This is a genomic window from Bacillus sp. FF-1 (assembly GCF_028548245.1).
In the GTDB taxonomy this organism is placed as follows: Bacteria; Bacillota; Bacilli; order Bacillales; family Bacillaceae_G; genus Bacillus_A; species Bacillus_A paranthracis.
On record NZ_JAQQGG010000007.1, the window covers coordinates 1 to 57,671 of the forward strand.

A 57,671-nucleotide genomic window follows, 5' to 3' on the forward strand; every position below is an offset into this window, starting at 1 on the left:
CCGTCCGCCGCTAACTTCATAAGAGCAAGCTCTTAATCCATTCGCTCGACTTGCATGTATTAGGCACGCCGCCAGCGTTCATCCTGAGCCAGGATCAAACTCTCCAATAAAGTTAGTTTGTCTAGCATCTAAAATAAAAATTGACGTTTCACGTTGTTTGTTTCGTTCAGTTTTCAAAGAACTTGTCCATCGCTTCAGAAGCGACCTCATCATATTAACATCTTCATTTTTCGATGTCAACTAAGTTTTAAAATTTCTTTTTTGTCGTTTTCTACGTTTCCGCATCAGCGACGTTTATTAATATACCATCATGATTTTTAAATAACAAGTGTTTTTTATAAAAAAACAAAAAAAATATCTATCCTCCTTTCTTCTATAGTAAAACCTTTTATTCTCTCTACTGAAAATAAGTATTTTGATTTTATACCAATACACTCTAATTAACCAAACTGCCTTTCATAATCCCTCCCACCTTTTCGTTCTCTTCTACATTAAAGTCCACATTTAAAAAGAAAATAGCTTCGCCACTTTCTAATAATGCGCACATGTTGATTTTTTGTCCCTCCACACAAATCATTACTAATTGAAAGAACCGGTTGTTGGCAGATAGCTCCACCCCAACCGAATTCGAGGTGAGAATCTTATCGTCCGACCAACGGCGGGATAGATAACGAAATTTCAACAAAACATCAACTTAAGGTTATTGTTAGAATTTTTTTACATTTAATTAATGAAAAATATCCATTTTTTGTTATATAGTAGAAAGGACGTACTCAACTATAAATAACCCAATGGAGGAATTACTTTATGGATAGGTTAACAAAGTTTTCATTAAAAAACCGCGCCGCTGTTATCATCATGGTTTTTCTCATTTCCATACTCGGTGTTTATTCCGGGTCTAAATTACCTATGGAATTTTTACCTAGCATCGATAATCCCGCAGTCACCGTCACAACCTTATCTCCAGGACTCGACGCTGAAGCAATGACAAAAGAAGTAACCGATCCCCTTGAAAAACAATTTCGCAACTTAGAACACATCGACAACGTCACCTCTTCTACTCACGAAGGATTATCACGCATCGATATCGCGTATACATCCAAAGCAAATATGAAAGATGCCACACGTGAAGTTGAAAAGGCCATTAATACAATTAAATTACCTAAAGATGCAACGAAACCGATAGTTAGCCAATTAAATACTTCTATGATTCCACTCGCTCAAATTGCAATCCAAAAGCAAAACGGATTTTCAAAAGCAGATGAAAAACAAATCGAAAAGGAAATCGTACCACAACTCGAAAGCATTGATGGCGTTGCCAACGTTATGTTTTTTGGAAAATCAACTTCCGAATTATCTATTATACTAGACCCAAACCAATTAAAAGATAAAAACGTAACAACGGAACAAATATTAAAGGTTTTACAAGGAAAAGAAACTTCCACTCCAGCTGGAGCTGTTACCGTTAATAAAGAAGAATATAACCTTCGTGTCATCGGGGATATAAAAAATGTAGATGACATTAAAAACATCACTGTTGCACCTCAAGTTAAATTACAAGATGTTGCTCAAATTGAACTTAAACAACACTATGACACAATCTCACATATAAATGGCGAAGAAGGCACTGGATTAATCATCATGAAAGAGCCAAGTAAAAACGCAGTTGCAACCGGAAAAGAAATCGATAAAAAAATTAAAGATATAAGTAAACAATATAAAGATCAGTTTTCTATTAAACTTTTAGCATCAACTCATGAACAAGTTGAAAATGCTGTTACTAGCATGGGAAAAGAAGTAATCCTTGGAGCAATTGCTGCAACTCTAATTATCTTAATCTTTTTACGCAATTTCCGAACGACACTCATCGCTGTTGTCAGTATTCCATTATCTATTTTATTAACACTCTTTTTACTACACCAATCTAACATCACACTTAACACTCTAACACTTGGTGGTTTAGCCGTTGCAGTTGGACGTCTCGTCGATGATAGCATCGTTGTCATTGAGAATATTTTCCGCCGATTACAAAAGGAATCTTTCTCTAAAGATATTATTCTCGATGCAACGAAAGAGGTCGCCGTCGCAATTACTTCTTCCACCTTAACAACGGTTGCTGTTTTTCTACCTATCGGCCTCGTATCAGGAGTAATCGGAAAATTAATGTTACCTATGGTATTAGCGGTCGTATATTCTATACTGTCGTCCTTAATCGTTGCACTAACAGTTGTTCCACTTATGGCTTTTTTACTACTCAAAAAAACAAAACACAAAAAGCCAAGTTATTCACCACGATATGTGGCTACATTAAAGTGGTCTCTTTCGCATAAATTCATTATTCTACTTACTTCTTTTTTATTATTCGCAGGATCGATTGCTGCCTATGTATTACTACCGAAAGCGAATATAAAATCTGAAGACGACACAATGTTATCTATTAATATGACTTTCCCAGCTGATTACGCTCCTGAAACACAAAAACAAAAAGCCTTTGATTTCGAAAAGAAGCTACTTTCTAATTCAGATGTAACGGATGTTATTTTACGAATGGGATCTAGCGCAGAAGATGCACAATGGGGGCAAACGACGAAAAATAATCTTGCCAGTATATTTGTAGTCTTCAAGAAAGGCTCTGATATTGATCAATATATTAAAGAGTTAAAAAAAGAACATAACGCTTTTGAACCCGCTGAACTTGATTATATAAAAACGAGTTATTCAAGCTCTGGCGGCGGCAATAATTTGCAATTCAACGTAACAGCCACTAACGAAACGAATTTAAAAAAGGCTGCTACTATCGTCGAAACAAAACTAAAAGATATGGATGATCTTTCTAAAGTAAAAACGAATTTAGAAGACTCTAAGAAAGAATGGCAAATCCATGTTGATCAAACAAAGGCCGAACAACTAGGATTAACACCAGAATTAGCAGCTCAACAAGTAGCATTCCTTATGAAGAAATCACCTATTGGTGAAGTTTCAATCAATAACGAAAAAACTACTATTATGATAGAACATAAAAAAGAAAGCATTACGAAACAAGAAGACATTTTAAACACAAACATACTATCACCTATTAATGGACCAATTCCTTTAAAAGACATTGCAACTATTTCAGAAAAGCAACTTCAAACAGAAATCTTCCATAAAGATGGAAAAGAAACCATTCAAATTACCGCAGAAGCTTCAAATGAAGACTTAAGTAAGGTAAGCGCAGAAGTGAGCAAAGCGATAGCCGACTTAGATTTACCTAGCGGAGCCAAAGTAAATATCGCAGGCGCCACTGAATCTATGCAAGAGAACTTCACAGATTTATTCAAGATTATGGGGATTGCAATCGGGATTGTATATTTAATTATGGTTATTACCTTTGGGCAGGCGCGTGCTCCTTTTGCAATCTTGTTCTCCTTGCCATTAGCTGCTGTCGGCGGTATTTTAGGATTAATCATTTCAGGAACACCAGTTGATGTAAATTCCTTGATCGGCGCATTAATGTTAATCGGGATTGTCGTTACAAACGCTATCGTATTAATAGAAAGAGTACAACAAAACCGAGAACACGGTATGGAAACGAGAGAGGCCTTACTTGAAGCAGGTTCCACTAGATTACGCCCAATTATTATGACAGCTATTACAACAATCGTCGCTATGCTACCACTCCTATTTGGTCAATCACAAGCAGGAAGTATGGTATCGAAAAGTTTGGCAGTCGTTGTCATCGGCGGTTTAGCAGTCTCAACTGTCCTTACATTAGTAGTCGTTCCTGTAATGTATGAACTATTAGATAAAATCGGGAGAAAAAGACGCTCTCGTAGAAAAATAAATACTTCTACAGAAACACCTGATATTTAAACGAAAAAGCGTTATCTTCACGAATGAAGATAACGCTTTTTTCTCTACCTACTCATATAATTCATCATTTTTTCTGCATACCGCTCTAGAGGTTCACTAGAATTCACAATAAGATATTCACTATTTAGAGGTCTTTTACTACCATTTAACCACTTTTTAAAAGCTACTTCTGACTCCACCTTTTCAATTTGACTGACCAGACGCTTACGTGTTTGTAGTCTCATATTAATCTCTTCTATATCATTCAGATAACACTCAATATATTTATATTTCACACCATGTTTATTAGACAGCTTAATTCCTTTTTCAACCATCCCTTTATATAGACATGGACTATCCAATATCACACTATGTCCTTGTTCTAAATATGAATCAATCAATGCCCATTCAGCATCATACGCAAGTCCACCAATAATCGTTGATTCAATACCTTTCACTTCTAGTGATCTTAACAATGCTGATTTCAAAACGTCATGATCTACAATTATAGCACCTGTTAACTCCCCTATATACTTAGAAACTGTAGATTTTCCCGATCCTGGAAAACCTGACATTTGCAGAAAAAACAAATTAAACCCACTCCCTCATTTTCATCTTTTTATCCCACTATTTGTGAGCAGTAAAACCCCACTGTTTAAAATTTCACTTTATCTATATAACGAATTACAAATTCAACAATCGCTATACCTTTTCCTTCTATATTAAAACGCAAAAAGAACCCCCTACTTATAAATAGAGAGTTCTTCTTTATAACTTATGCCGCTTTTACCTTCTTCGTCGTTTTACTTTTTCTTTTCGCTCCTGTAAAACGTTTGTGCAATATAGATGCTACTAAGCGTGAAATAACATTGAATAGCAATACCATAATAATTAATACAGCTGCAGACTTTGTCGCAATTAACTTCGCATCCGGAATAATTCCTTCAGAATTTAACTTCCAAATGTGAACCGCTAACGTTTCAGCTGGTCTAAATGGGTTTAAAGGATGAGCAGGACTTGAGAAGTCCGCTGCTGAATTTAAAATTGGAGATGTTAAACCCGCTGTATAAATTAATGCCGCCGCTTCACCAAATATACGACCTGCCGCTAAAATAACACCTGTAATAATTTGTGGTAGTGACGACGGAATAATAATACGAGTGATCGTTTGCCACTTTGTTGCACCTAATCCAAGACTCGCCTCTTTCACATTAGAAGGAACCTCTGAAATCGCATTTTCACAAACACGAGTTAAACCTGGCAAGTTTAAAATTGTTAAAGCAAGGGCACCACCCATTACTGTGTATCCCCATCCTGTCATTGTAACGAACACTAACAAACCGAATAAACCAACAACAATAGAAGGTAAAGATGCCATTGTCTCAATACATAAACGAACAAAGTTTAAAAAACGTCCTTGTTTTGCATACTCTGCTAAATATATTCCAGCGCCTAATCCGAGAGGAATAGATATAATAAGCGTTATAACAAGCATATAGAAAGAATTGAATAACTGCGGACCAATCCCACCACCAGCTCTTGTATTACTTGGTTCTCCAAACAAGAAATTAGGATCCCAAAAACCCCATCCCTTTTGTAAAATCTCAAACACTAAGAACACTAGTAAAGCTACAACTAAAGCCGCAACCGCATAAAAGATACCTGTCCAAACTTTATTTACCGTTCTTGCATTCATTATTATCGCTCACCTCTTTGCCCAATTGCTCGAATTACTAAAATAAACAGGAATGAAATAACAAGTAAAATCATTGCTAAAGTCCATAGCGCATTGTTCCAAGCAGTTCCGTTTAATGTATTTGTCATGTCCATTGTCAAAATACCAGTTAACGTTGCTGTCGGGCTATATATGCCTTCTGGTAATTTAACCGTATTCCCAATTACCATTTGAACCGCTAATGCTTCACCAAAAGCACGCGCTAAACCTAAAACAATACCTGTTAAAATCCCCTTTTTCGCAGCAGGAACAATCACTCGGCTAATCGCTTGCCATTTCGTTGATCCTAAACCATAAGAAGCTTCTAAATAATCAAATGGAACAGAGCGTATTGCATCAGAAGCGATACTAGCAATAGTAGGCAAAATCATTATACTTAATACAACAATACCTGCAATTAAACTAAAGCCCACTCCTCCAAACGAATCACGTAATAGCGGTACTAAAATTGTAACCCCTAATAATCCGTATACAACCGAAGGAATACCAACTAATAATTCTAAAACAGGCTTCAATACTTTATTTCCAAACTTCGGCGAAATTAAATTCATGAATATAGCAAGAGCTATAGCAATTGGCGCACTAATAATAACCGCACCTAACGAAACCACCGTTGAACCTACAATAAAAATTACAGCCCCGAAAGTTCCCTCATCAGCATTTGGACTCCATTTTGTCGATGTTAACATTTCAGTAAACGAGATACCACTTTGCGTAAATGATTGAATTCCTTTACCGCAAATAAATGCAATAATAGCTAATGTAACTAAAACAATAAAAATACCACAAAACGTAACAAGTGATCTTCCTATATATTCACTTTTCACGTAATTAATTTGTTTTTTCCCCTTCATCACAGGACAGACCCCACTTCATAAATTGAAATGAACAGGACTGGCCTTGCAGCCAGCCCCATAAATTTTATTACTTATTTAATTTAGACATTGGAATATAACCCATATCTTCTACTTGCTTTTCAAAATCTTTACCTTTTACATAGTCAATGTAAGCTTTTGTTGCTTCTTTTGCCTCACCTTTCGTTACCATGTACTCGTAAGACCAGAATGGATATTTACCAGACGCAATGTTTTCAACTTTTGGTTCAGCACCATCAATTTTCACTGTTTGTAGCGCACCTTTTTTCTCGCCAACCATGTAAGACATTGCTAAATAACTTACTGAACCTGGAGTAGAGTTAATCGCTTGTTCTACTGCACCGTTAGAATCTTGTGTAGTACCAGTTCCATCATTAATTTTCGCGTCTTTCATAATTGTTTTTTCAAATGTAGCACGTGTACCAGAAGAAGCTGGACGGTTAATTACGTTAATTTTTTCATCTTTCCCGCCTACCTCTTTCCAGTTTGTTACTTTTCCAGTGAAGATATCTTGTACTTGTTGTACTGTTAAATTATCAACTTTTACATCTTTATTTACGACAAGTGCGAATGCAATACCCGCTACCTTGTTATCTACTAATTCTTTCGCCTTATCAGCATCTTTTATTTTATCTGCAGATGGAACATCTGAGTTACCAATTTGGACCGCACCAGAAGCTACTTGGTTAATTCCAGTTCCACTACCGCCACCTTGCACTTGAATAGAAACGTTTGAATTTTTCTCCATAAATTTCTTTCCAGCTTCCTCTGCAAGAGGTTGAAGTGCTGTAGAGCCTGCAGCTGCTATCGTACCTGACAATTCTTGTTTTGCATTATCGCTTCCTTTAGCCTCTTTACCTGATGTCTCTTCTGCTTTTCCACATCCCACTAATGAACCCGCTACCACTAAAGCTGCTAAAGAAAATTTAATACCCTTTTTCATGACCATGTCTTGTACCCCCATTTGGATTATCACTTTTCACATTTATCTACTTCTTTCGAACACAAATTCATTGTAGGACAATAATATTATGTGAGTGTTAAGCAATTTTTAATTTTAAGTAAATGACGATAATACCCCTTAAAAACTAGAAATCCCAACATTTATAGTTGAAGAACCCAACAAAATCCACACTAATTAAGCTGTAATGTAAATTTACTCTTAACAATGTAAATTAAATGTAAATGTTTTTCGCTCTTTTTCCCTTTTAGTTAAAGTTACATTTACAATTCCGTTATATTTTGTTACTTTTACGCGCCTAATTTATGTACATTACACAGAATTTCAGTAATATTTTTTAGTACAACTAAATAAATTGGAACAATTCTAAAAATAAATGAATATTTTTAAAGTACCAATTGACAGCATCATCCAATGTAGTCTACTATATTACTAACAAAAAGTTTACCTAAGGAAACTTTTTAAACTCAAACTAACAATATAGAGATGAGGTAACTTTTATGGTATCGGCTAATAAAAAACCACTTTCCGAATTTAAGACTGGAGAGTTTGTACAAATTGAGAAGATACAATTAGAAGGAACTATGAAACGACGTTTATTAGATTTAGGATTTATCCCCGGCGCAACAATTAAAGTATTACAACGCAGCCCACTTGGAGATCCGGTCGCTTATCAAGTAAGCAACACAACTATCGCACTACGCAAGGAAGAAAGTTCCCTTATTTTCGGGGTATTAATAGGAGATGATTTCAGATGAGCAAATATCGCATTGCTTTAGCTGGCAACCCAAATACCGGGAAAAGTACATTATTTAATACTTTAACAGGTTTAAAACAACATACTGGAAACTGGACGGGAAAAACTGTTTTAAAAGCTGAAGGAGAATATGAACATAACGGTAGTAAATATACATTAATAGATTTACCTGGGACTTACTCACTATATTCAAATTCTGCGGATGAAGAAGTAGCAAGGGATTATATTATATTTGAAAAACCAGAAGTAACTGTAGTTGTTGTAGATGCAACAGCAATGGAAAGAAATTTAAATTTAGCACTTCAAGTGATGGAAATGACGAGTAACGTAGTCATTTGTATTAACTTAATTGATGAAGCTGAGAAAAAAGGCATCGTTATCGATGAAAAAAAATTAGCAAAATCACTTGGTGTACCTGTAGTTAAGATTTCCGCTCGTAACCGAGTAGGCATCGGTCATTTACTAAATGTCATTGCTAAAGTAGCAAATAAAAAGCTAATTCCAGCACCAATTAAAGTTACTTATAGTGAAAAAATCGAAAATATGATTCGAGAATTAGAACCACAAATTTATAAAGTATTCGGTGATACGTATCCAGCACGTTGGATTGCATTACGTATATTAGATGGAGATAAAAATTTCTTAACTGCACTTGAAAAACATCATAACGAACCACTTGTAAGGGAGGTCGTAATCAATGGAATCTCACTCAGCCAGTAAAGCTCTTCCATTAGACTATATTATTCAACACGCTCAAACACTTTCAAAAGAAGATATACGAGATGATATTGTCGGAGATATTTATCGAACATCTGCAAGCATCTGTAAAGAATCTGTTCAATATACAAATACGGATAAATTATATCGTTCTGAAAAACTAGATAAAATTTTCACATCTCCAATATGGGGATTCCCAATTATGCTCGGTATTTTATCTATCATTTTTTATCTTACAATCGCTGGTGCTAACGTACCATCTGATATGATTGCTGAGTTTTTCGGATGGGCCGAAGGATATTTAACTTCTTGGTTCCAAGCAGCACACGCACCTGAATGGTTACATGGCATTTTAATACTTGGTTTATTCCGTGGTATCGGCGCTGTTATTAGCGTTATGTTACCACCTATGGCCATCTTTTTCCCTATGTTCGCACTATTAGAAAACTATGGATACTTACCACGCGTTGCGTTTAATATGGACCGCTTATTCAAACGCTCTGGTGCACACGGTAAACAATCTTTAACAATGGCAATGGGCTTTGGTTGTAACGCTGCAGCTATTATGTCAACACGTATTATTGAATCACCACGTGAACGTATGCTTGCAATCTTAACAAATAACTTCGTACCTTGTAACGGTCGCTGGCCTATGTTAATTTTAATGGCCTCATTATTTATGGCTGCTGGTTATACAGGTAGTATGCAAACACTTGTTACTGCCGGCGTTGTAGTTGGAATGGTTGTAATTGGTATCGTTATGACATTAACTGTTTCTTGGGTACTATCCAAAACAGCTTTAAAAGGCGTTCCAACCCACTACACACTTGAGTTACCGCCGTACCGTAAGCCAAAGGTTTGGAATACAATTGTGCGCGCAACACTCGATAAATCAGTTTATGTTTTAAAACGAGCTGTTGTTGTAGCTGCCCCTGCGGCTGCATTAACTTGGTTACTAGCTAATATTTTCATCGGTGACACAAGCTTACTTATGTATTTTGTAAATTTTCTAGATCCATTTGCTAAAATGTTAGGACTTGACGGCTTTATTCTAGCTGCTTTCATTCTTGGACTACCAGCGAATGAAATTGTTATCCCGATTTTATTAATGTCTTACTTATCAACCGGAGCTTTAACTGAAATAGATGATTTTAATCAAATTAAAAATTTATTCTTAGAAAATGGTTGGACTTGGTTAACAGCGTTAAACACAATGTTGTTCTCACTTCTTCATTTCCCATGTGGAACGACACTGGTTAACATATATAAAGAAACAAAAAGTGCAAAATGGACATTCTTATCGTTTGCAATCCCTACCGTTATCGCAATTGTTGTGACATTCCTCTCTACACAATTGGTACATTGGTTAGGGCTTGTATAAAAACAAAGCATACATAGAAGGTATCCCCCTTCACATATGCTTTGCACGAAAGAAACCTGAAATCATTCAGGTTTCTTTTTTTGTATATCAGTATTCCAAGGCTGTGCTCCATACGTTGTAATTTTTTTATGAATGTAGTATATAGCTCCTGGAAGAACTGCCATTAATATTGTGCAACTAATCCCCAATCCAGTAAACACCTTCCATCACCTTACTTTACTCTTTTTGGTAAAGCTGAACCCGTATGTTCAATTGTTGGATGAACATGAACAGTAACCTCAGCATCACTAAAGTAATTTTCACCTTGATCCCAATTCTTACTTATTTTTTTCCACTCTTTATAATTATGCCGCTTATACACTTCCCCTAATTCTAATACATCTACCTTATATTTTTTTTGAACAAGCTGAACGGATTTTCGGATGCGCGTCTCCATTTCCTTCGAAATATCCTTCTCTAAACGTTTTTCATTCAAGACCTTTTTATGATCACTAAAGTGTAACTCAGCTATTGTACCTTCCAAAAATAAGTGAATATTAAACTTTGGTTTTGTAACATTTGTTGTAGATACTTTAATTTTCCGACGCAACTTATGAATTTCATATGTAATAAGTTGATTCTTTTTGCGGATAGTAAAAAAACCTCCAATTTTTTTACCTACTATATAATTCATTCCTAATGTTTCTTCCCCATTCAAACTACCTACACACTTATTATCCTTCCCACGAAACAACGCTGCCCCGTTCATTTGTACACCTTGCTTTGTTAATTCAAGAATAGGTAATACGAAGCTTCGGCTCGCAATCATCTTTTCCTGAACCTCACCAATTCTTGCAGCCTCAATCATTTGGGCATTTTTCGGAGGATGTTCAGCTAACATATCAATATACTGTGCCGGTAAATTTTCAGGTTTTGCACTCTGTTTTAAAATAGATTCGGCATTCTTCTTCGAAACAAACAAACGAATATTTCTCCTCATTTCATGATCGCGAATATATACATCTAACGTATTTTGCAAAACATACGGATTCGCCAGTAATTCTTCCGAAAAAATAATGACTTGTATATGCGGAAAAAATAATGTTCGACTAATTTTTTTAGCAATAATTCGGATTTGCTCAAAGACACTATCTGCTTTCGCACTCACATTAATATAATTTTCACTATCTCCACCACCTTGTCCCCCTTGTTGCGCTAGCTTACTGGGAAGCACCATCTGATACGTCCCTTTCATAATCGGATTCGATTTCTTTTTTTTCACGATATCATAGGCTGCACCTACTACAAATCCTCTTTCTTCTATTTCTTCTAGCTCAGAACACCCACTGATAGATCCAACTAAAACCATAAGCATTATAATTTTAAGAAGGTGTTTCATTTCTACCATTCCTTCTTCTTATTTTATATACAATAAAAACTAACAAAGGTGCTAACACGACAAACCCCATATCTATCCAAGCTAAATAAGTTCCATAATTTGATAAAGCATTTAAACTACTAGGCATCATATTCACCATAAAAATAATCGGGGCACTTACAAAAATGAAAATATGTTTCTTCACTTTGGGAAACATAGCGCAAAATAATAATGATGCGACATCATAATACATGGCCGTAGTGTTATAAATAGTAATAATCCAAGTTGTAAAAAAAATTGCATCAAATCTTTCTAAAAACCCTCCACCAATTTCAATTTCTTTCCCTAATTCAATTGTTGGGTACGTCAATCCACGAGTTGTCATATACGTAAAAACACTAATACAAGTTACATAAATTAAAATGTACGACAACACATTTACCATTACCGCTTTCGCAACTGCCATTGGTGCTTTTTTTGCCGCCTTATCATTCAGCAACACAGCATAAAACAGAGCTACTTCAAATCCAATAAACGTAAAAATAGAATTTTTAACTCCAACAGCATATTGACTCACTTCCGTTTGAAAGGCTGGTAGTAAATTATTTATTTCCATTAAATTTATATTCAATAAAGAAAGAAGCACTATCGCAATTAAAACAATAGGTAAAAATAGAACATTTAACCTTAATAAAGCTGCTCTAGATCCTGCTATTCCATAAATAACAACTAATAAGAAGAAGAAAGACAGTAGTTGTATTGGTGTATCACTAAACAAATACGTTTGGGAAATAATTGAAATCATTCGCGATTCATATGCTGTCAACGCAGCAAACGTTAATACTAAAACGCTGCTAATCGTGTATGCAACAGGCTTTGTCAAATGCGCACTCGTATATTGAACAAAGTTTTGTTTCGGGAATAAAATAGCTACCCTCGTTACAAACCAACCTAAAACTGCACACACCAATCCACCCAAAAGCAAAATAATCCAACCGTCCGAAAATAAAGTTTGGTTAGCGATATCTCTTGGCATAGACAATGCTCCTATACCAATAATGGTCGAAGATACCGCAAACCCAATTTCCCGAGATCCAATCTCTTCATCGCCATACTCAAATGGTTTCAATTATTCTCGCTCCTTTGGACGTATTGTAGAATCCTTCGTTTGTAAATATTCCGGTCTCTCTTTCAACATTGATTTCGGCAAACGAATAAGCTCTTCTTTCCAATCTTTATAGAATGCAGGAGCAATTGGAGTTGTATACGGCACACCAACACTTGTTAAATTTGTAATATGAACAGCAAGCGCAATAAGAGCTAGAATGATTCCATACAACCCAAAAGCCGTTGCTGCTAATACAAAGACGAAAAGTAAAATTCGAAACGTAATTGTGATGCTATACACCGGAAGTGAAAATGTAGCAATAGCTGTAACCGCAATAATGATAACTAAAAATGGATTTACAATTCCTGCATTCACCGCTGCCTCTCCAATTACAAGACCACCTACAATCCCAATTGTTTGTCCCATCGGTTTCGGCAACCTAATTCCTGCTTCTCGTATTAACTCCATCGTTAATGCCATCATTAACGTTTCAATATAGGCAGGAAAAGGAACACCTTCTCTTGCTCCAGCAATCGAATAAGCCAATTTAGAAGGAATAAGTCCTTGGTGATACGAGACGAGCGCTACATACATCGCTGGCATTAAAATTGCAACTATACCAGAACCCATCCGCAAAATTCTTAATAAAGTCCCTATTACCCAACGCTCATAATGATCTTCCACAGATTGAAAAATATCAACAAACACTAGCGGAGCTATAAGGGCAAAGGGAGATCCATCCACCAAAATAGCTGCCTTTCCTTTCGTTAATGAGGCCACAATATTATCAGGCCTTTCCGTATTCAAAAACTGCGGAAACGGCGACAAATTATTATCTTGAATTAATTGCTCAATTGTACCCGTCTCAAAAACGACATCTGTCACTATGGATTGAAGACGCCGATCTAGCTCTTTTACAATGTAAGGATTAATAATGTCTTCTATATATACTAAAGTCACTTCTTTTTGGGATCTCTTTCCCATAATATAAGATTGAAATCTCAGCTTTGGGTCACGTAAACTACGGCGAATTAATACTTTATTCACGTTAATATCTTCATTTAATCCAATTCTCGGTCCACGTATTAAATCTTCTGTTACTGGCGGTTCTAAACTTCTTTTTTCCCAAGCCCTACTATTAATTACGATAGCGGTTTGAATATTATCAATTAATATAACTGTATCTCCCGCTAAAATCGCATTTATAATATCCGGCAACGTTGTCTTCTTACCAACTTCTGCAATAGAAATAAAGCGATCCAATAATGTTTGAACAACAGCTTCGTCTTTTTGTATTTCTTCATATTGAAGTGTACGAACTACATATTTATAAACATTATCCTTATCTGTTAACCCACATAAAAAGACAACAGCACAGCGTGTAAAACTACCGGCAAGGGCAACTTCCCTAATTGTTAAATCATTCGGCGAACCTAACTCATCTCTAATTTCTTTCATAACTTCAAATAAGTTACCTTTTAGCTCTAACAAGTCCCCCACCTAACTTCCTTTTCAACAAGTTTTTAGTTAGATTCCGCTAATAGAAGAAAATATATACAAAAAAAGAGCTATCTCTTTTCAAAGATAGCTCTAGCATACGAATTACTTTTCTACTATTATATTGTCTGCTTTTATAGACACATTTTTCGTGAATCCGCTAACGATAAACATCACAATCATATTCATTAACAGCGCGACTATACCTACATTTAAATCTTTTATATATTGAGGGAAACCCGGAAACATCGTAGCTATAGTTGAACCAGATAAAGTAATATACGCAACCACTAATAACCCAATCCCCATCCCGGCAATTGCTCCTTGCTTCGTAATAGTCTGACGTGGAAACAAACTACATACAAGTGCCGGGAAAAGTTGTGTCACTATACTATATCCCATTAAAAGAAGTGCTCCTATCGTTTCTCCACCTTTAAAAGTAAACAAAACAGCTACAAGCGTTACTACAGGAACAAATAATTTCGCTACTTTTGCCACTTGTCGATCCGAGGCAGATGGGACCATTGTTCGGTAAATATTTTTCGCTAATAATGTAGAAGCGGCCATGACAAGCATAGAACCTGGAACTAATGCCGTTAAAACTCCAGCACTACCAATAATCCCAATAAACCAAGGATCAAAAGTTTGAAGAGCCAGACGGAATAACGAAAGGTCTACATCCCCTCCCTTTAATCCAGGAACTTGCAAAATAGCTGCGAATCCTGCAAAGAACACGAAAAGTAAAACTAAAGAGTACAGTGGCATAATGGCCGCATTTTTACGAAATACTTTTTCATTTTTTGCAGAGAAAGCAGAGGCAAATGTATGGGGCCACATATAGAAACCGAGAGCTGTTAATACAATAGTAGAAACAAACCAAGAAATGCTCATTCCTTCATCAGGTAAAGATAAAAATCCTGGTTTTGCTGCTTCTACAGCTTCAAACATCGGCTGAAATCCTCCGTAATAATGGTACGGTAAATATATACCTAAAAACATAACGATAAACAGGATCATAATATCCTTCAAAGCGGCCGTCCAAGCAGAGCCGTGTATACCTGAAACCATTACATATATTGTTATAACAATTGCGCCAATCCACACTGCGATAACTGGTGATACCCTTCCGTAAGACGCTTCCGAAACGATAATTCCTAATCCTTTTAACTGTAAAACAAGGTATGGGATAATCGAAATAACCCCAATGATAGAAACGATAAGGCCAAGTGCCTGACTCTTATATTTCTTCACAAAAAAATCTGGCTGTGAAACTAGATTATGCTCTTTTGCATACTTCCAAACTGGTGGTAATAAAAAATAAGATAAAATATAAGCTAACGCACCATAACCTAAAATATAAAAAGTAGGTGCTCCTTTACTATACGCCCATCCACTTCCACCTAAAAATGTGAATGTCGTATAAATTTCACCTGCCATAAGAAGAAAAACAAAAATAGTACCAAAGCCTCTTCCTCCAACTGACCATTGCTCTAAATTCATATCTTTTCCATGTTGCGCCCGAATTCCCAAAAATAGTGCGAGAAACAAAAATAAAATAATGATAAGTAATGCGGTCATTTTACATCCCCCTTATTAGCAGGATCAAATACGTACACAATCCCCATACAAAGAGATGTAATAAGCACTGATAATAATATCCAAAATAATAAAAATGGCATCCCTAATATGTAAGGAGTAACTGAATTAGCAAATACGGGGCCAACAACTAAACAAAAAACTGGAATAAGCGCTAATACGTGTATTTTCTTCATCTCATTCTCCTTTACTTATGAAATTCATAATCGATGATACAAAGACTTGCACGCCAATTGGTAATGCATCTTCATCAATCGTAAAACGAGGATGATGGTGAGGATATATAATTCCTTTCTCTTTGTTTCCTGCTCCGATAAAAAAGAATGTCCCTGGTGCTTTTTGTAAAAACGCTGAAAAATCTTCTCCAGCCATCGTCGGCTGTAAACGAGTAACTCGTTCTCTTCCATAAAGCTGTAATGCTGTTTGCTCAATAATCTCTGTAACTTTATAATCATTTACGACGGGACGATATCCATATTCATAAGAAAACGTATATTTCGCTCCGTAAGCTTCCGTCACATGCTTTACAATCTGTTCAATTCTTTTCTCTGTTTCCTCTCGCAACTCATGTCTTAAACTCCGCACTGTCCCTTCAATCTCCGCTTGTTCTGGAATCACATTATGAGTTGTCCCAGCGTGAAATTGCGTAACAGATACTACAAGAGAATCTAACGGATTCGTGAGGCGAGAGACAATTTGCTGAAGTTGCGAAACCACTTGTGTACCAATTGCAATACTATCAACTGTTTCATGAGGGATTCCAGCATGTCCACCTTTTCCTTCTATTATAATTTTAAAAACATCTGGAGCAGCCATTGCGGGACCATAAATTACACCTACTTTTCCAACCTCTAACGATGCCCAAAGGTGAGCACCAATAATATAATCGACCCCTTCCATTACACCCGCTGCAACCATTTCCTCTGCACCACCAGGAAAGTTTTCTTCAGCATGTTGGAATAGAAAACGAATCTCCCCTTTAATTTTCTCTCTTGCTTCTACTAACTTATGTACAACTCCAAGTAATATCGCTATATGTCCATCATGGCCACATGCATGCATTACACCCGGATATGTAGAAATAAAGTCAAACTCATTTTCTTCATGAATAGGAAGAGCATCCATGTCAGCACGAACCGCAATAGTTTTACCAGGCTGCTTACCAATTAATCTTGCCATTACACTATATTTAGTAGGTCTTGATACTTCTAAACATGGAATTTCTCGAAGTATATCGAACACAAACTGCGATGTTTTCTCTTCTTGAAAAGATAACTCTGGATACTTATGAAAATGTCTTCTCCACTCAATCAATTGATTTTTCGATACAACTAGTTTCTTCGCTACATCCATTTCTCTTCTCCCCTTCTTCACCAAGTTAAATGTTATTATAACGTGAATTGTTAACTTTTAAAAGAATCTTCTGAATTTTCTATTATAATTATTTAAAAATAAAAAGCCATCGAAATGATGACTTTTTCATTATTATAAAATAGTAATCGCTTGTTTCCCCATTTGCTCCCACGCTTTCTCAAACTCTGCTCGTGGAACAGCAAAACGCGGATTATTTTTTAGAGGATCATTTACATATACAAAGTTTTGATCGTATCCAACTACTACTACACTATGCTCAAAATATGTAATTTTCACTTCACCAGAGCTTGTATTCCATGTTTCAAAACTGCTTTCAGCTAGCGGCTTAAACGTCGTATTAATAATAACCCATACTGGAGAACCAGAACTAATTACCTTATATAGATCTTTCACATCTCTATCTGTTAAATTAATTACTTTTTCAGAAACATATTTTTCTGCTAAATTAAAGATTGGTTTATTGTATACACCATATCCTGGTTCCGCTTTCGTATAAATATTTCCAACAAATCCCTCATACGGATTTCCACGCAAACCATTTTGTTCAAATGGAACTCGATGAATTTCACTAGCAAGTTGCATCTTATCTACTTGCACACCTTTATATTGTAGCAACATAGCTAAGCTTGTCACCTCACATCCACGAGGTAATTCTGGTAACTGCTTTATAAACGGAACATTTTCAATCATAGCCGCTTCTTTCATTTCAGATAGAAAATCTAAGCGTAGCACTTGTGCCTTTTGTATAATCTTATCTTTCCCTATAAAAAACGCTGCAGCAAATATAATTCCAAAAACAAAAAGATATTTTAACTTTTTCATTTTAAACAAAACTCCATCAATTATTATTTTACAGACATACCTCTTACCATTGTACCTTTCTTCTTGCTAGTTTGCTAGAAAGATTCTGTGAATTATTGTTCATAACTACATCGTTATAAAATTCTAATTATTTTTAATAAAAAGAAAAAACAATATACTTTTTAGCAACATTTTGCTAAAATCAAAATTATTAACATGGTGAAGATATCACCTTGTTAATAAACACATTCTTAGAGTATTTAGTCATAGTTCGTTTTTTTACATACTCCATTCATTTCATAGCAAATAAACTGAGTATGTGTCACATCCCCCACTAATGATTAAAAACTCAGAATGAAAACCAGTTAACACATATAAGAAAATAACGGGGTGAGGGGCATATGAATCAACAAGTAGAACAAACAGATTTAAAACGTACAATGAAAAGTAGACACCTATTTATGATTGCACTTGGTGGTGTTATCGGAACTGGCCTATTTATGGGATCTGGTCAAATCGTCCATAACGCCGGCCCTGGTGGTGCTATTCTTGCATTTTTAGTCGGTGGATTTGTTATGTATTTAACGATGTTATGTCTTGGTGAATTATCCGTAGCTATGCCAGAAGCAGGTTCATTCCAAAGCTATGCAAGCAAATTTATTTCACCTGGTTTTGGTTTTGTTGTCGGTTGGATGTATTGGTTAAATTGGGCTGTTACAGTTGGAGTAGAGTTAACAACTGTAAGTATTTTAATGAAACGATGGTTTCCAGACGTTTCTTCGTGGATTTGGTGTGTTACATTTGCGGCAGCACTCTTTCTTGTAAACGCTTTATCAGCAAAAGCATATGCAGAAGCAGAATTTTGGTTCGCAAGTGTAAAAGTCGCAACTATTGTTGTTTTCATCGTACTCGGTGGTGCGGTTATGTTCGGTTTACTAGACTTTAACGGAAAACCAGCTCCAATGCTTCACAATTTCACTGAAAATGGCGGCCTATTTCCAAATGGTGCATTAGCTGTTCTTCTTACAATGATTACAGTAAATTACTCCTTCCAAGGAACAGAATTAATCGGAATTGCTTCAGGAGAAAGTGAAAATCCTGAAAAAACAATTCCTAAAGCAATCAAAAATACCATTTGGCGCACATTATTCTTCTTCGTCCTAGCAATATCAGTTGTTGTAGGTTTACTCCCATGGCAAGAAGCTAATCTAGTCGAAAGTCCATTTGTACTTGTATTTGATGTAGCTGGTGTTCCATATGCAGCAGACATTATGAACTTTGTTATTATTACAGCTGTATTATCCGTAGCCAATTCTGGTCTATACGCAAATTCGCGTATGCTTTGGGCGATGGCAAAACAAGGAATGGCAAGTCCAGCATTTACGAAATTAACTAAAAAAGGTGTACCACTAAACGCATTGATTTTCAGTCTAATCTTTGCAAGTCTATCCCTATTAACAAGTGTATTTGCAGCAGATACTGTCTTTTTAGTTTTAACATCTATCGCAGCAATGGCTGCTGTTGTCGTTTGGATGTCAATTGCGGCTTCACAGTTTTTCTTCCGGAGAAACTTCGTGAAAAACGGTGGTGACATAAATGATTTAAAATATCGCACACCACTTTATCCGCTCGTTCCAATCGTAGCGTTCTCACTCAATTTCATTACATTTGTTAGTTTAGCTTTCATTCCAGATCAGAGAATTGCTCTTTATTGCGGCATTCCATTTATGGTCATTTGTTACATTTTATATCAAGTGAAATATAAAAAAATTGTCACATTTGAACAACAACAGACTATTTCACAAGAAATAAACTAAATATACGAAATATTCAGCTATCTTTCTTATGATAAGATAGCTTTTTTCTATTTCTTGGGTATCCTGGTATAACTTTATTTATCTTAAAATTTTCACAATCGCATTTTTCTCTGGAAAATAGTTTACAATGTAATCAAGTTACAAATGATATTCACCTTAAAAAGTGTGCATTTGTGTCTATTTTTTAACAATATCTCAAAAACTATTGCCTTCTATAAATTAATAGGTTTATATTGTTTTATTGGCATAGTTTCAATCCAAGGAGAAAGGAGATTTTCAATCGTGCAACTAAAGAAAGCGTTTTGGAAGTTGGCTTCGCTTCTTCCGTTATCATTACTTCTGTTCCTCGGTGGCTGTGATAAAAAACTCGCAGTATTAAATCCGCAAGGACCTGTTGCAAAAGCACAGTATGATTTAATTGTTTGGTCATTCTTGCTTATGTCATTAATTATCGCAATTGTATTCATCTTGTTTACAGTCATCTTGATTCGTTATCGTGAAAAACCAGAGAATATGGACTATGAGCCACCTGAACAACACGGTAACACATTATTAGAAATCATTTGGACGCTTGTTCCTGTTATTATCGTTATCGCATTATCGATTCCAACAGTAAAAGCAACTTATGCTTCGGAAGAGGTTCCGAAAGAGTCCAAACATATTAAACCAGTGGAGATTTATGTTACATCTGCAAACTGGAAATGGTTATTCAGTTACCCAGAGGAAAAAATTGAAACCGTTAACTATTTAAACATCCCAGCTGGTGTACCAATTCAATTCAAACTGACTTCTGTCGGCCCAATGAATGCTTTCTGGGTACCAGAACTTGGTGGTATGAAGTACACAATGGATGGCATGATTATGGACCTTTATTTACAAGCTGACAAACCAGGTTCTTACCTAGGTCGTAGCGCGAACTTCTCTGGTGAAGGATTTACTCACATGGAGTTCGAAGTTGAAGCAAAAACTAAAGAGAAATATGACAAGTGGGTTAAAGAAGTACAACAAACTGCTCCTAAACTAACAGAAGATAAGTACAACGAAATTGTTAAACCTGGTGTAGTTGGTCGTATGACATTCTCTAGCCATCACTTAAGTTATGTAGATCCAAAATCACTTGAATATTGTGATTACAACTACTACAAAAACAAAAAATAATAGCTATAATTCCAACAGATTGGAGTGAACACAGTGAAGCTTGATGAATTCTTTGTCACAGGTGACCCGATTATTTACGGTGCAGACGCTTCTATCGTTCTTGTGACATTAGCAATCATTTTCGTACTAACTAAGTATAAAAAATGGAAATGGCTTTGGGACGAATGGTTAACAACTGTTGACCATAAAAAGATTGGGGCCATGTATATTATCTCTGCGGTTATTATGTTATTCCGTGGTGGTATGGACGGTTTAATGATCCGTGCACAGTTAACATTCCCTGAAACAACTTATTTAAACGCTGAACACTATAACGGAATCTTCACAACCCATGGTACAGTTATGATTCTTTTCATGGCGATGCCATTCGTTATGGGATTAATGAACCTTGTAGTACCATTACAAATTGGTGCTCGTGACGTTGCATATCCGTTCTTAAATGCTTTAAGTTTCTGGTTATTCTTTGTCGGAGCAATGTTATTCAACATCGCTTTCGTAATCGGTGGTTCTCCAGACGCTGGGTGGACTTCTTACTTCCCAATGGCAGGTACAGAGTTTACTTCTGGTGTAGGAAATAACTACTACGCAATTGCATTACAGATTTCAGGTCTCGGTACGTTAATGACAGGTATTAACTTCCTTGTTACTATCTTAAAAATGCGTACACCTGGTATGACTTTAATGAGAATGCCAATGTTTACTTGGTCAATCTTAATTACAACGATTATCATCATTTTCGCTTTCCCAGTATTAACAGTTGCTCTTGCATTAATGACATTTGACCGTCTATTCGATGCTCACTTCTTTACGATGGCGAGCGGCGGTATGCCAATGTTATGGGCCAACCTATTCTGGGTATGGGGTCACCCTGAAGTATATATCGTTATTTTACCGGCATTCGGTATTTTCTCTGAAATCATTAGTACATTCTCACGTAAACGTCTATTCGGTTACAGTGCGATGGTATACTCAATGGTTGCAATTTCTTTACTAAGTTTCGTCGTATGGCTTCACCACTTCTTCACGATGGGTGCAGGTCCAGCGGTTAACTCATTCTTCTCGATTTCGACAATGGCGATTTCGATTCCAACCGGGGTTAAGATCTTTAACTGGTTGTTTACACTGTATAAAGGACGTATTCGTTTTACAGTTCCAATGCTTTGGTCATTGGCATTTATTCCAAACTTCGTAGTCGGTGGGGTTACAGGGGTTATGCTTGGTATGGCAGCAGCTGATTATCAGTACCATAACAGCTACTTCCTAATCGCTCACTTCCACTACGTATTAATCGCAGGTACAGTATTCGCTATGCTTGCTGGATTCACATTCTGGTATCCAAAAATGACTGGTCATATGTTAAATGAACGCCTAGGTAAATGGACATTCTGGATCTTTATGAGCGGATTCAACATCTGTTTCTTCCCAATGTACTTCTTAGGTTTAGACGGTATGACTCGTCGTATGTACACTTACTCTGAAAGTCTTGGATGGGGATGGCTAAACCAAATCGCATCTGTTGGTGCGGTAATGATGGGTATCGGCTTCCTACTTCTTTGCTACAACGTAATTTGGAGTGCTCGTCACGGTGAACGTGACACAACTGGAGATCCATGGGACGGCCGTACACTTGAATGGGCAACTCAATCTCCTGTACAACATTACAACTTCGCGAAACTTCCTGAAATCAAAGAAGCTGATGCTTTCTGGTACATGAAAAAACGCGGAGAAACAGTTACACCAGCAGCAGAAGACATCAAACCAATTCACATGCCAAGTAACTCTGGTGTGCCTATTATTGCGTCTGGATTCTTCGGTCTTGCAGGTTTCGCATTAGTATTTAGCTGGTTCTGGCTTGCAGCAATCGGCGGCATTGGTATTTTAGCTTGCTTAATCTATCGTTCATTCGATTACGATGAAGGTTACTATATTAGTGTTGATGAAATTAAAAAATCAGAACATGTAGCATGAGAGGTGAAATGATATGGCGGCTTTAGACAAAAGCTTACCTTTGGAATATCAATCCGAACAAAGCAGATTGAATATCCTAGGATTCTGGATTTTTCTTGGGGCTGAAATTATGCTGTTCGCAACACTTTTCGCCTCTTATCTAGTACTTGCTGGTCGTACGGCAGATGGCCCAACACCAGCACAACTGTTTGAACTTAAAACGCTTTTAATTCAAACATTATTACTTTTAACAAGTAGTTTCACATGTGGTATCGTGATTCACGAAATGCGTAAGCACAACCAAAAAGCAATGCTTGGATGGTTCGTCCTTACATTACTTTTAGGTGCAGGCTTCCTATTCTTCGAGATTGAAGAGTTCATTATGTATATTGGTGAAGGCGCAACAATTCAAACAAGTGCTTTCCTATCTGGATTCTTCGTTCTTCTTGGAACGCACGGAGCCCACGTAACAGGCGGTATCATTTGGGCAATTTGTGTTATTATCCAAATTTTAAAACGAGGTTTAACACCAGTTACAGCTCGTAAAGTATTCATTATCAGCTTATACTGGCATTTCCTTGATCTAGTTTGGGTCTTTATTTACACACTAGTTTACTTGAACGGGATGGTGGCGTAAATGGGTCAAAATAACAACCAAGCAAACGGGCATGCGCATAGCGGATTCCCTTGGTCACACGTTTTCGGATTTATTTTATCGCTTGCACTAACATTCCTAGCGCTATACGTGGCACTTTACACAGACCTGCCACTTTCAACGATCTTAACAACTATTATCGTAATGGCTGTTGCGCAAGCGTTGTTACAATTAATCATGTTCATGCACTTAAAAGAAGGAGAAGGAAGAGTTCAAGTTCTTACTATGATTTACAGTTTCTTCGTTGCAACTGCAACAGTTGGTTTAACTGTATGGATCTTCTTCTCAATGTAATGTACATGAAAAAGACTGCTGAGATTCCTCAGCAGTCTTTTTTTATTCCCTCCCCTATTACATCCACATTACGGAATTAACAACAGAATCATGAAAAATATACTTATTATGACAAATGTTAAGAAAACTCTTTCTTTATGAAATCGAATCCATATGCGTTGCTTTTCTACCTATTATATGGCTAAATAAGTACTATATTTATTTGAAGGGAGAGAACGCAATGGAACATCACACTTCTGTTCTATCACTTATGGTTGTCGTTGCAATCGCGTTTTTCGTTCCCCTTTTGTTACAACGCTTTAAATTAAAAGCACTTCCTGTCGTCGTTGCAGAAATCATCGCAGGAATCTTTGTAGGTAAAAGTGGGTTTAATATTATTGAGCCAGATATGTGGCTTCAAGTCTTATCGACACTAGGATTTATCTTTCTTATGTTTTTAAGCGGTTTAGAAATTGATTTTTCTATCTTTAAACAAAAAGGGAAAAAGAATACGACAAACGAACCAAACACATTTCAAGCAGCAAGTGTTATCTTCTTATTTATTTTCATCTTATCTTATGCCCTATCACTACTATTCGTATGGCTAGGATTTGTAGATAATGCAATGTTTATGACTTTAATTATTTCAACAATTTCTTTAGGTGTTGTCGTACCAACATTAAAAGAAAATAACTTAGGAAAAACCGCAATCGGACAAATCATTTTATTAGTCGCTGTTATTGCCGATTTAGTCACAATGATTTTACTTGCTGTATTCGTCGGATTAAATTCCGAAAGCGGCCAAAGCATGTGGCTCCTTCTTCTTCTATTCGGCGCTGGTATTGTTATTTACTTCGTTGCAAAACGTTTTAAAAACATTCCATACTTAGATAGCTTAAAAGCTGGTAGTGTACAAATTGATACAAGAGCTGTTTTTGCACTCATCTTAATATTAGTTGGGTTATCTGAATCCGTTGGAGCCGAAAATATTTTAGGTGCCTTCTTAGCAGGTGTACTCGTATCATTATTATCACCAAATGAAGATATGGTTGAAAAACTGGATTCTATCGGATACGGTTTCTTCATTCCTATTTTCTTCGTAATGGTTGGTGTAAATTTAGAGGTTTGGTCTATTTTTAAAGAGCCTTCTAGTATGCTAATGATCCCAATTTTAATTGTAGGACTCTTTATCTCAAAACTGTTACCATCACTCGTTTTACGAAAATGGTATCCACGTAATATCGTACTGGGGAGTGCCATCTTATTAACATCGACACTTTCTTTAGTTATTGCAGCTGCACAAATTGGTGAAAAACTAGGAATCATTAGTCCAAGTTTATCTGCCTCCCTTATTTTAAGCGCAGTTATTACTTGTATTTTCGCACCTATATTATTTAAAAAGATGTTCCCAAAAGTGGAAACACCAAAACCAAAAGTTTCAATTATTGGTGCGAGCAGAATTACCCTTCCGTTATCACTTGATTTAAAACGAGAAGATTATGACGTAACACTATATATGATGCGTCAAAATAAAATAAATGATGAGGAAGCGAAATCGCACGACTTCCCTATTGTGAAATTAGATGACATCACAATTGCATCATTAACCGAACAAACAGCATTTCATGCAGACCGCGTTGTTGTTGCAACAAGTGATGATGAACAAAACTTACTATTAGCAGAACATGCAAAAGAACTAGGTGTTGAACATGTTATTGCAAGTGTAGAAGATCCGCTTCTACAAGAAAAAGCAACACAAGAACATATCGCCGTATTCTCAACCATTAACTCTACACGTATTCTATTACGTGCGCTAATTGATAAACCGAGTCTCGTTCGCTTAATTACAACAGCAAACGAAACAGTCCGTGAAGTTGAACTACGAAGCAATAAATATAACGGCGTTGCACTTCGTCGCCTTCCGTTTTTAGGTGATGTACTAGTCATTCAAATTTATCGTGGGAATAAAGCATTAATCCCTCATGGTGATACAAGACTACAACACGGTGACACATTACTTGTAACAGGCTCAAAGGAACATATCGATACACTAAAAAGCATATTAGAATAGAAAAATGCCCCTTACATAATTAAGGGGCATTTTTTTCCATTCCATATGGTAAAATGTTACTATCACATATTATGAGGATGGATTACATTATGTCTATTATAACTTTAGCTCTCTTATTATTAGCAGAAATACTCGTTGCCATTATTCTCATCGGTGTTAGTATTGAAATTTGTAGTTACGGATGGAAAAGATCAAATGGAATAAAATACTCTTGCCTCTTACTTTCACTCCTTCTCGGAACCGCTAGTATACTCGGACTTTTCGCCGCACCTGCCTATTTCTTTATACAATTAACAGAAAAAGCCTTATAAGAAAGGATGTTAATATGATTACCGTGAAAAATATTGATGGATCTGAAACTTACGTATTACGTCAAAAAATTTTGCGCCCGAATCAAACATTAGCAGATTGTAAATACCCTTCTGACTATGAAACAGATACCTTTCACTTAGGCGCATTTATAAACGATCAACTTATTAGTATCGCTTCTTTCTCAAAGGAAATGCATCCCGACTTACAAGCAGGTATGCATTATCGTCTACGAGGAATGGCCACATTGCCTGAGTTTCGAAACAACCACGCTGGAAGCTCCTTAATTCAGAAAGCAGAACAAATCTTACAAGAGCGTCAATCAAATATATTATGGTGTAATGGCCGAATTAATGTGTCTGACTATTACAAGCGCTTAGGCTTCCAAGAACATGGTGAAATCTTTGAAATTGAACCAATTGGCCTTCATAAAGTACTGTATAAAAGAATATAAGAAAAGCTTTCCGCAATACGGGAAAGCTTTTCTTATATTTCAATCTTCACTTTTTATCTTTTTCATATATATGTATATAAACAGACTAGGAACTAAAAAACAAGCAAACATAATAAGTCCTGTCATACTAATTTCCTTTATCGAAATATCTGGTGTTACAACGATACAAATAGCTAAAATCCCAATAACAATACTTACCGGAATGAATAATAGTTTCATGAAATAGCTACGTGATACTCCCCCTGTATGCTCATACACTTCCACTGAATTTTTCAGATTTAAAAAGTTAATAACTACAATCCCACCCATAAATACCATTAATAAATCCGAAACACTTTCATATCCTGCATCTTGCAAAACGTAGCGATAAAAAACAATACCTAGTATGAAAATATTTTGTAAGATGAAAACTAATCTAATATGTTTTAACCCCTCAATCATTAAACGTTCATCTTTCACAATTTTCATCGAATCACTCCTTTTCCTCCCAAAACAAATCATTCAAAGTTTTATCTACTGCATAACAAATTTTCAAACATAAATCTAAAGACGGATTGTATTTGCCCTTCTCAATTAAACTAATCGTTTGCCTTGTAACGCCTACTTTTTCTGCTAATTGTTGCTGTGTTAAATCTAACTGAACACGCGCGACTTTTATTTTACTTACAGCCATTCATGTTCCCCCTCCATCCATATTGTAACATATATATTCCATTAAGTAATTTATATTTTGCGTGATTGATTATAGTTTCACTTTACCCCGCATTAACGGGCAGTAAGACTCCCTCCTAATAATTAAGCTAATAACCAGATATCCAGAGAGAGTCAAACTGCCCATAAAAGCCCGATTGGTTCAACTAATAATCAGTGGGGGATGAACAGAACCCCCACTGATTATAGTTTCACTTTATTATACACAAAAAAGGAGCCCCTCATAAGAAGCCCCCTCTCCTATATTATAAGAATAAATGACATCCAAATAAAATTGTAAATAAGTAGAGTAACGGATGTACCTCCATCCCTTTCCCTTTCACAATTTTTAAGACTGGATACACTAAAAATCCAATTGCAATTCCATTCGCAATACTAGACGTTAACGGAATACCAACGAAAATTAAAAATGCTGGTAATGCATCTTCAAATTCATTCCAATTAATATCACGAATACTTTGTGCCATTAAACTACCTACAATAATTAATGATGGAGCTGTAATAGCGGCTACACTTGATAAAGAAGCAATAACAGGGCTGAAGAATGCTGTTATAATCGTTAGGCCAACTACTACAATACCTGTTAATCCTGTTTTACCACCTGCAGCAATACCAGCTGAAGATTCAATCGTCGCTGCTGTTGGGCTTGTCCCAAAGATAGAACCTGTAGTACCGCCAATTGCATCCGCAATAAATGCTTTACCAAAACGTTTCTCTGTATTATCTGTAATTAAGCCTGCTTGTTTAATTAAACCGAGTAATGCTCCTGTTGTATCAAATAACAGTACAAGTAAAAATGAAAATACAACGCCATATAATCCGTATTCAATTACATCTGAAAAGGCGTTAATTGGATTTGAAACGATAATCCCCTCTGGTAAATGAGGCATCGCAACAATTTTATCCGTAAACTTCAGCTGCCCTGTAAAGAAGGCGATAATTCCTGTCACAATCATACTAATAAATAATGCACCGCTCACACGCAATGTCATTAATACCGCCGCTAAAATCAAACCAATTAAAGTTAAAATAACGGCTGGAGAATGGAAATCACCAATCGTAACTAAGTTAGATGGATGATCAACGATAATTCCAGATAGACGTAATCCAATAAAAGCAATAAATAACCCAATTCCACCTGCAATTGCATGTTTTAAACTATCAGGAATTGCGACAATAAGCTTTTGCCTAAATGAAGTGAAAGATAATAAAAGAAAAATGATACCTGTTACAAATACTGCTGAAAACGCAATGACATATGTAATCCCCTCTGCCTGTTGAACGACAGAATAAGCAAAATACGCATTCATTCCCATAGCTGGAGCAATAACAATTGGATAGTTAGCTAAAAACGCCATACATAGCGTCCCTACAACAGTCGCAATAATAGTTGCCGTAAAAGCTTGATCAAATGGTACACCTGCATCAGATAATATTTTCGGATTGATGACAAGAATATACGCAAATGTAAAAAAAGTTGTGATGCCAGCTAAAAGCTCTTGCTTCACAGAAGTGTTATATTTTTGTAATTGAAACATGGTTATGTACCCTTCCTACATCTGAATTATTATCACACATTCTTTTCTTACTAGTATGTGAGAAAATATAATACTTAATCTTAACAATCAATAAAAAGAAGAGTCAATATATTCGCTAATAGTTCGAATTTTAAGTTTAAGTCTGACAAGTACAGATGTAGTACAGTTAATAATGATTATTTTTGTAGCATAACAGATGGAAATGTTTTATAATTTGAAATAGTTAAATATTTAGTAAACGCATTCAAATATCGTTCACTCTACAAGGGGGATTCTTCTTATGCAGCACACAAACAAATCTGGAACTTTAAACCGAGGTTTAAAAGAACGACATATTACTTTAATGTCACTCGGTTCAGCTATTGGCGTTGGACTATTTTTAGGATCTGCTTCTGCTATTAAACTAGCTGGTCCTTCTATTTTACTAGGCTATATGATTGCTGGACTCGTTATTTTTTTCATTATGCGAGCACTCGGAGAAATGGCAATTGAACAACCTGTTGCTGGCTCTTTTAGTAAATATGCATATGATTATCTTGGACCACTAGCTGGCTATATTACCGGTTGGAACTACTGGTTCTTATGGGTTGTTACTTGCATGGCTGAAATTACGGCTGCTGGCATTTACATGCAGTACTGGTTCCCAGATATTCCGCGCTGGACTTGGGCTTTACTCGCTCTATTATTAATGAGTGCTTTCAACTTTTTATCTGTAAAAGTATTTGGAGAACTTGAATTTTGGTTTGCTCTCATTAAAATTGTCACAATTATCTGTATGATAGTAGTTGGGGCTGGTATTATTTTATTTGGCTTCGGAAACGGTGGTATCGCTACTGGCATTTCAAACCTTTGGTCACATGGTGGCTGGTTCCCAAATGGTTTTTCTGGGTTACTCCTCTCCATGCAAATGGTGCTATTCGCTTATTTAGGCGTTGAATTAATCGGCGTTACAGCGGGTGAAGCGCAAAACCCGAAAAAAACACTCGCAAAAGCAATCGATAACGTATTTTGGAGAATATTACTGTTCTACGTTGGGGCTCTATTCGTTATGATGGCAATTTATCCATGGAACGAACTTGGTGAGAAAGGAAGTCCATTTGTATTAACATTCCAGCAAATCGGTATCGCAAAAGCAGCAGGAATTATTAACTTCGTCGTATTAACAGCAGCTCTTTCTTCTTGTAATGGTGGTTTATTTAGTACAGGCCGCATGCTGTATACATTAGCTCAACAGAAAAAAGCTCCGGAAAGATTCGGTCGTTTAAATAAAAATGGCATTCCAAGTCAAGGAATTGTAGCAACAGCAATCGTTTTACTCGTTGGTGTTATATTAAACTATCTTGTGCCCGCAAAAGTATTTACATGGCTCACTAGTATTTCAACTTTCGGGGCAATTTGGACTTGGGGTATTATATTAGTCGCTCAAATTAAGTTCCGTAAAAGTTTGCCGACGCAAAACAAACAAAAGTTATCGTATAAAATGCCTTTATACCCATTAAGTTCATATTTCTCACTTGCTTTCCTTGCACTCGTATTATGTATAATGGCGTATTCAGAAGATACAAGGATTGCATTAATTGTTGGACCAATTTGGCTTATCGGTTTAGCTGTCGTGTATTACATGAAAGGTTTTCATAAAATTGATGAAACACCTAATTCAAAAATTGGTTAAGCAAAACATCCCTTCCTTATTACTTGGAAGGGATATTTTTATGCCTATATAAATATTTCTCAACAAATTTCACGGTATTTTTACAAATTTTTAATATTTTTTATGTTTTCCGTCTTTATTTTTACAGAAAAATAAATTACATTATTAAAGCACATATATTTATTATTAGGGGGATTCTTCTATGAAGAATAAAAAATGGATTACATTTTCTTTAGCAACAGCAATTACACTAAGCATAGGGGCTTCGTTCATACCATCTACTTATGCCGAAAGCTCTGTAGACCCAGCTCCTGAAATTGCTGCAAAAGTTGTAAATCAAAACAATGGGAAAAAAGTATTATTCGATAATACACACGGTCAAACTGCCGGGACTGCTGACTGGGTTATCGATGGTGGCTTTTCTGATTTCGGAAACGGCATTGCCCAAAACGGCTATCATGTAAAAGAACTACGTAAATCAACACCGATTACATACGAAGATTTAAAAGACTACAATGTGTTTATCGTTCCAGAAGCAAATATTCCTTACAAAAAATCTGAACAAGATGCTATGTTACAATACGTGAAAAATGGCGGTAGTATCTTCTTCATTGCCGATCATTATAATGCAGATCGTAATAAAAATCGTTGGGACTCTTCTGAAGTATTTAACGGATATAGACGCGGTGCTTGGGATAATCCAGCAAAAGGAATGTCTAACGAAGAAGCCAATTCACAAGCTATGCAAGGAGTAGAAAGCTCTGATTGGCTATCTGACAACTTCGGTATTCGCTTCCGCTATAATGCAATCGGTGATGTTTCCGCTAAAAATATTGTATCACCTGAACAATCATTCGGAATTACAGAAGGGGTTTCATCTGTAGCAATGCATGCTGGTTCTACTTTAGCAATTACAAATCCAAAACTAGCAAAAGGACTTGTTTATCTTCCAGAAAACCCAGCAAAATGGAATAACGCTGTTGATAGCGGTGTGTATAACGGCGGTGGTGTTGCAGAAGGTCCTTATGCTGCTATCGCAAAAGTAGGGCTTGGAAAAGCTGCCTTTATTGGAGACTCTTCTCCTGTTGAAGATGCTACGCCAAAATACGTTCGTGAAGACTCTGGCCAAACAAAGAAAACTTACGATGGATATAAAGAAGAAAACGATGCGATTTTACTAGAAAATATCGTAAATTGGCTATCGAAAAAAGAGACATTTACAAGTTTAGACCAAGTAAATGGTTTACAACTTGATTTACCTACCACTTTACAAACATTTGAACAACCAAGCTTATCAACTGAGCCACAACCTGAACCTTGGAGTGCGCCAAATGCAGGTTATCAATGGTTTAATACAAATACTTTTAAACCTGGTTCATATGGCTATAACGGTGCAGTAACAGCAAATGACTACGTAGTTACACACCCTAGCACTCTACCAAACAATGAAGTGTTCCAAATCAAAATTCAAGTAAATAACTTATTACCAAACACAACATACAATAATTATTCTTTAGGTATATTCACTACTGGCGGTACACAAGTAGCGAAAGTTCAAAATACAAATGGCACTTGGCCATCTACTTTCGGATATAGTAGTGCATTTTCTTTCACAACAAACAGCTTAGGTTCTGCTGAAAAAATTGTGAACGTACAAATCGATCCAAATACGACTGGACAAGCAACACTTCGTCTACGTCAAAATACAACAGCGAAATATAGTGAGACTGTAACGATTAATAAGAAATAATGAAAAAGGCAATCCGGATATGGATTGCCTTCTTCTCATTTCTCTTCTTTTGAGAAAAACATTCTTGAAATAACGATACCTATACTACCTACTATTAAGAATAACACTGCCCTAATCATCATTGAAACTTCTGGTAAGTCTAGAAGGAATAGCTTTCCTATCGTTACGACTAACACGACTAAGCCGGCATATAATATTTCATTCATATTTTTATTCCGGCCAAGCCAAACTGCAAATAATGCATACACCATCCATAATAACGATACAGATACACTTATTATGCTTCCATCTGTGGACAAAACTTCACCGATTCTAGTAATTGTAATAAATACAATCACCATAAACCAATAGAGTGCTATAGAATACACATACTTGCCAAAGCTCGCTAATACTTCTTTCGCTTGTCTCATGCAATAATAGAACGTTCCTATTAAAATAAGATGAGCAACAAAGCCTGCCGAAATAAATTGATCAAACGGGCTAAAAATCGTCTGTATCATTCCAATTGCGTAAACCGTCGCACTAACATACAATTTTATCTGTTGTTTTCCTTTAATAGAAGTAAACATACCGAGGAAACCTTGTAATAATAGTACAATCGCTGCATTCACTAAACTATACTCATATAAAATCGCTAAACTAAATGCTCCCATTGCGAAACCAAATAAAAGATTTGTAAATGTAGAATGTCTATCCTTCCTATATTCAAACACGAACATAATAGCGTGTACGAGTGCACTTATCATTAATCCCCATGTTGTAAATTCATGTATTTTTGAAATAGCTAATATAAAAAAGACTGCATTCGCACTAAATATCGCCAAGCGTGGCTCTACTATAAAACTTCTCTCTGTAAACATATGCCAAAATAATAGTAAGTGAATTAAACCATAAACTACTGTTAACTGGACTTGCAAATCCTCTACTAACATTGACATAACAGCAAAGAAGACAAAAAGAACAATAGCAGCAACAACATAAGAAATCATATATAAATACTGATAACGATTTTTCAACGCATACCATAATAAGCTGAGCGTTAGTATCGTCTCATATCCAAAGAAAATATACGGATTAGGAGTCGTACTATTTAATAAGAACGGCACGAAGAAAGCTCCTACCGCTACAAAGATAGTAAGATATTCCGATTGATACCTCTTCGCTATATAAATACCTAAAATGACCCATGCGATATTACATAGAAACGCGACACTCGCTGGAATAAATCCATATAAATAATGTGCCGCAAATGTCGTTAAAACTATACCCGTAATACTTCCTCCTGCTAATACTAACCCTAACGCTTGCCGCTCGCGTTTAATTTGAATATCCCCTATATAATAAAAACCGATTGATAGGACAATACCAAACACAATTCGTATTGCTGGTGTTAATAATCCCGCATCTACCCCTGCTTTAAATAACCAAATTACTCCAAGCAACATAATACCGACAAATATGCGCGGTAACCACGTTTGGCAAAACTTAATAATATTAAATGGTTCTCGTTTAAAAGCAGATATATCCACTTGTTTTACCTCACGTTCTTGCACAGGCTCTTTTATTCTAACTACTTCTTCTTTTTGTTTTTCCTCCATCACCGTTTCAATATATTCTTTCTTTTCCTTACTAACATGTTGCTTAGCATTTTCTGCTTCTATTTCTCTTTGTTTGGCTTTCAATTCAAAAAGTGCTTCTTGAATCGTTTCAATTGCCGTTTCGAGTGCTTCTATTTTCTTATTCAAATCCTCCTTCATACGCTCCCCCCTTATCCGTTCAAAACCTATATATTACCAATTACCTTTATCATACTCTTAGTCTATTCATTTTCAATACTATTTTTCCAAAAAAGAAAGGTGTTTTCCGAAATTGGAAAACACCTTTCTTTTATTTCTTCTTATTTAATACAACACCAATACAAGCACCTATAATAGCTGGAACAATCCATCCTACACCTTCTGTATAAAACGGAATGTACTTTAATACTGATGTCCACTGATTCATCATCACATTTTTATTGAAAATATCAACTGCACTAAACACCGCTACAATTCCAACAGTTACTGTATATACGTATGCATACTTCTCAATATACTTATGGAATAGCCCTAAAATAATAAGCGTTAATGCAACTGGATAAATAAATCCAAGAATCGGTACTGATACTTTTAAAATTTGTGTTAATCCTAAATTAGCTAAAATCATACTAACAAAACTTAATATAAATGCCCAAACTTTATAAGCTACTTTCGGAAATGCACTTGCGAAAAATTGACTACAAGATGTAACAAGTCCGATTGAAACACATAAACACGCGATCGTAAAAATAAGACCTAATAAAACGACTCCACCTTGTCCAAATAATGTAGTCATCACTTGTGCTAACACTTGCGCGCCATTATCAAATGTCCCCAATGAACCACTCATTGAACCGACATATCCAAGTATGACATAAATAATAGATAATAATAGTCCTGCACCAATTCCAGCAATACTCATATATTTCGCTAAACCTTTATCATCTTCAATACCTTTTGCACGAAGAGCATTTGCAATCACAATCCCAAAAATTAAAGCTGCTAATGCATCCATCGTTAAATATCCATCTAAAAACCCTTGGAACATAGGCGCTTGTCCATAATTTCCAGCAGCCTCTTTCACACTACCTACTGATGTAAACATGCTTTTTATAAAGATAAGAGCAATCATACCTAATAATAACGGTGTTAAAACTTTTCCGAACAATCCCATTAATTTAGACGGTGATAAACTTAACCAGTACACAATACTAAAGAAAATAACTGTGTAACATAATAAGACTACGCTACCCGCTTCCGGAAATAGCTGACCCGGTCCCATTTCAAAAGCTAGACTTCCTGCACGCGGAATACCAAGGCCTGGTCCAATAAATACATACACGATACACGGAAAAATAATGGCGAATGAAGAATGAACTCTACCCGCTAGCGTTTGAAAACTTCCTGCTTTTGCAATCGCAATAACTCCCAATATCGGAAGACCTGTTGCTGATATAATAAACCCTACTAATGAAATCCACACATGTTCTCCTGCTTCATACCCAAGAAAAGGTGGAAATATAAGATTCCCCGCTCCAAAGAACATCGAGAATAACATAAGACTAATAAGTAAAATTTCTTTTTTCTGTAACAATTTCATTTCTTTCTCCTTCTTTAATTTCATCTTTTATGAAATCAATTTCACATATAAAAAAGTGCAATAAACCGCTTCTTTACAAAGAAAACATAGTCCATAGTCTAACATAAAAGAAACACTCATTCTATAGCTATATCCCTTTTCCAATTTCTTCTGAAAAATCAACCTTTATTGACTTATAATAGTTAATAAAGTAAAATATTAAATGTACAAAATTATTAACTTTGTTTTTGTTTGTGTCAGGAGGAAAATAACATGGAATCAGCGATACAACTAGAAAGAGAACAACAAAGAAAAAAGAAACATCCTCCAGGTTTATACTTACTCTTCTTTACAGAAATGTGGGAAAGATTTAGTTACTATGGATTACGAGGATTATTAACATTATATTTAACGACAGCTTTAGTAAGCGGTGGTCTTGGGTTTAGTCCTGGATGGGCACTCTCTATTTACGGATTTTACACTGGAGCCTGTTATTTCACACCGATGATTGGTGGATACTTAACAGACCGTTTTCTAGGTAGACGAAAAGCGATCACAATTGGTGGTATAACAATGGCAATCGGTAACCTTACACTATTTGCCTTACAAAACCAAGTCGGCCTATACCTCGGATTAGCGCTTATTATTATCGGTAATGGATTCTTCAAACCGAACATCTCTACACTGGTTGGGGAATTATACGAAGAGAACGATCCAAAACGTGATAGTGCATTTACCATTTTCTATATGGGTATTAATGTCGGATCATTTTTAGCTCCACTCGTTTGCGGATTTTTATCAGAAAATTTATTCAAAACAACGGTTGATGGCGTTGTACATTACGGATTCCGTTACGGATTCTTAGCCGCTTCAATCGGAATGATCATTGGACAAATTTTATTTACAACACTATCCAATCGCTTCCTTGGTGATATCGGTAAAAAACCAACTCGCGATTTACAAACAACAGATGGACAACCATCAGTAGGAGATACACCTTTAACAAAAAAAGAAAAACAACGTACTGCAGTTATCGTCATTTTAACATGCTTCGTTGTCTTCTTCTGGGCTGGCTTTGAACAAGCTGGTAGTTCATTAACATTATATACAAACAAATTTGTAGACCGCTCTGTGTTCGGATGGGAAGTTCCAACATCTTGGTTCCAATCGGTCAATCCATTATTTATTATTTTACTTGCTCCAGTTATTTCGGCATTATGGGCAAAACTTGCAACTCGCAAGCGCGGGGATTTAAAAATCCCAACTAAAATGGGACTTGGTATGATCTTGCTCGGTATCGGTTATATCATTCTCGTTATTGCTACATTAAAAACAGGTAGTGATGAACATAACATTACAGAAAAAGCAAACTTACTATTTATCGTCTTTACGTATCTTTTCCATACGTTAGGTGAGCTATTCTTATCACCTGTTGGACTATCAATGGTTAGTGCGCTTGCCCCAGTAAAACTTGCTTCTTTATTAATGGGAGTATGGTTAGCAAGCTCAGGAATCGCTAACATTTTAGGTGGACAACTTGCAAGCTTCACAACTTCACTTGGATATGCTGAAGTATTTACAGTAATTGGCGCTGTAGCAATTGTATTAGGCTGCGTTTTATTACTAATTTCTAAGAAGTTAGTGAAATGGATGGATTAAAAAAGATGAGGGGAAATCCCTCATCTTTTTTATGCATTCTTACCTTTTTCTATCGCTTGTTCGTACAGATTTTTATGTTCTTTATATTCACTTGGCACAAAATTCTTATAGAAGAATGCAAGCCAACTGTCTCCTTTTTTATATCCTTCTTCTCTAATTTCTGCTGCTTTTTTATTTGATTTAAATCCTTCAATAAACCACTTCTTTAACGATTCATTTTTTTCATATTTAGCAGGAACTTTCAAATCATAGTTTTCAAATGCATACTTATAGCCAGCCTTTTCTACTGCTTTTTTTGTAGATTTATAACCCTTTTCATAAGCTGTTTCATACGCCTTCACGTACACATCTTTCTCTCTATTTCCGGGGTTCTTTCCGGCTAATTCCTTACCTGCCTTTTCCCCCAGTTCAGCTTGCTCTTTTTCAATTTTTTCTGTTCTTTCTTTATTCCCTACTTGGAAACCTTCTGCAAAATTCGGCTTAAACTCTGGAGCAATTTGACTATCTTCCATCGTCTCTTGTGCTAAACCTTGCTCTTTTCCTTTTTCAAAATTCGTTTTCTTCTGCTCTTCTAAAGACCAAGATGCAGCATAAGCAATTTTGAATGCTTCTTTATATGTATCTGATTTTCCAGCTAAATGTGATTCTGCATCATTTTTCCCTGCTTTAAAATCAATCTCTCCATTTTTTTGTCCCTCAAGCTGTCCTTTTTCCATATCAGCTTGACGTTGTGCTTCCTCTTGCTTACGTGCTTCTTCCGCTTTTCTTTGTTCTTCAGCTACACGTTGTCTCTCTGCCTCTGCTTTTCTTTGTTCCTCCGCTACACGTTGTCTCTCTTCTTCAGCTTTACGCTGCGCCTCTGCAGCACGTTGTTTTTCAGCCTCAGCATTGCGCTGTGCTTCTGCTTGTCTTTCAGCTTCTACAGCACCATTATTATTTTGACTAGGAGCTGGACTTGTTGCACCACTACTAGAAGCTGGCTTATTGTGATAATGATATTCCCCGTACTGCAATCCCCATTTTTCACAATTTGTACGACACGTATGTCCCCCATTAGCATCTGTACGTCCTGGATGCGCATAGGCTGAAATTGGAGCTACCAATAACGCTACACTTGTTGTTAAAAGAAGTTTCTTCACCTGTTGTTTCACTCTTGTTCCTCCCAAAATCTTGAATTCTAACTTTATTATACATAAATAGAAAAATACTTAAATACCAACTAAAATATTCTATTATTTCTCAACATTAGTAAAAAAGAAGGTCAACTCTTTAGAGAGTTGACCTTCTTTTTTATTTCTTCGCCTTCGTTCCTACTAAATCACCAGCAACAACATAACGTTTAGAATTATCTTTTACAGATACACATGTAATAAGTGTTATCTCATCTTTCCCATGATCTTCAACAACCTCCCATTTATCAGGAGTTACTTCAGATACACCAGTAACCGCATATTCATATTCGTTTTCATTATCATACAAATAAATTTTATCGCCTTTTTTTAGAGACGCTATATCACTAAATAAAACACCTTTTTTAGACATGTTATGTCCTGCTAATGCATAATTCCCTTTTCCCATTACTTGATTTTCTTTTACTGTTGCTGCACCTGATAATAGGTTTTTCTCAGTAGAAGACTTTAAAACAGGAAGTTCTAATGAAACACTCGGAATCGAAATACGACCAATTACTTGTTTCTTATCTAAAGATGCGTTCGCTACTTCTGCCAAGTCTGGTTGATTAATTTTCGAAGCATCTACAAATTCTGTCTCATGTTTTTCATAATCCATTTTTTGAACAGCCTGTACATTTTCAGTCTGTTTCTTTTCAGCTTGATATCCATCATAAAATGGTTTGCCGATTAATACACCACCTACAACAAATAGGAGGATTGCTACTATACTATAAATTCTTTGCTTATTCATATACAATTCCTTTCCGTTACAAAATCTTACTCTATTTAAAATGATAAGATAATATTGCTATATGTACAAGTGTAAGCTGAAAAGAAACCTTCTTGCTGATGCAAGAAGGTTTCTTTTTAAGCGATTTTATTTCGATATAAAGATACGTGGAAAATTGTCATTTGAATAAAGAAAATACTAAATGCAATATATATTGGATATGCAGGAACATATAGATTAGCAATTGGAGAAAGCGTTAAAAAACCAACCGCACAAGGCAACACGTACCATAGTGACATAAATGTAGTACGACAAGCCTTTTCTGTAATCGCCTTTTCCCGCTCGTCTTCTTGAGGAAATAACAGTGGAAACATCCAATATGATAGCTCTTTATATTTTTTCTTTTGAATTTTATAAAGAACAGTCGATACAATACCAAATATTAAAAGCAATCCTATTGGCATTAAACTCACCGAAACTTCAAATGGTACCCTCTTCGTTTGAATAAAATTAGCAACTTCGATAGTAAAATAATACAACTCAATAAATGCCCAACCTGCTAATACCATTAAAAGTACATTCAACATATAGGAAAATACAAGTCTATTCATCCTCTTCCCCCTCCTTATTTAAAACAAACACATCTTCCATCTTGAGCTCGAACACATCGCAAATCGTAAGCGCTAATAACAATGACGGAACATAATCCCCTTTTTCAATTGCCGCGATTGTTTGTCTCGTCACTCCAACCTTTTCTGCTAATACACTTTGCGAAAAATTAAACCGAGCTCTTAATTCCTTCACTCTATTTAAAATGGTCAAATTTACCACCTCTCACCATCATTGTATGCTACCCTTAACAAAATGTAAACTCAACTTAACATTGTTTTTATAAAAAAATCCAACTCTACGTATTGTAAAGTTGGATTACGTGTTAGTTTAAAATTGTAACTTTAACGATTTTTCTTCCCCATTGACTAGAAGACCCTTTATCAGGCATTAACACATCAATTCTGTTACCTTTAATCGCTCCACCAGTATCTGCTGCAATTGCGACTCCATAACCTTCAACATTTACAGTTTTACCTAATGGAATAACATTTGGATCTACAGCAATTAATTTCATTCCTGGGTTTGCAGTTAGATTATAACCTTTACCACCTGGTCCCCATGCAGAGAATACTTGTTGACCTGGTGCATAACCATTTTCCCCTGGATCAGCTGTATAAGCTGTAGCTTCTACATAAATTTCTTTCCCACCAGCAGTTGGCTTAGGAGATGGTTTAGGTTGTGGAGGTTCTACCTTCGAATTATTATTAGTAACTGGTTCAGCTGGTTTACTAGCTTTTGCTTGCTTTTGCTTTTCAGCAATTTCCGCTTGCGCTTTCGCTAAAGCTTCTTGCTCAGCCTTTGCAGCTGCCTCCGCTTTTGCACGCTCTTCTGCTGCAATTCTTGCTGCTTCTTGCTCACGAGCAATCGTTTCTTGTACTGCCTTCATGTTTGATTCGATTTTAGCCTTTTCTTCTGCAGCTAAATTAAGTTGGCTTGCAACCTGATTATATTTAGCTTGAACTGTTTGTAAGTTAGCTTGACGCTTTTTCAAGTTATCTTGCAAATCAGCTTGTGCTTTTGCTAATTTTTGTTTGTCTACTACTAAAGATGCTTCTTTTTCGTCAATTGTTTTCTTGTCTGCTTCAATTTGACGAAGATCTTGTTCCTGTAGACGTAAAATTTCTTTATCAGCTTCTAAAATAGTAGAAACTGCGTTCATACGTTGTAAGAAATCTGCAAAGTTTTTTGACTCTACTACAACTTCTACTACTAAACTTGTATTTGAACTGTTTTGAACAGAAACCATACGTTTTCTCATAATATCTTTACGAGCAAGGACTTTATCCTCTAAAACGACAATTTCTTCCTTTTTTTGTTCAATCTGCTTATGTGTTTCATCAATTTTACGTTGAATAGCAGCTTGATCCTCTTTATTTTTTGCAATTGTATTATTTAAATTATGTAGTTCGTTTTCGATACCTTGAATTTCTTTACTAACAGCTTGCTTCTCTTGCTCTTTCTTTTGCATTTCTGCATCGTTTTGCTGCAATTGCTGTTGCATGTTGTTAAGTTTCTCGTCGTTTGACTCTGCTTTAACAGCGACTGTACTAGAAAGACTTATAATTCCTGCTAATACTAGACTACTGATTCGCTTAAAATAGTTCATAATCCGACTCCCTTCTTATACAGTTATACATGATTTATTTTACAGTTTGTTTACAATACCATTAAATACAGTTTATTTTTCATGACGAAAAAAAGGGAATTATGCATAAAATGTAATAGATTCTTAAATATTTAACAATTCCTATATTTAAAAATTATAAAAGATGCTAAAATCCAAATATAGAGAAAATATAACTTCTAAAGGCGGTTGAAATAAATATATGTTTACTCAAAAGAAATCACTCCAACATAAAATTGATCAATTAGAAAGTCGTATACAAGAACTAGAAGCAGAATTAAAACAAAAGGATATCGAACAACAAGAGACTATTTCTTCTATCCACGATCGTGTACAAAGCGTTGTTCAAGAGCATCAACTTGTAAATAACCAGCACAATACACTTCAAAATTTAGTTCAACAATTAAGCTCATGTTTCGAAAATGTTTCAACACGCACTACACATTCCAATGAATTAAATAATGAAATGTTACAAAAAGAACAAAGCTTAATTCAATCTATTGAAGAAATCATTGACTGCTCTAATGAAGGAAAAGAATCTGTTCACCGTTTACTTATTGTAATTAACAAATTAGGCGAACAATCTCAACGTACGTCTAATAGTATGAATCATTTAAGTGAACGCTCAAAAGAAATCGAGCAAATTGTAGAAGTCATTCAAAACATTGCAGCACAAACAAATTTACTTGCTTTAAATGCAAGCATTGAAGCTGCACGTGCTGGTGAACACGGTAAAGGATTCGCTGTCGTTGCCAATGAAGTAAGAAAATTAGCTGAAAGTACAGCTGAAAGTACAAAAAACATTGGCAACTTAACGAAAAAAATTCAAGAAGAAATTGAAAAAGCATACGATAATACAAAAGATAATTTGCATTTAGTCGATGAAGGTGTAGAAATGAGTGCCGATACAAACGCTAGAATTGAAAATATTTTAATTATGATTCAAACGTTACAAAACGGTGCTACTAATGTTATTAAAGCTATTGAAAACCAAAAGTCTTGTAATGATGATATATTACGAGAATTCGCTACTACACAACAAATGTTCCAAAAGTTAAATACTACTATTATGAATCACATTCATGATGCTGAGAAAGTCGATGTTCAATTAACGAAAAGTCTTGAAGAAACAGCAGTTTCTCGTTAACAATAAAAATCCCTTATACTGCTATAAGGGATTTTTATTATATTTCGAATATTTATTTCTTCTCAATATTCATCCGTATCTTTGTTATAATGGACAAGTTGTTTCTTTCGACTATTAAACAAGGAGGTTATTATGGAACAATTTTACTACATTTTAAAATATTTAATTCTTGGTCTGTTCCAAGGACTAACAGAACCGATTCCGATTTCTTCAAGCGGTCACCTCGTTTTAGCACAGCATTTGCTAGGACTAAAAATCGAAGGGTTTAGCTTTGAACTACTTGTTAATTCAGCTTCATTATTAGCTGTATTACTTATTTATAGAAATGATTTAATTCGTCTAACGAAGAATGGTCTATCTTATATATTTACAAGAGCAGAAGATGCAAAATCAGATTTCTTCTTTATTATTTACCTTGTTATTGCGACCATTCCAGCAGGTGTTATTGGTGTTTTATTTAAAGATTACATCGATCAATACTTAAAAGGTGTGAAAATGGTTGGGATTTCCCTTCTTATTACCGCTGTCGGTCTTTGGATTATTAGAAACTTGCGTGGACGTAAAAATGATGGCGACCTTTCTATGAAAGATGCAATCATTGTTGGCCTAGCACAAGCTTGCGCACTAATTCCTGGGATAAGCCGATCAGGTGCAACAATCGTAGCAGCGATGTTACTTGGTATGAAGCAGGAAACGGCTCTTCGTTTCTCATTCTTACTATATATACCTGTTAGCTTAGGTGGTTTATTATTAAGTATTACAGACATTGCAAAAGATCCAAATCTAGATACACTATTCGTACCATATATCGTTGCATTTATCGCAACATTTATCATGACGTATATTTCATTAAAATGGTTTATGAACATTATGGCAAAAGGAAATTTAAAATATTTCTCTTTCTATTGCATTATCGTAGGTGTACTTACTCTTATTTTCTTATAAGGTGAAACTTACAAATCAAAAAGCGAGTCATTCTATTACACTAGAACGACTCGTTTTTTTATGCATATACTTTCTTTTCTTGACAATACAAACGAATAACATGTTTATTTTGTTGAAATACATCATGCGTTAGGCGGATAATAATAAAATTTCGTTTTATTTGATCATCATGAACAAAAATCTGTTCTCCCTCTTGAAAACGCCACGCACTTTCAAAAGTTGTAATATGATTCCCACTTACAGAAAAAAGCTCATATCGCATATCTTGTTCCCTCTTTCAACTTATAATAATCATAATATCCTTATATTAAATTTAGTATAACTTAATTCTATTAAAATTTATAATTTTTTCTATTTCAAAATATTTTAATTTTGTTTTAAGGTTCTTTTAACGTTATAATGGTAAACGAATTTTCATTGAAAGGAGCTTCATTTTGACTGCATATTTATTCCCTGTAAAAACAGCATTTATTTTATTTCCTTTTTTAGCAATGTTTCTATTAATCCCTTTTTTAATATTTAATTATCGAAAGTATGGTTATTTAAATAAATGGCGTTCATTTATTTTATACTCATTATTGCTTTACTTATTAAATGCCTATTTTCTTGTGATTTTGCCGTTGCCACAAACATATGATACTTGTAGCCTACAACCGGCTAATACGCAGCACATGCAACTATCACCATTTTATTTCATACAAGAAATTAGTAATCGTACTTCGGCAATTTTAACGAAACCAGCTACTTATTTCTACCTATTAAAAGAATCTGCGTTTTTACAAGTAGCATTTAACGTTCTATTAACCGTTCCATTCGGTATTTACTTACGGTATTATTTCCGACGTAGTTTCTTACAAACAATTTGTATTTCTTTTTGTCTTTCACTCTTTTTCGAGCTAACACAAGTGACTGGACTATACGGTATATACAATTGTGCGTACCGCTTATTTGATATAGATGATCTGTTTTTAAATACATTAGGCGGCGTAATCGGCTTTATCATTGCACCAATTTTTACGTACTTCCTTCCGAAAGCAAGCGAATTAGATAGTCATATTGATTTGGAAACGAAACCAGTCGGATTCGTTCGTCGCTTTATCGCGATGCAAATTGATTGGATTTTCTTATCCATCGTTGTACCTGTCATTAAAAACAAAGGAAATTCTTTCTTTGTTTCTAATATTCAATCTTACACGAACATATACGAACTCATTTTCATAACGTGTTCGATCTTTATTTACTTTATTATCATTCCATACTTTACGAATGGAAAGACAATCGGTAAAGCATTGCTTCGTATTTACGTGAAAGGACAATCAGATCGTATTACGTTGAAGGAACTATTCATCCGTTATGGTATATTCTATTTCGTTTTAGGTGGAATCAATTATATTCTTTCTAGTAGCTCTATCTTAAATCTTAAAGAACCTTTAGTATTAATAGTTATATTATTATTCCAACTCGTAATTAACGGTCTATTTATTATTCATGTTTTATTACATGTATTTAGTCGTGATAAGTTACTATTTTACGAGCGAATTAGTCAAACAAGAAATGCGATCGTACTAAAAAAAGCTGACAAGTAATACTTTGTCAGCTTTTTTTCATAATCGTAAATAACTTTTCTGTGTAAGGATTTGAAAACATTTCTGCTTCATCTAATAATTTCCTCACCTTTAGAAACGAATGCAATTCTGGATATATATTTTGTAATTTTTCGTACGTTAACGTATGCATTTTTCCCCAATGCGGGCGTCCTTCATACTTTAGAAAAATTTTCTCCACCTCACCAAAATAAGCAGCATACTTCATACCTTTATACATATGAACAGCTATATACGCAGAATCTCTTCCATACGCTGGACTGAGCCATATATCATCCCTTTTCACATAACGGCATTCAATTGGGAAGTGCACTTTATACTTTTTCTTTTCAATAAGGTTTGAAATTTCTTCTACAACGGCCTGCATATACTTTGAAGGAACACTATACTCCATTTCATAAAATGGAACCGCACGCGATGTAGCAAATACTTCATAACTCGGACCAATTATTTTTGTATTCGGTACAGCTTTAGCCGATAATCGACTTACTCCTTTACTTATAGAAGGAAACCATTTGCATCCTTTAGATAACAAAGAAAACATCTTATTTTCTAGTAACTCTACCTTTAGTTTATGCCATTTCAAATCACTTTTTTTACCCGTTGTTTCGTTTGTAACTTTCACTTGCACTTCATCTGAATAAGGAAAAACAAAGAATTCAAAGTGGCGATTCTTCTTATATTCTTCTAATTTGTTCATTACAGTAGATAATGCTTGTTTTTCACTTTCATACACAAGTGAATACGCCCTGATAACTTTCAATTTTATCCTTACAATGATACCTAGCATCCCAAGTGACAACTGAAAGGCCCTCCAATATTCTACATTCTCCGTTTCCGAACAAACTATAGTCTCACCTGTAGATAAAACTGCCGTAATCTCTATAACTTGTGTTGATAAACTTCCAAAGGTAATACCCGTTCCATGCGTCCCCGTACTAATTGCTCCTGCGATAGATTGCGAATCAATATCCCCTAAATTTTCTTGCGCATAACCTTTTTCCTCAAGTAACTTCCCTAGCTCATGTAACTTTGTTCCTGCCCATACTTCGGCAACCATTTCTTCCGTATCAATATTCACAATTCCCTTCAATTCATCTAAAGAAACTAAAATTTCTTCCGTTTGCACAAGAGGTGTAAACGAGTGTCCTGAACCGACAACACGAATTTTCTTCCCTTTCTTTCGCGCAAGCTCTATAACTTCTACTACATCTTGTATACTTTCTGGATACATCGTATAATGCGGTGTTCCTTCTACATTCCCTGTCCAATTTCTCCATTTTTGTCCCTTTATAGAAAGCATTGGCCATCCCCCCGATATGTTGAATACTCCCCAACAATCTCTCCTTCTTTCACACGATATAAAAACGGAAACCGCTCACATAATTCGCCAGCTTTACTATGACGAAATAAGATAGAATCTCCTATCTCTACTCGTTCCTCACCGTTATAAAAAATCGGTGTTTGCACTTCACCAGCGCCTTCTAAAGCTAATAGTTTTGCACCATTCGGCCTCCAAATCTCAGGTTCTTTATCTTTCCCAATTGCGCCTGAGGCAATATATCCACCACCTAGACAAGTGTAAATTGTTGGGGCTGGTTTACGCACAACTGGTAAAGCAAACCCGACAGCTGGATGAAATTGCACCTCTTTATAATAATCAAACAGCTTCGGGGCATAAAAAGCCGAACCTATTGTAATCTCTGAAACTGAATGATCTTGCTCAGTTGTTTTTATACTTCCTGTGCCTCCCCCATTTACGAACCTTAGTTCAATACCTAGATTTTGTATTTCTTTTACGATATGTCCTCTTCTTTCTTTAACTTCTAACACTGATTTCTTCTTTAAATGTGAAATCACTTTACTTTTCACTCGTTGATTCGGTATGCGATCTCCTACCCCAGCAATTTGGGCTTCATATCCCATTACACCATCTAGTATTAAAAATAATGATTCTTTCAACCTTTTTACTATTTTCAAAGTACCTTGCACATCTTTTACCGGTGATCTTTTGACCCCAAAATGAAACTTAAAAAAACGACTACTCATATCAATATCTAAGCAAACACGAAAACATCCTTTAGATTTCTCAGCAATTTTTTCTAAATAAACAATATGCTCTTCACAATCCACCATACAAGTTATAATGAGCCCTTGCTTTGTTAGCAAACTTATTTCATGTAACGCCCTATCATCATAAGCAGGATATCCGAGCAATAAATCATTGAATCCTTGTTCAATTAAAAACAAAACTTCCCTAGGTGAAAAACACATAATACCTTGAAATCGTTCATTTGCAGCTAAAATCTTTTGCATAACCGGAACAGAACGTAACGATTTACTCGCTATACGAATCTTCTTATTGCCACTTAATTCTATAATCAATTGAATATTTCTATCTAAAGCTACTTCATCCAAAAATGCACACGGTAATGGAACTTCTTTAAAAATTCCTCGATCCACATTTTTTCTCTCCTCTTCTCTATATGTCTTATACATATTGGAAAGAAAGTTGGAATCTCCTCTACAAAATAAAAAAGTTTCTTCCTATTTAAGAAGAAACTTTTTTAGGACTACTTCATAGAAATAGTTGCTGCTACTGGATAATGATCAGAATAATCATCATACGTATATTTTTTGAGCCATGATGTAACAGTCCACTGTGGAGATTTCGGTTGTAACACTTTATTCTCTACAAATGACGGGTTCGCATGGTCTTTACTTGCAATAATATAATCTAAATACTCGGCAGGGCTATCAGGGAAATTATATTTTGCAATACTGTTTGTCGTCGCATCCCAAGTTGCTGTATGTCCTGTATAAGATGGAATAGAAGCGTGCAATGTTTTGAACATTGATGCGTATTCTGAGTCACTATTGTTCTCAGCATTTATTTTATTCACATTCATATCACCACCAAATAGGACGTACTCGTCATTTGGTATATTTTTATTTTTAATAAAATCTTGAATTTCTTTTAACTGGTTTGTACGTACAGATGCAGGTGAAGTTTTTCCGCACATACTATCTTCAGCCTGCAAATGCGTCCCAATTACATGAACGAAACGATCATTTTTCTTAATTTTCGTGTATACAAATCCTTTATTCGATAAATTATCTGGTCCACATCCATTTGCAAATACATATTGAACCTTTTCAACGATCGGCCATTTGCTAACGATTGCAACGCCTCCATCTTCAGGAGTTGCAGATGAATAGCTACCTAACGTTTTATCCCATTCATTTCCGTTGCTACGACCTAATACAGCTGTTTGATTTGGGTATTCTTTCTTCAAATTTCCTAAAAGGCGATCTGAAGCACTATTATCAAACACTTCATTTAATATAACAACGTCTTGATTCTTAATATAATCTGCCGCCCCAATTAAATCAGCACGCTCACTTTGTCCCCAATTCGGATATAAGTTAGTTGATAGCATGTACACGTTATGCGTCATCACTTTCAAAGTATTGTTTTGATCTGTAGACGTATCTGCTTGAGCTGAGGATCCTCCGTATAAAACTCCTAAACCAATCCCAAAGCTAAGTACACCTTTTAGCAATTTACCTTTCACGTTCCATACCTCCATGTGTATAGTATTGAACTACTCACCACTTAACGTCCTTACGGACTGTTTGAAGTGGGAGATTCCTAAGTACAGAAGCCTAATGGCTTCTAATTCATTAGGCTATCCCCGTAGTTCCTACGGTTAGAAGCCTTAAAGCTTCATTTTTAAGATTGATACTTGCGTTAATATCTCTGTCGTGATGACAATTGCACTCAGGACAATCCCATTCACGAAGATTTAGATTCTTAACGTCTTTATTTTGATACCCACAACAAGAACATAATTGGCTTGAAGCAAATGTTTTGGATACCAGAATGACTTGTTTTCCATACCATTTTGCCTTGTATTCTAGCAACGTTCTAAATTGTGACCAAGATACTTCACTAATCGCTTTTGCTAACTTATGATTTTTTAACATATTCGATACTTGCAAATCTTCTATACCGATAACATCGTGGTTTTTGATGATTTCAGTTGAGATTTTGTCCAAGTAATCTTTTCTAGCATTAGCTATGTATTCATGAATTCTAGCTACCCTTACTCGTTGTTTATTCCAGCGAGAAGATCCTTTCATTCTTCTAGAAAGAACGCGCTGTGCTTTTGCCAACTTCTCTTCCAATGAGCGAAAAAATTTAGGGTTTTTATAGGTTGTTCCATCTGACAAAATGGCGAAATCTTTTAATCCTACATCCATTCCAATATAAGAATGTGTTTTCGGAAGTTCTTGCACTTCTGTTTCAACTAACAATGACACAAAGTATCTGCCAGAAGGGTTCCGTCTAACCGTAGCATTTAAAATACGTCCCTTTACTTCACGACTTTTGGCAAATCGAACAAGACCTAGTTTCGGCAATTTCATTTTGTTTCCGACAACAGCAATGTTTTCATTTGTTTGTTTTGTGGTATAAGATTGTACGTTGTTCTTTTTAGATTTGAAACGCGGGGCACTGTTTTGTTTTTTAAAAAAGCGTGTATAAGCATCCACAAGGTTGCGAACAGACGATTGAATAGCAATACTATCCACTTCTTTTAGCCAAACAAACTCTTTCTTCATGGCAGGAAGTTTGGCAGAGCATGTACCATATGTCAAACCTTTTCCTGTTTCTTTGTATGCATTATCCCATAGAGATAGGAAGTGATTGAATACAAAACGAGAACAACCAATCGTTTTATTGATCAGGATCGCTTGTGCTTTATTTGGATAGATACGAAATTTATACGCTTTATTGATCATCCTTCATTTCACCTCCATTTCGATATATTTCCATTATATACCAAACGCACATTCGATAGTTAGTTAAGTGATTATGACAAATTATCCGGTAACACTTTACATATGTCGAACAATTAAGATGACTTCCTGCCATCTCTTGTTCGAAGCCAATTCATCTCCCACCTACTCGCTGGGCTACGCCCTTCACGCTCCTTGAGGAAGGAGTCTTCTTGGCTAAATTGATAAAAAGGTCAAATACTCTATTGTGAGATTTGACCTTTTTTAAATACTTAACGATCTCCGTACGTATCAAACCAAAGCTGAATGTATCCAGCAGTAACACGTTGTGCATCCATTAATCGCTTACCTGTCATTGGCGTAACTTCAGCGCGCCATTTATCTGCATATTCTTGTGACACAGCTGCTTTTACGAACCAATCTTTCGTATTATCATTTACAATTCCAGGGTAATCTTGTTTCGCTACTACTGCCGCTCCATGAATCCACTCTTCTGGATTTGTACCTTTCCAGTTCCAATATCCATTTCCATCCGTCACTTTATAATTATCTTTTATCGTATCTACAAAGTTTTCATATTTAGAATGGAATCCTTGTGGATACGAAAGATTTGTAAAGTTTGCTGCATGCATCGGTTGGTTTACATCTCCTAAATAATGAAGAGATAATCCTAAATAGAAGAATGCTTGTTTCATATCTTTATTTTTATATGATTCACCAGCTAATTTAAAATATTTAGCGCCAGTTTCTTTTGCCTGCTTTGCAAATGGAATATATGTTTTTCCATTGTCTGGATCATAGAAATGTGAAGCAAATGTGCTATTATCATAATAAGGATTTTCATAGTCAGCAGCATAAATACCGTTCTCTAACTCCGTACGCCATTCATTTAATTGTGCAACTCGATCTTGTTTTACAAGTGTTGTATTGCGAGACATAATATCAATCGCACGGTTTACAATCCATAAATGAGAATTTACACCTTCTTTATGTTTATCTTCAGCAGACCAGCGGTGAACTATTTTTATTTTACTTCCCCCATCGTTTTCATGAGCAAATGCAACGCTTTGTAAAGGAGCTACTACTGTAATAGCTGCTGCTAAAGCAAGTATTTTCTTTTTCATCTGAAATCCTCCATTTTATAATCGAATTATTGTAAACTTTTTGTTAGGATCCTATGATGTCGTCCGGTTAACCTATGACTAGAATATCCCACCTTTCATGAAATTTCTATTACTAAATCAAAATATGCAAATGTTCATATCATTATAACTTTATACACAGTGAATATAATGAATGAATACACTTTCATTTTAATAAACTATTATTAAGGCTTATCTAAACTAATGTAAAAAAAGAGTAAAGCACCCACATGCTTTACTCTTTTTTTCTATTCGATAATATACTCGGCAGTTGTACATTAACTGCCAACTTATGAATAAATCCAAATACTAATCCAATCCCAATAAATATGTATAAGATTGTAAATATCTTCCCAAAATCAGTTTGCGGGCTAAAATTCGCATCACCGACAGTCGTCAGCGTCACAACGCTAAAATACAAAGCGTCAAGAGGACGTAATTCTTCAACTGTACTATAAAAAATCGTACCAGATGTTAATGTTAAAAATGTTAATACGAATAATACTTGAAATTCTTTATCTTTCCACGCTCGTAAACAAGCTTTTAGCATTCGTTTCAATGTCAACATAAATGAAAGCATGAGACTTCCCCTTCCAAACAAAATACCTGTAGTTACAGGAAAGTCTATCACCTTTCTGTACAGAAAAAAAGTAGCCCTCTTCTATTTCTAGAAAAGAGCTACTTTTTACTATTCTATATTATTTAGGTGAAACAAGAATTTTCACTTGTGTTTTATCTTTTACAAGTGCTTCAAATCCTTCTTCAACAACTTGATCTACTGTGATTTTTTTCGTAATTAATTTCTCTGCTTGAATTTGACCAGAGCTAATTAATTTAATAACAGCTGGGAAGATATGACGGTATCCTAAAATACCAACCACTTCTTTTTCTTTTAGTACAAGATTGTTTGGAGTAATTGTTGCGTCTTTTTCCCATACACTAACAATTACAGTTTGTCCTTCGAAACTTGTACTTTCAATTGCTTGACGAAGTACAACTTCAACACCTGTTACTTCAAAGCTCACATTTACACCTAAACCATTTGTTAAGTTACGAATTTCTGCTAATACATCTTGAGTAGCTGGATTTAATACGTAATCCGCACCTGCTAATTTTGCTAACTCTTGACGTTCTTTAGAAAGCTCGACTGCAATAACAGGAGTTGCTCCTGCTGCTTTAGCTGCTTGGATAACAAGTAGTCCAATTGGACCACAACCAAATACTGCTACAGCTTCCCCTTCTTTTAATTTACTTTGACGTACTGCATGAACTGCTACAGCTGCTGGTTCTACAAGTGCACCTTGTTCATATGTCATTTCATCTGGAATATGGTGAACCATATCTTCTGGTACTACTGTATATTCAGAGAAACCGCCGCCTTCTCCGCCAAGACCGTGGAAAACAAGTTGTTCACAAACATTGTAATGTCCATGTTTACAAGCTTCACATTTACCACAAGAATAAATTGGTTCTACAACGACGCGGTCTCCCACTTTATGAGATGTAACACCTTCACCGATTTCAACTACCTCACCGCTAAACTCATGACCTAAAATAACCGGTGCTTTTACATGTGTTAATGGATGCTCTTCTGTCGGAATAAAAATAGGTCCTGCTAAATATTCATGCAAGTCTGTCCCGCAGATACCACACCATTTAACTTTAATCTTAACTGCTCCTGGTTTTACAGTTGGTTCTGGTACTTCTTCTACTCTTACATCACGTTGATTATGCCAAAGTAATGCTTTCATTTTATACATCCCTCTCTATGTATATACTTAACCTGGTGAAGTTTACAAATCTATTATAATACTTCTATCCATATATTTCAAAAAAACAATCTCATTTCCACTAAATTTTAACAAATAACGTTCAATATTTTGTCACTTTGTACTTTTTTCCACATCTGTTAATTCAATTTCATTGCGGTTGAAATTCGCATTATGCCATAATAGCATAGGAGAGGTGAATATCGCTTGAAATATTTTATTTACTTTATTGTTATCGTAGCGTTTCTAGATACGTTTTCACAATTACCTATTATGAGTACGTTCGCTCAAAGTCTTGGAGGATCCCCTCTTATTATTGGGCTAGTTGTCGGCATGTACTCATTCGCTAATATGATCGGTAATATTATTGCTGGCGCTGCTGTCGATAAATTTGGTGCAAAAAAAATACTTTATATAAGCATGGGACTTACGAGTTTCATAGTCTTGTTATACACTGTTGTTCAAAGTGGTGAACAACTATTAGTTGTGCGCTTTATGCATGGCTTTAGTGATGGATTTTTAATTCCTGCTGCCTTTACGTTTTTATCCAAACAAACAAATGCAGCAAGGCAAGGTAAGGCAATGGCTCTATCTGGGGCTGCAGTTGGAACAGCGGCAATTGTAGGACCTGCTTTTAGCGGAATTATGAAAGCAACTGCCGGTATAGAGTGGGTGTTCATTACCATCTCTATTTTAATGGTTCTCGGTACGATTGTATCGCTCTTCTTCTTACCAAATAACGTATCAAGAAAAGATACTTCAAGAACACAAATGATGAACAAAGAAGATATGTTTGAATTATTGAAATCAGAGCCGTTATTACAGGCATATATTGGTGCTTTCACACTCATGTTTTCACAAGGAATTGTCACTTATATGTTACCAGTGAAAGTTGAGGCATTAGCACTTAAAGCATCTACAACAGGCATGATGTTAAGTGTATTCGGCATTACCGCTATCCTCTTCTTCTTACTGCCAACAAATCGTATTTACGATCGATTTAATCGTTCAAAACTAATGCTAATCGGTATTACAGTAATGGCATTAGCATTATCTTTACTTGGATTATTCGCAACAAAAGGCATGCTCTTTATCGTTATGATGATTTATGGCATTGGATTCGCTATCCTTTTCCCATCGATAAACGCATTACTTGTTGAAAATACGACAGATGATAAACGCGGAAAAGCGTTCGGATTGTTTTATGCTTTCTTCTCATTAGGCGTTGTTGCTGGATCCTTTACAGTTGGAGCAATCGGGGCATCCCCTAGCGTCAGCTTTGTTATCGGAACTGCATTCTTATTAACATTTGCCGGAATGATTTATGTAAGAAGCAAAGTAAAAGGCAGAGACAAAGTAAAAAAGACAATGATAGGATAATTCCATCATTGTCTTTTTTTAATGATAAACTTCTATTCAACTTTTAACTTTCAAGAAGCCGTATTTAATAAACAATATGGCATTATATTTTTCATAGAGATAATACAATGGATAACAAAATAAGAAGAAAATAAATACAGTTGGGACATCGTCTATAATAGAAAAATATTTTACTAGCAATTCCTTAATACTCTCTCCAATTATAATAAACAGTGGAATGATACAAATTGCCGCTAATATTAAGCATGGTGTGATCCTCATTTCTTTTAGCCCCACCTTACAGTGTGGACACTTGAATGAAAAAGGATGCGGGAGCTCCATAATATGTTGTGCAGTAATATTCCCTTCACACTGTGGACATTCAATTACTTCTTTCATGTAACTCACTCCTTTCTATCCATAAAAAAGAGCACTATCCAATAGCGCTTTTTTATTGCCGAATATATTACTTTTGTGTGTAGCTAAGTAACAATGTAAATAAATTGAATGGTAAAGGCAATACTACATTTCTTCTTTTACAAAAAAAGTTTATCAATACCAACGATACTTCGACAATTTCCTCGGAAATATTTCCTTTCCCTACATAATTTGATACACTACATATAAACAGACACTTGTATTACATAAGCTAAAATAATAACTTACTGTACAAATTCAAAAGCACATTCTTCATATGAAGAATGTGCTTTTCTGTTATTAACGTTTAATCCAAACAGCGCCTGCTGATTTATCCTCTGCCTGTCCAACAACTTGGAATTTAAGTCCAAGGTTCGGAACTTTTCTTCCTGCGTCTGCAATTTGTTTATTACTATATACTTTTGAATCATCAAAAGTTGTAACACCTTGTAATCCAGAATAGTTAAACTGTCCACGTGTTAATGAATTTACACTCCATGCTGGTGTTTGATCAAATGAAAATGCAGCGTCTGCAATTTGCATACCTGTATTACCGTAAGTTGGTTTTCCGTTTAAATTGCCAACAAGTGCCTCTGGATGCGAATCTACAACACCAAGGAATCCTTCACCTGGATGCACCCCAACCCAGTTATCTTTAAAGCTATCATCTGCATACCAAACGACAAGACCTGTATTATACACTGGGCCTTTTCCTGCTTTTAAACCATTATCTGATCCCGCATAGTTTCTCCACTCTAAGTAGTAATAATGAGCTTTCTTCTCTGTCCCATCAGAAACAACAAAACCATTTACATTCATTTTAGACTGTCCTTCTGCATCATCAGAAAATACAACTTGTCCATCAACAGTTACATTTACATTGTCCATCGCAAAACCTTTATATGTTACAGCCGGATCTGTAATATAATCGAATTGCAGTTTCACTTTTTTTCCTTTAAATTGACTTAAATCATATGATTTATCAATCCATTTTCCATCTGTTGTATCTTTATCTCCTTGGACTACTTTTTCTCCAAGTCTATCAATTAATGTTTTCGTTCCATCTTCTGTTACTGCATGCACTTCAACAAAATCGCACTCTGCTTCTAACTCATAATTTGCTTTATAATCAAACTTTGCATTTGTTCCTTTTGTTAAATCAAAGAACGGTGTTTCTAATGTTGTATGCATATCATCGCCTCTTGTACTATAATATGCATGCTTTCCAAACTCCGGTTTAATTGTTTCAACACTTTTGCCTGGTAAGTTAACACGTACAACACCTGGACGATTTGATTTCGTAACACTTTGATCAATATATGTAGGAACTCCTACACCACGCTTAATTTTATCGTAATCTACTTCTAAAATTTTTGCCCAGTTGCCACCCATATTCTTTTGTAAGAAATCTTTATTTTGTGGTGAAAAACTAGTTGGCTCTGTTCCCGCAATTTTCCCTGTCCAACTACCTCCACTCATTAATGACCAAGCTTCGACAGGTGAACCAGTTCCAGTATATTTCGTATCATATTCATCTGGTAATCCAAGATCATGTCCAAATTCATGCGCAAACACACCTACTGCTCCATCTTCTGGTTCAATTGTGTAATCATGTGCTGCTACTTTTCCACCAAAGTAATCTACTTTTGATTTTGTGCCTTCAATCGCTACTGGATCTACTGCTAATTTTGAACGATGTGACCAGATCGCATCATCACCTAATTTACCACCACCTGCTTCTTGACCAACACCAGCATGGATTACCATTAAATGATCAATTACACCGTCAGGCTCATTTTGATTCCCATCACCATTTGTATCATATCTATCAAACTGATCAAATTGAGATAAATCTAACCCTTTCTCAGCAGCTGCATGTAAAGCTTCTTTCACTAAATCACGTGCGCCTTTTGGTCCTTTATTATCATGACCACTACTACCATCAGCTCCATAATCAGATGCTTTTCCTGGAACAGTTAGCCACTCCGTTACATATCCGTCTGTCGTATAACTACCGCCAGACTGCTCTTCGTAATATTGTTTAAATGTTTTTACTTTCGAACCATCAAATAACGTATATGGTTCATTACCAAATAACATCTTTTGATAATGCTCTCTACTAAAGTCATTCGAATACATATACCCTGGTGTTTGATCAATATTATTATGTTTATAATCACTAAATTCAACAAGTAACACTAATACCTTATCCGTTCGAACAGATCCCTTATACGGCGCTTGCTTTGCTTTAGATGTTGGAACTTGCCCATTCAATTGTTTTTTATTTGGTTCAGGCTTTTGCTCAGGGCTAACGTTTTTTTCAGGTTTCTTTACCTTTTCCTTTTCTTCCATTTTTTTCTCTTTTATTTTTTTCACGAAATCAGATGCCTCTTTAGCAGTATCAGCTGGAAGAATTTCTTTATTTGCCTGATCTCCTTGTTTCTTTTCAATATATTGCTCGACAGCCTTTTTCGTCTCTTCTTTAGAAGATGCTGGACTAATTTCTCCTCTTTCTTTCAGCGCTTCCGCTAGACGATCTTCTTGAATTAAATTGTAATCAATTGGTGTTGTAGACACATTTTCCTTCTCTTTTGCTGGCGTTTCTGCGTATGCTAATGGAGCACTCATTACAGATGTGCATCCGATAATTGCCGCAATTGCTAATGAAGATAACACTTTAAATGGCGCTTTTCTTCTCATTTCATTTCTCTCCTTTTATAAAACTTAAAATTCAGATAAAGTGAAACTTTAACCAGTGGGGGTTTTCTTCATCCCCCACTGATTATTAGTTGAACCAATCGGACTTTTATGGGCAGTTGATCCCTCACCTAACTTTTTTTGCTTTCGCTGCATTTTGAGGTGGGGGTCTTACTGCCCATTAAAGTGGGATAAATAAGTGCATTTAAATCAAAAGCTCTACTTTCTGCCCTCCCTATATAAAGTGAAACTTTAATCAGTGGGGAGTTTGTTCATCCCCACTGATTATTAGTTGAACCAATCGGGCATTTACGGGCAGTTGATTCCCCACCTAACTTCTTTGCCCCAGCTGAATTTTGAGGTGGGAGTCTTACTGACCGTTAATGCGGGATAAAAAGGCATAATTCTATAAACATTAAGCTTTCTGTTATAGAATCATGCCCTCCAGTTTTCTGGTCAGACTCTCTATCTGTCTATATCAAAATATGAAAAATAAAGAGTGATTTGTATATAT

Annotated in this window: 50 protein-coding genes, 1 rRNA gene and 1 pseudogene; 19 read left to right on the plus strand and 33 right to left on the minus strand. The window is 35.6% G+C overall.

Translation table 11 applies throughout. The annotated features are described in order from the left end of the window. A 16S ribosomal RNA gene (locus PQF83_RS20945) occupies positions 1-110 on the minus strand; the annotation flags it as partial. A gap of 697 nt (positions 111-807) precedes the next feature. Between PQF83_RS20945 and PQF83_RS20950 the strand changes: the two genes are divergently transcribed. Next, on the plus strand, positions 808-3,852 hold the full coding sequence (locus PQF83_RS20950) for an efflux RND transporter permease subunit (protein WP_000375593.1): 3,045 nt from the start codon (positions 808-810) through the stop codon (positions 3,850-3,852). Positions 3,853-3,896: 44 nt separating this feature from the next. Here the strand turns inward: PQF83_RS20950 and PQF83_RS20955 are convergent, their stop codons facing one another. The 4 genes from PQF83_RS20955 to PQF83_RS20970 all read right to left on the minus strand — a co-directional run bounded on the left by PQF83_RS20955 (position 3,897) and on the right by PQF83_RS20970 (position 7,390). Then, complete coding sequence (locus tag PQF83_RS20955; RefSeq protein WP_000465769.1) at positions 3,897-4,421, minus strand: AAA family ATPase; 525 nt, start codon at positions 4,419-4,421, stop codon at positions 3,897-3,899. 185 nt (positions 4,422-4,606) lie between these two features. Next, positions 4,607-5,527 carry a phosphate ABC transporter permease PstA gene (gene pstA / locus PQF83_RS20960; RefSeq protein ID WP_000994142.1) on the minus strand — a complete coding sequence of 307 codons (921 nt, stop codon included), beginning with the start codon at positions 5,525-5,527 and terminating at the stop codon, positions 4,607-4,609. Between the two features lie 2 nt (positions 5,528-5,529). Beyond that, positions 5,530-6,420, minus strand: a complete 891-nt coding sequence (gene pstC / locus PQF83_RS20965) for a phosphate ABC transporter permease subunit PstC (RefSeq protein WP_000676680.1) — start codon at positions 6,418-6,420, stop codon at positions 5,530-5,532. A 70-nt stretch (positions 6,421-6,490) separates the two neighbouring features. After that, entirely contained in the window at positions 6,491-7,390 is a 900-nt protein-coding gene (locus PQF83_RS20970; RefSeq protein WP_000245122.1) for a phosphate ABC transporter substrate-binding protein PstS, read from the minus strand. Between the two features lie 512 nt (positions 7,391-7,902). Here PQF83_RS20970 and PQF83_RS20975 point away from each other — a divergent pair. The 3 genes from PQF83_RS20975 to PQF83_RS20985 are packed head-to-tail and all read left to right on the plus strand — an operon-like array spanning position 7,903 to position 10,257. Next, a complete protein-coding gene (locus PQF83_RS20975; protein ID WP_000252986.1) occupies positions 7,903-8,160 on the plus strand; it encodes a FeoA family protein in 258 nt (85 codons plus the stop codon). After that, the gene (locus PQF83_RS20980; RefSeq protein ID WP_000049870.1) at positions 8,157-8,879 is read left to right on the plus strand and encodes a FeoB small GTPase domain-containing protein; all 723 of its coding nucleotides are present in this window, start codon (positions 8,157-8,159) and stop codon (positions 8,877-8,879) included. The genes PQF83_RS20975 and PQF83_RS20980 overlap by 4 nt, the downstream gene beginning before the upstream one ends. After that, entirely contained in the window at positions 8,857-10,257 is a 1,401-nt protein-coding gene (locus tag PQF83_RS20985; protein ID WP_000443601.1) for a nucleoside recognition domain-containing protein, read from the plus strand. Before PQF83_RS20980 ends, PQF83_RS20985 begins: the two co-directional genes overlap by 23 nt. A gap of 62 nt (positions 10,258-10,319) precedes the next feature. On the opposite strand, the gene PQF83_RS20990 is transcribed toward PQF83_RS20985, so the two are convergent. From PQF83_RS20990 to PQF83_RS21025, 8 genes are all read right to left on the minus strand, one after another. Next, complete coding sequence (locus PQF83_RS20990; protein WP_000493994.1) at positions 10,320-10,457, minus strand: hypothetical protein; 138 nt, start codon at positions 10,455-10,457, stop codon at positions 10,320-10,322. 11 nt (positions 10,458-10,468) lie between these two features. Further along, the gene (locus tag PQF83_RS20995) at positions 10,469-11,635 is read right to left on the minus strand and encodes a Ger(x)C family spore germination protein (protein ID WP_000681624.1); all 1,167 of its coding nucleotides are present in this window, start codon (positions 11,633-11,635) and stop codon (positions 10,469-10,471) included. Further along, positions 11,619-12,743 carry a spore germination protein GerLB gene (gerLB, locus tag PQF83_RS21000; protein WP_000802025.1) on the minus strand — a complete coding sequence of 375 codons (1,125 nt, stop codon included), beginning with the start codon at positions 12,741-12,743 and terminating at the stop codon, positions 11,619-11,621. The genes PQF83_RS20995 and gerLB overlap by 17 nt, the downstream gene beginning before the upstream one ends. Continuing rightward, on the minus strand, positions 12,744-14,222 hold the full coding sequence (gerLA, locus tag PQF83_RS21005; RefSeq protein ID WP_001996708.1) for a spore germination protein GerLA: 1,479 nt from the start codon (positions 14,220-14,222) through the stop codon (positions 12,744-12,746). A gap of 102 nt (positions 14,223-14,324) precedes the next feature. Then, positions 14,325-15,797: a sodium:solute symporter family protein gene (locus tag PQF83_RS21010; protein WP_000125919.1), complete on the minus strand. Its 1,473-nt coding sequence runs from the start codon at positions 15,795-15,797 to the stop codon at positions 14,325-14,327. Then, the gene (locus PQF83_RS21015) at positions 15,794-15,991 is read right to left on the minus strand and encodes a DUF3311 domain-containing protein (protein WP_000719858.1); all 198 of its coding nucleotides are present in this window, start codon (positions 15,989-15,991) and stop codon (positions 15,794-15,796) included. The genes PQF83_RS21010 and PQF83_RS21015 overlap by 4 nt, the downstream gene beginning before the upstream one ends. A gap of 1 nt (position 15,992) precedes the next feature. Further along, entirely contained in the window at positions 15,993-17,168 is a 1,176-nt protein-coding gene (locus tag PQF83_RS21020; RefSeq protein WP_000382143.1) for an amidohydrolase, read from the minus strand. A 132-nt stretch (positions 17,169-17,300) separates the two neighbouring features. Then, positions 17,301-18,011: a C39 family peptidase gene (locus PQF83_RS21025; protein ID WP_000734470.1), complete on the minus strand. Its 711-nt coding sequence runs from the start codon at positions 18,009-18,011 to the stop codon at positions 17,301-17,303. A 380-nt stretch (positions 18,012-18,391) separates the two neighbouring features. Here PQF83_RS21025 and PQF83_RS21030 point away from each other — a divergent pair, with 380 nt between their 5' ends. From PQF83_RS21030 to PQF83_RS21065, 8 genes are all read left to right on the plus strand, one after another. Next, positions 18,392-19,807 (plus strand): amino acid permease, encoded by a 1,416-nt coding sequence (locus PQF83_RS21030; protein WP_001076078.1) that lies wholly within the window; start codon positions 18,392-18,394, stop codon positions 19,805-19,807. 282 nt (positions 19,808-20,089) lie between these two features. Beyond that, positions 20,090-20,965, plus strand: coding sequence for a cytochrome aa3 quinol oxidase subunit II (locus PQF83_RS21035; protein WP_001176167.1), 876 nt, complete (start codon positions 20,090-20,092; stop codon positions 20,963-20,965). 33 nt (positions 20,966-20,998) lie between these two features. Then, complete coding sequence (qoxB, locus tag PQF83_RS21040) at positions 20,999-22,933, plus strand: cytochrome aa3 quinol oxidase subunit I (RefSeq protein WP_000762372.1); 1,935 nt, start codon at positions 20,999-21,001, stop codon at positions 22,931-22,933. 13 nt (positions 22,934-22,946) lie between these two features. Continuing rightward, entirely contained in the window at positions 22,947-23,549 is a 603-nt protein-coding gene (qoxC, locus tag PQF83_RS21045; protein ID WP_000729317.1) for a cytochrome aa3 quinol oxidase subunit III, read from the plus strand. Continuing rightward, the gene (qoxD, locus tag PQF83_RS21050; RefSeq protein WP_000531377.1) at positions 23,550-23,861 is read left to right on the plus strand and encodes a cytochrome aa3 quinol oxidase subunit IV; all 312 of its coding nucleotides are present in this window, start codon (positions 23,550-23,552) and stop codon (positions 23,859-23,861) included. A 220-nt stretch (positions 23,862-24,081) separates the two neighbouring features. After that, positions 24,082-25,911: a monovalent cation:proton antiporter family protein gene (locus PQF83_RS21055; protein ID WP_000399995.1), complete on the plus strand. Its 1,830-nt coding sequence runs from the start codon at positions 24,082-24,084 to the stop codon at positions 25,909-25,911. Positions 25,912-25,964: 53 nt separating this feature from the next. After that, positions 25,965-26,222, plus strand: a complete 258-nt coding sequence (locus PQF83_RS21060) for a DUF4022 family protein (RefSeq protein ID WP_001996702.1) — start codon at positions 25,965-25,967, stop codon at positions 26,220-26,222. 14 nt (positions 26,223-26,236) lie between these two features. Continuing rightward, positions 26,237-26,674, plus strand: coding sequence for a GNAT family N-acetyltransferase (locus PQF83_RS21065; RefSeq protein ID WP_000633749.1), 438 nt, complete (start codon positions 26,237-26,239; stop codon positions 26,672-26,674). A gap of 39 nt (positions 26,675-26,713) precedes the next feature. On the opposite strand, the gene PQF83_RS21070 is transcribed toward PQF83_RS21065, so the two are convergent. The 3 genes from PQF83_RS21070 to PQF83_RS21080 form a co-directional block, all read right to left on the minus strand. Continuing rightward, on the minus strand, positions 26,714-27,142 hold the full coding sequence (locus PQF83_RS21070) for a hypothetical protein (protein ID WP_000706636.1): 429 nt from the start codon (positions 27,140-27,142) through the stop codon (positions 26,714-26,716). 4 nt (positions 27,143-27,146) lie between these two features. Next, positions 27,147-27,347: a helix-turn-helix transcriptional regulator gene (locus PQF83_RS21075; protein ID WP_000301182.1), complete on the minus strand. Its 201-nt coding sequence runs from the start codon at positions 27,345-27,347 to the stop codon at positions 27,147-27,149. A 283-nt stretch (positions 27,348-27,630) separates the two neighbouring features. Further along, positions 27,631-28,923, minus strand: coding sequence for an NCS2 family permease (locus tag PQF83_RS21080; protein ID WP_000487209.1), 1,293 nt, complete (start codon positions 28,921-28,923; stop codon positions 27,631-27,633). A 280-nt stretch (positions 28,924-29,203) separates the two neighbouring features. Between PQF83_RS21080 and PQF83_RS21085 the strand changes: the two genes are divergently transcribed. Both PQF83_RS21085 and PQF83_RS21090 read left to right on the plus strand, forming a co-directional pair. Continuing rightward, positions 29,204-30,595, plus strand: coding sequence for an amino acid permease (locus PQF83_RS21085; RefSeq protein WP_001164905.1), 1,392 nt, complete (start codon positions 29,204-29,206; stop codon positions 30,593-30,595). 181 nt (positions 30,596-30,776) lie between these two features. Continuing rightward, positions 30,777-32,324 carry a DNA-binding protein gene (locus PQF83_RS21090; RefSeq protein WP_000791493.1) on the plus strand — a complete coding sequence of 516 codons (1,548 nt, stop codon included), beginning with the start codon at positions 30,777-30,779 and terminating at the stop codon, positions 32,322-32,324. 35 nt (positions 32,325-32,359) lie between these two features. Here the strand turns inward: PQF83_RS21090 and PQF83_RS21095 are convergent, their stop codons facing one another. Beyond that, on the minus strand, positions 32,360-34,081 hold the full coding sequence (locus PQF83_RS21095) for a DUF2339 domain-containing protein (protein WP_000656718.1): 1,722 nt from the start codon (positions 34,079-34,081) through the stop codon (positions 32,360-32,362). A gap of 130 nt (positions 34,082-34,211) precedes the next feature. Further along, positions 34,212-35,501 (minus strand): branched-chain amino acid transport system II carrier protein BrnQ1, encoded by a 1,290-nt coding sequence (gene brnQ1, locus PQF83_RS21100; RefSeq protein ID WP_000771678.1) that lies wholly within the window; start codon positions 35,499-35,501, stop codon positions 34,212-34,214. 252 nt (positions 35,502-35,753) lie between these two features. Between brnQ1 and PQF83_RS21105 the strand changes: the two genes are divergently transcribed. Beyond that, positions 35,754-37,139 carry a peptide MFS transporter gene (locus PQF83_RS21105; protein ID WP_000443153.1) on the plus strand — a complete coding sequence of 462 codons (1,386 nt, stop codon included), beginning with the start codon at positions 35,754-35,756 and terminating at the stop codon, positions 37,137-37,139. A gap of 29 nt (positions 37,140-37,168) precedes the next feature. Here PQF83_RS21105 and PQF83_RS21110 read toward each other — a convergent pair whose 3' ends face one another. The 5 genes from PQF83_RS21110 to PQF83_RS21130 all read right to left on the minus strand — a co-directional run bounded on the left by PQF83_RS21110 (position 37,169) and on the right by PQF83_RS21130 (position 41,259). Then, positions 37,169-38,290: a YHYH domain-containing protein gene (locus PQF83_RS21110; protein WP_000813414.1), complete on the minus strand. Its 1,122-nt coding sequence runs from the start codon at positions 38,288-38,290 to the stop codon at positions 37,169-37,171. A gap of 139 nt (positions 38,291-38,429) precedes the next feature. Then, the gene (locus PQF83_RS21115; protein WP_001041721.1) at positions 38,430-39,062 is read right to left on the minus strand and encodes a class A sortase; all 633 of its coding nucleotides are present in this window, start codon (positions 39,060-39,062) and stop codon (positions 38,430-38,432) included. 116 nt (positions 39,063-39,178) lie between these two features. Then, positions 39,179-39,652 carry a hypothetical protein gene (locus PQF83_RS21120; protein WP_001081111.1) on the minus strand — a complete coding sequence of 158 codons (474 nt, stop codon included), beginning with the start codon at positions 39,650-39,652 and terminating at the stop codon, positions 39,179-39,181. Continuing rightward, on the minus strand, positions 39,645-39,863 hold the full coding sequence (locus PQF83_RS21125; protein WP_000154009.1) for a helix-turn-helix transcriptional regulator: 219 nt from the start codon (positions 39,861-39,863) through the stop codon (positions 39,645-39,647). Before PQF83_RS21125 ends, PQF83_RS21120 begins: the two co-directional genes overlap by 8 nt. Before the next feature lie 112 nt (positions 39,864-39,975). Next, positions 39,976-41,259: a 3D domain-containing protein gene (locus tag PQF83_RS21130; protein ID WP_001105826.1), complete on the minus strand. Its 1,284-nt coding sequence runs from the start codon at positions 41,257-41,259 to the stop codon at positions 39,976-39,978. A 631-nt stretch (positions 41,260-41,890) separates the two neighbouring features. On the opposite strand from PQF83_RS21130, the pseudogene PQF83_RS28605 reads away from it, so the two are divergent. Together PQF83_RS28605 and PQF83_RS21140 are read left to right on the plus strand one after the other, a co-directional pair. Beyond that, positions 41,891-42,424, plus strand: a pseudogene (locus PQF83_RS28605) (methyl-accepting chemotaxis protein); the annotation flags it as partial. Between the two features lie 132 nt (positions 42,425-42,556). Next, complete coding sequence (locus tag PQF83_RS21140) at positions 42,557-43,369, plus strand: undecaprenyl-diphosphate phosphatase (protein ID WP_000434782.1); 813 nt, start codon at positions 42,557-42,559, stop codon at positions 43,367-43,369. Between the two features lie 58 nt (positions 43,370-43,427). Here PQF83_RS21140 and PQF83_RS21145 read toward each other — a convergent pair whose 3' ends face one another. Then, positions 43,428-43,631, minus strand: coding sequence for a hypothetical protein (locus PQF83_RS21145; RefSeq protein WP_001268337.1), 204 nt, complete (start codon positions 43,629-43,631; stop codon positions 43,428-43,430). Between the two features lie 172 nt (positions 43,632-43,803). On the opposite strand from PQF83_RS21145, the gene PQF83_RS21150 reads away from it, so the two are divergent. Then, entirely contained in the window at positions 43,804-44,955 is a 1,152-nt protein-coding gene (locus PQF83_RS21150; RefSeq protein WP_000128043.1) for a VanZ family protein, read from the plus strand. A gap of 7 nt (positions 44,956-44,962) precedes the next feature. Here the strand turns inward: PQF83_RS21150 and PQF83_RS21155 are convergent, their stop codons facing one another. From PQF83_RS21155 to bdhA, 7 genes are all read right to left on the minus strand, one after another. After that, positions 44,963-46,276, minus strand: a complete 1,314-nt coding sequence (locus PQF83_RS21155) for a D-arabinono-1,4-lactone oxidase (protein ID WP_000948917.1) — start codon at positions 46,274-46,276, stop codon at positions 44,963-44,965. Further along, positions 46,264-47,436: an amino acid deaminase/aldolase gene (locus PQF83_RS21160; RefSeq protein WP_000373741.1), complete on the minus strand. Its 1,173-nt coding sequence runs from the start codon at positions 47,434-47,436 to the stop codon at positions 46,264-46,266. Before PQF83_RS21160 ends, PQF83_RS21155 begins: the two co-directional genes overlap by 13 nt. Positions 47,437-47,546: 110 nt before the next feature. Next, on the minus strand, positions 47,547-48,563 hold the full coding sequence (gene sph / locus PQF83_RS21165) for a sphingomyelinase C (protein ID WP_001996694.1): 1,017 nt from the start codon (positions 48,561-48,563) through the stop codon (positions 47,547-47,549). A gap of 94 nt (positions 48,564-48,657) precedes the next feature. Further along, complete coding sequence (gene tnpB / locus PQF83_RS21170; protein ID WP_000608414.1) at positions 48,658-49,776, minus strand: IS200/IS605 family element RNA-guided endonuclease TnpB; 1,119 nt, start codon at positions 49,774-49,776, stop codon at positions 48,658-48,660. 269 nt (positions 49,777-50,045) lie between these two features. Then, on the minus strand, positions 50,046-50,897 hold the full coding sequence (gene cerA, locus PQF83_RS21175) for a phospholipase CerA (RefSeq protein WP_000726983.1): 852 nt from the start codon (positions 50,895-50,897) through the stop codon (positions 50,046-50,048). Positions 50,898-51,150: 253 nt separating this feature from the next. Continuing rightward, positions 51,151-51,495 (minus strand): potassium channel family protein, encoded by a 345-nt coding sequence (locus PQF83_RS21180; RefSeq protein WP_000948232.1) that lies wholly within the window; start codon positions 51,493-51,495, stop codon positions 51,151-51,153. 118 nt (positions 51,496-51,613) lie between these two features. Further along, on the minus strand, positions 51,614-52,666 hold the full coding sequence (bdhA, locus tag PQF83_RS21185; protein ID WP_000645822.1) for a (R,R)-butanediol dehydrogenase: 1,053 nt from the start codon (positions 52,664-52,666) through the stop codon (positions 51,614-51,616). A gap of 225 nt (positions 52,667-52,891) precedes the next feature. Here bdhA and PQF83_RS21190 point away from each other — a divergent pair, with 225 nt between their 5' ends. Beyond that, complete coding sequence (locus PQF83_RS21190; protein WP_000873244.1) at positions 52,892-54,064, plus strand: MFS transporter; 1,173 nt, start codon at positions 52,892-52,894, stop codon at positions 54,062-54,064. A gap of 36 nt (positions 54,065-54,100) precedes the next feature. Here the strand turns inward: PQF83_RS21190 and PQF83_RS21195 are convergent, their stop codons facing one another. Together PQF83_RS21195 and inhA2 are read right to left on the minus strand one after the other, a co-directional pair. Further along, the gene (locus tag PQF83_RS21195; protein WP_000665757.1) at positions 54,101-54,442 is read right to left on the minus strand and encodes a hypothetical protein; all 342 of its coding nucleotides are present in this window, start codon (positions 54,440-54,442) and stop codon (positions 54,101-54,103) included. A 318-nt stretch (positions 54,443-54,760) separates the two neighbouring features. Next, positions 54,761-57,160 carry a M6 family metalloprotease immune inhibitor InhA2 gene (gene inhA2 / locus PQF83_RS21200; RefSeq protein WP_001252970.1) on the minus strand — a complete coding sequence of 800 codons (2,400 nt, stop codon included), beginning with the start codon at positions 57,158-57,160 and terminating at the stop codon, positions 54,761-54,763. Positions 57,161-57,671: the final 511 nt, after the last annotated feature.

Coding starts and splice junctions, on each gene's coding strand:
- PQF83_RS20950 (WP_000375593.1), top strand. CDS start 808: ATGGATAGGTTAACAAAGTTTTCATTAAAAAACCGCGCCGCTGTTATC.
- pstA (WP_000994142.1), bottom strand. CDS start 5,527: ATGAATGCAAGAACGGTAAATAAAGTTTGGACAGGTATCTTTTATGCG.
- pstC (WP_000676680.1), bottom strand. CDS start 6,420: ATGAAGGGGAAAAAACAAATTAATTACGTGAAAAGTGAATATATAGGA.
- PQF83_RS20970 (WP_000245122.1), bottom strand. CDS start 7,390: ATGGTCATGAAAAAGGGTATTAAATTTTCTTTAGCAGCTTTAGTGGTA.
- PQF83_RS20975 (WP_000252986.1), top strand. CDS start 7,903: ATGGTATCGGCTAATAAAAAACCACTTTCCGAATTTAAGACTGGAGAG.
- PQF83_RS20980 (WP_000049870.1), top strand. CDS start 8,157: ATGAGCAAATATCGCATTGCTTTAGCTGGCAACCCAAATACCGGGAAA.
- PQF83_RS20985 (WP_000443601.1), top strand. CDS start 8,857: ATGGAATCTCACTCAGCCAGTAAAGCTCTTCCATTAGACTATATTATT.
- PQF83_RS20995 (WP_000681624.1), bottom strand. CDS start 11,635: ATGAAACACCTTCTTAAAATTATAATGCTTATGGTTTTAGTTGGATCT.
- PQF83_RS21010 (WP_000125919.1), bottom strand. CDS start 15,797: ATGACCGCATTACTTATCATTATTTTATTTTTGTTTCTCGCACTATTT.
- PQF83_RS21015 (WP_000719858.1), bottom strand. CDS start 15,991: ATGAAGAAAATACACGTATTAGCGCTTATTCCAGTTTTTTGTTTAGTT.
- PQF83_RS21020 (WP_000382143.1), bottom strand. CDS start 17,168: ATGGATGTAGCGAAGAAACTAGTTGTATCGAAAAATCAATTGATTGAG.
- PQF83_RS21025 (WP_000734470.1), bottom strand. CDS start 18,011: ATGAAAAAGTTAAAATATCTTTTTGTTTTTGGAATTATATTTGCTGCA.
- PQF83_RS21030 (WP_001076078.1), top strand. CDS start 18,392: ATGAATCAACAAGTAGAACAAACAGATTTAAAACGTACAATGAAAAGT.
- qoxC (WP_000729317.1), top strand. CDS start 22,947: ATGGCGGCTTTAGACAAAAGCTTACCTTTGGAATATCAATCCGAACAA.
- qoxD (WP_000531377.1), top strand. CDS start 23,550: ATGGGTCAAAATAACAACCAAGCAAACGGGCATGCGCATAGCGGATTC.
- PQF83_RS21055 (WP_000399995.1), top strand. CDS start 24,082: ATGGAACATCACACTTCTGTTCTATCACTTATGGTTGTCGTTGCAATC.
- PQF83_RS21060 (WP_001996702.1), top strand. CDS start 25,965: ATGTTACTATCACATATTATGAGGATGGATTACATTATGTCTATTATA.
- PQF83_RS21065 (WP_000633749.1), top strand. CDS start 26,237: ATGATTACCGTGAAAAATATTGATGGATCTGAAACTTACGTATTACGT.
- PQF83_RS21070 (WP_000706636.1), bottom strand. CDS start 27,142: ATGAAAATTGTGAAAGATGAACGTTTAATGATTGAGGGGTTAAAACAT.
- PQF83_RS21075 (WP_000301182.1), bottom strand. CDS start 27,347: ATGGCTGTAAGTAAAATAAAAGTCGCGCGTGTTCAGTTAGATTTAACA.
- PQF83_RS21080 (WP_000487209.1), bottom strand. CDS start 28,923: ATGTTTCAATTACAAAAATATAACACTTCTGTGAAGCAAGAGCTTTTA.
- PQF83_RS21085 (WP_001164905.1), top strand. CDS start 29,204: ATGCAGCACACAAACAAATCTGGAACTTTAAACCGAGGTTTAAAAGAA.
- PQF83_RS21090 (WP_000791493.1), top strand. CDS start 30,777: ATGAAGAATAAAAAATGGATTACATTTTCTTTAGCAACAGCAATTACA.
- PQF83_RS21095 (WP_000656718.1), bottom strand. CDS start 34,081: ATGAAGGAGGATTTGAATAAGAAAATAGAAGCACTCGAAACGGCAATT.
- brnQ1 (WP_000771678.1), bottom strand. CDS start 35,501: ATGAAATTGTTACAGAAAAAAGAAATTTTACTTATTAGTCTTATGTTA.
- PQF83_RS21105 (WP_000443153.1), top strand. CDS start 35,754: ATGGAATCAGCGATACAACTAGAAAGAGAACAACAAAGAAAAAAGAAA.
- PQF83_RS21115 (WP_001041721.1), bottom strand. CDS start 39,062: ATGAATAAGCAAAGAATTTATAGTATAGTAGCAATCCTCCTATTTGTT.
- PQF83_RS21120 (WP_001081111.1), bottom strand. CDS start 39,652: ATGAATAGACTTGTATTTTCCTATATGTTGAATGTACTTTTAATGGTA.
- PQF83_RS21130 (WP_001105826.1), bottom strand. CDS start 41,259: ATGAACTATTTTAAGCGAATCAGTAGTCTAGTATTAGCAGGAATTATA.
- PQF83_RS21140 (WP_000434782.1), top strand. CDS start 42,557: ATGGAACAATTTTACTACATTTTAAAATATTTAATTCTTGGTCTGTTC.
- PQF83_RS21145 (WP_001268337.1), bottom strand. CDS start 43,631: ATGCGATATGAGCTTTTTTCTGTAAGTGGGAATCATATTACAACTTTT.
- PQF83_RS21155 (WP_000948917.1), bottom strand. CDS start 46,276: ATGCTTTCTATAAAGGGACAAAAATGGAGAAATTGGACAGGGAATGTA.
- sph (WP_001996694.1), bottom strand. CDS start 48,563: ATGGAGGTATGGAACGTGAAAGGTAAATTGCTAAAAGGTGTACTTAGC.
- tnpB (WP_000608414.1), bottom strand. CDS start 49,776: ATGATCAATAAAGCGTATAAATTTCGTATCTATCCAAATAAAGCACAA.
- cerA (WP_000726983.1), bottom strand. CDS start 50,897: ATGAAAAAGAAAATACTTGCTTTAGCAGCAGCTATTACAGTAGTAGCT.
- PQF83_RS21180 (WP_000948232.1), bottom strand. CDS start 51,495: ATGCTTTCATTTATGTTGACATTGAAACGAATGCTAAAAGCTTGTTTA.
- bdhA (WP_000645822.1), bottom strand. CDS start 52,666: ATGAAAGCATTACTTTGGCATAATCAACGTGATGTAAGAGTAGAAGAA.
- PQF83_RS21195 (WP_000665757.1), bottom strand. CDS start 54,442: ATGAAAGAAGTAATTGAATGTCCACAGTGTGAAGGGAATATTACTGCA.
- inhA2 (WP_001252970.1), bottom strand. CDS start 57,160: ATGAGAAGAAAAGCGCCATTTAAAGTGTTATCTTCATTAGCAATTGCG.